General features: G+C 42.1%; 47 protein-coding genes and 3 pseudogenes. 18 read left to right on the forward strand and 32 right to left on the reverse strand.

The features are described from left to right. The first annotated feature begins 1,017 nt into the window (after positions 1–1,017). The gene (locus tag V7K21_RS04045; protein ID WP_335171753.1) at positions 1,018–1,854 is read left to right on the forward strand and encodes a hypothetical protein; all 837 of its coding nucleotides are present in this window, start codon (positions 1,018–1,020) and stop codon (positions 1,852–1,854) included. A gap of 131 nt (positions 1,855–1,985) precedes the next feature. Here V7K21_RS04045 and V7K21_RS04050 read toward each other — a convergent pair whose 3' ends face one another. Beyond that, entirely contained in the window at positions 1,986–4,064 is a 2,079-nt protein-coding gene (locus V7K21_RS04050; RefSeq protein WP_335171755.1) for a potassium channel family protein, read from the reverse strand. Between the two features lie 138 nt (positions 4,065–4,202). Beyond that, positions 4,203–4,976 carry a glucosamine-6-phosphate deaminase gene (locus tag V7K21_RS04055; protein WP_335171757.1) on the reverse strand — a complete coding sequence of 258 codons (774 nt, stop codon included), beginning with the start codon at positions 4,974–4,976 and terminating at the stop codon, positions 4,203–4,205. A gap of 195 nt (positions 4,977–5,171) precedes the next feature. Here V7K21_RS04055 and V7K21_RS04060 point away from each other — a divergent pair, with 195 nt between their 5' ends. Further along, positions 5,172–5,858, forward strand: a complete 687-nt coding sequence (locus V7K21_RS04060; protein WP_335171759.1) for an HAD family hydrolase — start codon at positions 5,172–5,174, stop codon at positions 5,856–5,858. A gap of 66 nt (positions 5,859–5,924) precedes the next feature. Here the strand turns inward: V7K21_RS04060 and V7K21_RS04065 are convergent, their stop codons facing one another. Both V7K21_RS04065 and V7K21_RS04070 read right to left on the reverse strand, forming a co-directional pair. Further along, entirely contained in the window at positions 5,925–6,551 is a 627-nt protein-coding gene (locus V7K21_RS04065) for a PadR family transcriptional regulator (protein ID WP_335171761.1), read from the reverse strand. A 167-nt stretch (positions 6,552–6,718) separates the two neighbouring features. Beyond that, complete coding sequence (locus V7K21_RS04070; RefSeq protein ID WP_335171764.1) at positions 6,719–7,621, reverse strand: alpha/beta hydrolase; 903 nt, start codon at positions 7,619–7,621, stop codon at positions 6,719–6,721. Positions 7,622–7,812: 191 nt separating this feature from the next. On the opposite strand from V7K21_RS04070, the gene V7K21_RS04075 reads away from it, so the two are divergent. Then, positions 7,813–8,268 (forward strand): helix-turn-helix domain-containing protein, encoded by a 456-nt coding sequence (locus V7K21_RS04075; protein WP_335171766.1) that lies wholly within the window; start codon positions 7,813–7,815, stop codon positions 8,266–8,268. A gap of 82 nt (positions 8,269–8,350) precedes the next feature. On the opposite strand, the gene gatA is transcribed toward V7K21_RS04075, so the two are convergent. Beyond that, complete coding sequence (gene gatA / locus V7K21_RS04080; RefSeq protein ID WP_335171768.1) at positions 8,351–9,811, reverse strand: Asp-tRNA(Asn)/Glu-tRNA(Gln) amidotransferase subunit GatA; 1,461 nt, start codon at positions 9,809–9,811, stop codon at positions 8,351–8,353. A 297-nt stretch (positions 9,812–10,108) separates the two neighbouring features. On the opposite strand from gatA, the gene V7K21_RS04085 reads away from it, so the two are divergent. Next, positions 10,109–10,249 carry a hypothetical protein gene (locus V7K21_RS04085; RefSeq protein WP_041565237.1) on the forward strand — a complete coding sequence of 47 codons (141 nt, stop codon included), beginning with the start codon at positions 10,109–10,111 and terminating at the stop codon, positions 10,247–10,249. 176 nt (positions 10,250–10,425) lie between these two features. Next, the gene (locus tag V7K21_RS04090) at positions 10,426–13,380 is read left to right on the forward strand and encodes a glycerol-3-phosphate acyltransferase (RefSeq protein ID WP_335171770.1); all 2,955 of its coding nucleotides are present in this window, start codon (positions 10,426–10,428) and stop codon (positions 13,378–13,380) included. 168 nt (positions 13,381–13,548) lie between these two features. Here the strand turns inward: V7K21_RS04090 and V7K21_RS04095 are convergent, their stop codons facing one another. The 3 genes from V7K21_RS04095 to V7K21_RS04105 all read right to left on the reverse strand — a co-directional run bounded on the left by V7K21_RS04095 (position 13,549) and on the right by V7K21_RS04105 (position 15,500). Beyond that, a complete protein-coding gene (locus V7K21_RS04095; RefSeq protein WP_334721733.1) occupies positions 13,549–13,980 on the reverse strand; it encodes an NUDIX hydrolase in 432 nt (143 codons plus the stop codon). Positions 13,981–13,988: 8 nt separating this feature from the next. After that, a complete protein-coding gene (locus V7K21_RS04100; protein ID WP_335171772.1) occupies positions 13,989–14,441 on the reverse strand; it encodes a DUF3531 family protein in 453 nt (150 codons plus the stop codon). A 99-nt stretch (positions 14,442–14,540) separates the two neighbouring features. Then, positions 14,541–15,500, reverse strand: a complete 960-nt coding sequence (locus tag V7K21_RS04105) for a Sll0314/Alr1548 family TPR repeat-containing protein (RefSeq protein ID WP_335171774.1) — start codon at positions 15,498–15,500, stop codon at positions 14,541–14,543. A 317-nt stretch (positions 15,501–15,817) separates the two neighbouring features. On the opposite strand from V7K21_RS04105, the gene V7K21_RS04110 reads away from it, so the two are divergent. Further along, positions 15,818–16,492 carry an ABC transporter ATP-binding protein gene (locus tag V7K21_RS04110; protein ID WP_335171776.1) on the forward strand — a complete coding sequence of 225 codons (675 nt, stop codon included), beginning with the start codon at positions 15,818–15,820 and terminating at the stop codon, positions 16,490–16,492. Positions 16,493–16,581: 89 nt separating this feature from the next. After that, positions 16,582–17,349, forward strand: coding sequence for a 16S rRNA (guanine(527)-N(7))-methyltransferase RsmG (rsmG, locus tag V7K21_RS04115; RefSeq protein ID WP_335171778.1), 768 nt, complete (start codon positions 16,582–16,584; stop codon positions 17,347–17,349). A 368-nt stretch (positions 17,350–17,717) separates the two neighbouring features. On the opposite strand, the gene V7K21_RS04120 is transcribed toward rsmG, so the two are convergent. The 7 genes and pseudogenes from V7K21_RS04120 to V7K21_RS04150 form a co-directional block, all read right to left on the reverse strand. After that, complete coding sequence (locus V7K21_RS04120) at positions 17,718–18,416, reverse strand: hypothetical protein (protein ID WP_335171781.1); 699 nt, start codon at positions 18,414–18,416, stop codon at positions 17,718–17,720. A 242-nt stretch (positions 18,417–18,658) separates the two neighbouring features. After that, positions 18,659–19,426, reverse strand: coding sequence for a superoxide dismutase (locus V7K21_RS04125; RefSeq protein ID WP_335171783.1), 768 nt, complete (start codon positions 19,424–19,426; stop codon positions 18,659–18,661). 111 nt (positions 19,427–19,537) lie between these two features. Next, a complete protein-coding gene (locus V7K21_RS04130) occupies positions 19,538–20,659 on the reverse strand; it encodes an ABC transporter ATP-binding protein (RefSeq protein ID WP_335171785.1) in 1,122 nt (373 codons plus the stop codon). 75 nt (positions 20,660–20,734) lie between these two features. Continuing rightward, the gene (locus V7K21_RS04135) at positions 20,735–20,956 is read right to left on the reverse strand and encodes a hypothetical protein (RefSeq protein WP_335171787.1); all 222 of its coding nucleotides are present in this window, start codon (positions 20,954–20,956) and stop codon (positions 20,735–20,737) included. Between the two features lie 7 nt (positions 20,957–20,963). Continuing rightward, positions 20,964–21,236 (reverse strand): BrnT family toxin, encoded by a 273-nt coding sequence (locus V7K21_RS04140; protein ID WP_335171789.1) that lies wholly within the window; start codon positions 21,234–21,236, stop codon positions 20,964–20,966. Positions 21,237–21,421: 185 nt separating this feature from the next. Then, positions 21,422–21,592, reverse strand: a pseudogene (locus V7K21_RS04145) (type II toxin-antitoxin system HicB family antitoxin). Between the two features lie 25 nt (positions 21,593–21,617). After that, complete coding sequence (locus tag V7K21_RS04150; protein WP_335171792.1) at positions 21,618–22,346, reverse strand: GUN4 domain-containing protein; 729 nt, start codon at positions 22,344–22,346, stop codon at positions 21,618–21,620. Positions 22,347–22,620: 274 nt separating this feature from the next. Here V7K21_RS04150 and V7K21_RS04155 point away from each other — a divergent pair, with 274 nt between their 5' ends. From V7K21_RS04155 to V7K21_RS04165, 3 genes are all read left to right on the forward strand, one after another. After that, entirely contained in the window at positions 22,621–24,042 is a 1,422-nt protein-coding gene (locus V7K21_RS04155) for an NADP-dependent isocitrate dehydrogenase (protein WP_335171794.1), read from the forward strand. 146 nt (positions 24,043–24,188) lie between these two features. Then, entirely contained in the window at positions 24,189–24,521 is a 333-nt protein-coding gene (locus V7K21_RS04160) for a hypothetical protein (protein WP_335171796.1), read from the forward strand. Then, entirely contained in the window at positions 24,518–24,982 is a 465-nt protein-coding gene (locus V7K21_RS04165) for a hypothetical protein (RefSeq protein ID WP_335171798.1), read from the forward strand. Before V7K21_RS04160 ends, V7K21_RS04165 begins: the two co-directional genes overlap by 4 nt. Before the next feature lie 117 nt (positions 24,983–25,099). On the opposite strand, the gene mtnA is transcribed toward V7K21_RS04165, so the two are convergent. Then, a complete protein-coding gene (gene mtnA, locus V7K21_RS04170) occupies positions 25,100–26,161 on the reverse strand; it encodes an S-methyl-5-thioribose-1-phosphate isomerase (protein ID WP_335171800.1) in 1,062 nt (353 codons plus the stop codon). 434 nt (positions 26,162–26,595) lie between these two features. Between mtnA and V7K21_RS04175 the strand changes: the two genes are divergently transcribed. The 4 genes from V7K21_RS04175 (at position 26,596) to V7K21_RS04190 (ending at position 30,912) form a co-directional block, all read left to right on the forward strand. Further along, positions 26,596–26,757, forward strand: a complete 162-nt coding sequence (locus V7K21_RS04175; RefSeq protein ID WP_335171803.1) for a hypothetical protein — start codon at positions 26,596–26,598, stop codon at positions 26,755–26,757. An 84-nt stretch (positions 26,758–26,841) separates the two neighbouring features. Beyond that, positions 26,842–27,849 (forward strand): DUF2235 domain-containing protein, encoded by a 1,008-nt coding sequence (locus tag V7K21_RS04180; RefSeq protein ID WP_335171805.1) that lies wholly within the window; start codon positions 26,842–26,844, stop codon positions 27,847–27,849. Positions 27,850–27,993: 144 nt separating this feature from the next. Continuing rightward, complete coding sequence (locus tag V7K21_RS04185; protein ID WP_335171807.1) at positions 27,994–29,634, forward strand: peroxidase family protein; 1,641 nt, start codon at positions 27,994–27,996, stop codon at positions 29,632–29,634. A gap of 96 nt (positions 29,635–29,730) precedes the next feature. Beyond that, positions 29,731–30,912, forward strand: coding sequence for a catalase (locus V7K21_RS04190; RefSeq protein WP_335171810.1), 1,182 nt, complete (start codon positions 29,731–29,733; stop codon positions 30,910–30,912). A gap of 209 nt (positions 30,913–31,121) precedes the next feature. Here the strand turns inward: V7K21_RS04190 and V7K21_RS04195 are convergent, their stop codons facing one another. The 4 genes and pseudogenes from V7K21_RS04195 to V7K21_RS04210 all read right to left on the reverse strand — a co-directional run bounded on the left by V7K21_RS04195 (position 31,122) and on the right by V7K21_RS04210 (position 35,368). Then, positions 31,122–31,778 (reverse strand): M10 family metallopeptidase C-terminal domain-containing protein, encoded by a 657-nt coding sequence (locus V7K21_RS04195; protein WP_335171813.1) that lies wholly within the window; start codon positions 31,776–31,778, stop codon positions 31,122–31,124. 36 nt (positions 31,779–31,814) lie between these two features. Next, positions 31,815–31,958 (reverse strand): annotated as a pseudogene (locus V7K21_RS04200) (hypothetical protein); the annotation flags it as partial. A gap of 321 nt (positions 31,959–32,279) precedes the next feature. Further along, positions 32,280–34,187, reverse strand: a complete 1,908-nt coding sequence (dxs, locus tag V7K21_RS04205) for a 1-deoxy-D-xylulose-5-phosphate synthase (protein WP_335171815.1) — start codon at positions 34,185–34,187, stop codon at positions 32,280–32,282. 734 nt (positions 34,188–34,921) lie between these two features. Next, positions 34,922–35,368, reverse strand: a complete 447-nt coding sequence (locus V7K21_RS04210; RefSeq protein WP_335171817.1) for a hypothetical protein — start codon at positions 35,366–35,368, stop codon at positions 34,922–34,924. Positions 35,369–35,637: 269 nt separating this feature from the next. Between V7K21_RS04210 and V7K21_RS04215 the strand changes: the two genes are divergently transcribed. Both V7K21_RS04215 and V7K21_RS04220 read left to right on the forward strand, forming a co-directional pair. Then, on the forward strand, positions 35,638–35,808 hold the full coding sequence (locus V7K21_RS04215) for a hypothetical protein (RefSeq protein WP_335171820.1): 171 nt from the start codon (positions 35,638–35,640) through the stop codon (positions 35,806–35,808). Positions 35,809–35,975: 167 nt separating this feature from the next. Then, entirely contained in the window at positions 35,976–36,752 is a 777-nt protein-coding gene (locus V7K21_RS04220; RefSeq protein ID WP_335171823.1) for an intradiol ring-cleavage dioxygenase, read from the forward strand. Between the two features lie 339 nt (positions 36,753–37,091). Here V7K21_RS04220 and V7K21_RS04225 read toward each other — a convergent pair whose 3' ends face one another. Then, positions 37,092–37,553: a hypothetical protein gene (locus V7K21_RS04225; protein WP_335171825.1), complete on the reverse strand. Its 462-nt coding sequence runs from the start codon at positions 37,551–37,553 to the stop codon at positions 37,092–37,094. A gap of 414 nt (positions 37,554–37,967) precedes the next feature. Next, positions 37,968–38,786: an alpha/beta fold hydrolase gene (locus V7K21_RS04230; RefSeq protein WP_335171827.1), complete on the reverse strand. Its 819-nt coding sequence runs from the start codon at positions 38,784–38,786 to the stop codon at positions 37,968–37,970. Between the two features lie 632 nt (positions 38,787–39,418). On the opposite strand from V7K21_RS04230, the gene V7K21_RS04235 reads away from it, so the two are divergent. Together V7K21_RS04235 and V7K21_RS04240 are read left to right on the forward strand one after the other, a co-directional pair. Next, positions 39,419–39,595, forward strand: a complete 177-nt coding sequence (locus tag V7K21_RS04235; RefSeq protein WP_335171829.1) for a hypothetical protein — start codon at positions 39,419–39,421, stop codon at positions 39,593–39,595. Then, positions 39,570–39,725, forward strand: coding sequence for a hypothetical protein (locus V7K21_RS04240; RefSeq protein WP_335171851.1), 156 nt, complete (start codon positions 39,570–39,572; stop codon positions 39,723–39,725). Before V7K21_RS04235 ends, V7K21_RS04240 begins: the two co-directional genes overlap by 26 nt. On the opposite strand, the pseudogene V7K21_RS04245 reads toward V7K21_RS04240, so the two are convergent. The 10 genes and pseudogenes from V7K21_RS04245 to V7K21_RS04285 all read right to left on the reverse strand — a co-directional run. Continuing rightward, a pseudogene (locus V7K21_RS04245) lies at positions 39,705–39,863 on the reverse strand (Uma2 family endonuclease); the annotation flags it as partial. The gene V7K21_RS04240 and the pseudogene V7K21_RS04245 sit on opposite strands and share 21 nt — an antisense overlap. A gap of 129 nt (positions 39,864–39,992) precedes the next feature. After that, the gene (modA, locus tag V7K21_RS04250; protein WP_335171831.1) at positions 39,993–40,886 is read right to left on the reverse strand and encodes a molybdate ABC transporter substrate-binding protein; all 894 of its coding nucleotides are present in this window, start codon (positions 40,884–40,886) and stop codon (positions 39,993–39,995) included. 707 nt (positions 40,887–41,593) lie between these two features. Further along, a complete protein-coding gene (locus tag V7K21_RS04255; RefSeq protein ID WP_335171834.1) occupies positions 41,594–43,207 on the reverse strand; it encodes an iron uptake porin in 1,614 nt (537 codons plus the stop codon). 128 nt (positions 43,208–43,335) lie between these two features. Continuing rightward, a complete protein-coding gene (locus tag V7K21_RS30565; protein ID WP_442948845.1) occupies positions 43,336–43,512 on the reverse strand; it encodes a Gfo/Idh/MocA family oxidoreductase in 177 nt (58 codons plus the stop codon). Between the two features lie 482 nt (positions 43,513–43,994). Then, positions 43,995–45,395, reverse strand: a complete 1,401-nt coding sequence (locus V7K21_RS04260; RefSeq protein ID WP_335171837.1) for a sugar porter family MFS transporter — start codon at positions 45,393–45,395, stop codon at positions 43,995–43,997. A gap of 156 nt (positions 45,396–45,551) precedes the next feature. Then, entirely contained in the window at positions 45,552–46,550 is a 999-nt protein-coding gene (locus V7K21_RS04265; protein WP_335171840.1) for an ABC transporter permease subunit, read from the reverse strand. Then, complete coding sequence (locus tag V7K21_RS04270; RefSeq protein ID WP_335171843.1) at positions 46,547–48,103, reverse strand: sugar ABC transporter ATP-binding protein; 1,557 nt, start codon at positions 48,101–48,103, stop codon at positions 46,547–46,549. Before V7K21_RS04270 ends, V7K21_RS04265 begins: the two co-directional genes overlap by 4 nt. 271 nt (positions 48,104–48,374) lie before the next feature. Further along, positions 48,375–49,427 carry an ABC transporter substrate-binding protein gene (locus tag V7K21_RS04275; protein WP_335171845.1) on the reverse strand — a complete coding sequence of 351 codons (1,053 nt, stop codon included), beginning with the start codon at positions 49,425–49,427 and terminating at the stop codon, positions 48,375–48,377. 120 nt (positions 49,428–49,547) lie between these two features. Next, positions 49,548–50,561 (reverse strand): ABC transporter substrate-binding protein, encoded by a 1,014-nt coding sequence (locus V7K21_RS04280; protein ID WP_335171847.1) that lies wholly within the window; start codon positions 50,559–50,561, stop codon positions 49,548–49,550. 904 nt (positions 50,562–51,465) lie between these two features. Then, the gene (locus V7K21_RS04285) at positions 51,466–51,714 is read right to left on the reverse strand and encodes an inositol oxygenase family protein (RefSeq protein ID WP_335171849.1); all 249 of its coding nucleotides are present in this window, start codon (positions 51,712–51,714) and stop codon (positions 51,466–51,468) included. Positions 51,715–51,809 lie beyond the last annotated feature (95 nt).

Here is a 51,809-nt window from a genome sequence, read left to right on the forward strand (position 1 = left end):
TCGTCTTTTATTTGAGCGTTTGAGAGATATTGCTGTTTACGCTGCTTGATTAAATCAAAAATGGATAAAGTCGAGCTTAGAGGATGTCTGAAAAGGGTCGGCTTGAGCCTCAAGTGCGACTCAGGGGTGCGCTCTCAAATCCCAAAACTCCGATTCTCTTGTAGTAGCTTCTCAGTAGCCAGGGTAGTGAAACACACGCTCTTATACTTTTCAAACATCCTCTAAGATTCGTTTCAAGCTAATGCCATCTGAGAACAGCGACAGGAGATTTGAAGGGAGATTTATCTGTAGAGTTTGCTGATGTTCTTGAAGACGGATTTTAAACGGCTCAATAACCCAAGGTAACTAGTGTTGTAAGAGCAACGCATCAGGTGTAATAATTGGATAAGATAAGCTTTCCAGCCGTTGTAAGTCTAGTAGAGCGTTAATTAATCCTAGCTCGCGATCGCACTCGGCTTCCATCACCTGTAGATAGGGTTAAAAATATTCCTGAAGTCTAAGGTAAGACACACCTGAAGTATGAAGTTATAAGTTCTCAGGTGAAATATTATTGTAGAGTCTTCTTAAACACAGTCTCAACCACTGGCAGTATCTGGCTGCTTAAAATTTCTAGTTTATTTCTATCCAACTAACTAAAAGCTAATGTCAATAAAGTCATAATATTTCTTGAGGTGAAAATCCTATTTAACTTAGCGCTCACTTGTACTTATTAAATAGGTGAGTGTGAATAATTAAAGGTTTGTATAGCAATCCTACCTGATTTCGTTGTGAACAGCAAGTTTAGTCATGGGTTCACAATCGTAAATTAGTAATTACCGATTACGAATTAGTTTTATTATGAGGAATTCTAAGTTATTGTGTGAGCTTTAAATACTTTAAATTGTTCCAAAATAAACTAGGTGAAATACTTTTGGATGTGTCCTGTCAAAATTTACCTAATTTAGTAGTCGATTGAGTAGACTAATATCGGTTTTGAAAATCAATCACAGAAATCTAGAAAAAAAAGGAACCATAACCATGAAGCCTATTAATTTCTCTAAAGCTGTTTTGGCTACTGTCTTTGCCATCAGTTTCGCTTCTTTGTCTTTACCTCCTTCTGTTTATGCCCAAAGCGGAGGCTCCGGTAGTGGAGGCTCCGGCAGCGGAGGCTCCGGTAGTGGAGGCTCCGGCAGCGGAGGCTCCAGCAGCGGAAGCTCCAGTGGAGGCACTAGCTCAGGCACTGGCACAACAGGCACTGGCACAACAGGTACTGGCACAACAGGTACTGGTACAACAGGTACTGGTACAGGCACTGGTACAACAGGTACTGGTACAGGCACTGGCACAACAGGTACTGGTACAGGCACTGGCACAACAGGTACTGGTACAGGCACTGGCACAACAGGTACTGGTACAGGCACTGGCACAACAGGTACTGGTACAGGCACAACAGGCACTGACACTACAGGTACTGGTGGAACTACAGGTGGTGGCACAACGGGCACTGACACTACAGGTACTGGTGGAACTACAGGTGGTGGCACAACAGGCACTGACACTACAGGTACTGGTGGAACTACAGGTGGTGGCACAACAGGCACTGACACTACAGGCAGTGGTGGAACTACAGGTGGTGGCACAACAGGCACTGACACTACAGGCAGTGGCACTAGCTCAGGTACTGACACTACAGGTACTAACAGGAATACAGCCATCACAACTTCTCAACCAACTAGCGATGATCGCGGTTTCGATTGGGGTTGGCTAGGTTTACTTGGTCTAGGCGGTTTATTTGGTTTTCTGCCTCGTAATCGTGATAAAATCCGGGCTTATAGCGATCCTAATGAAGTAACAGGTTCTCCTCGTTCTAAATAGTATTCACCACACTGTAAAAGACGTACAATCATCGGTGTTTGTGTAAACTTCAGGCTATTACAGCGGTTAAACCACATGCATAGGGGCACAATACATTGATATTGCGCCCCTACAATCACACACCAGTTCGCTCAAGTTGAGTTACTACCTTGCCCAATGAAGATTACATTTGCCAAAACTTGTACTTTTGTTAGCTCACGCACAAGACGTTGAGCTTGATGTTTATAAAGTTGTATTGGTAACACTCCAGGCAAATTATTTATCCATTGCCTAGCAGTAGCAGAACTACATCCCGTAATCAAGACTATTTCTTCAGCACCATACATCATAGCATTTGTAGTCAGAGCTTTTTCAATCTGCACCTGCCAAAGGCGAGGCAGCATTTCACCCCATTCAATTCGCTGCAAACTACTGCTTGTGGCTAAAACAATCAAGCGATCGCCAGCATAAAGCTTAACATCATACCAGGGCATCAAGGAATAATTGTCTCGCCGATATTTCTGGTAGAGAATCGGTACAACACTGTAGCCATAGGCTATTTCAGATAGAAGCAACCCATTGAGGGTATCGCCATCTTCAATCTTGTATTCCGTCACCATGACTATTTGCTCGCTCAAGTGAAACAAGCTCAGAACATTTTCTCCAAAGGCAGCACAAGCAAAGACTTCCGCCGACAAAGCCGCGCCACACAGAACTTGAGCATAGGGAAACAGAGGGGCTATATTATTACTAAAATGACGATCTTGAGAGCGGATAATCAAGCTAGTAACGGGGTTCATTGCATGAGCCATCAAACCAATTTCCAGATTTTCCATGTTATCGTCCCCAACTAAAACAATGCTTTTAGCACGGGAAAGATTTACCTTAGTTAATGCTTCGCTAGCATTGCCAATGATAAGGGGCATATCGGGTAAAGTGTCTTGGTCGACAGTGGTAGTATGAATTCCTACTAACGGCTGGTTAAGTTCTTGCAAAAGAGCAGCCACTCTCTGTCCCAAGCGATTTAAGCCAATAATCACCACATGGTTGCGTTGTGGCATCGGAGGACGGGAATTGAAAAACTGGAATCTTGAAGTGACAAGAGCATCAGTCACCAGTGCATATAATACTCCCACAAAAGCTTGGCCTATCAATGTGAGTCCCAGACTAAAGAACCGCAACCACCACGGAATATAGTCTGAGGGTTGTGATTGTGATGTAAACTCAACACCGCCAAATAAATCTCCGTATCCTCCCAAGAGCAAGACTGCTGTCGCATAGAAAGCTTCTTGCAGGCTGATGTGAGGATAATACAAGCGGTAAAGAATTATTCCAACAAGCCACAGGATGAGTACGGTAACTGCATAGATTGTTGCAATTCGCCGGATTTGATTTTGGCTTTGGTAGTAAGATTGCCAAAATTGCGCTATTTTATCCTTGAGATTCTTTGCTGTGATGCCTTGAACAAACTGTTGCCACTGCCACTTTTGGCTATAAGATTTCCCGTGTTGCTCAGATAAAGCCAGTTCGTATGCAACATCAATGTAAACCAGTGTGTCTCCTACCTGAACTTCTGCTTCTGGGTCCCACTCAAACAATTCTCTGAGTGGATAAGATAAAATAGGTGTGTGACTCAAGATGCGGCGAGTTGTGAGATTGAGTCTATGTACTGGCTTGCCATTGCACCAATTATCCTTCGCTTGTACTTGATGCTTTATTACTTGCAATAGTTGCCCTTCTAAGGTGAAATATCCAATAGCTTCAGATCCAAGAGCTGCTAGAGCAAAGGCATAAGCTGAGAGATGGGTAGGCTCAAAGGCAACAAAATTGCCTAAATTTTCATCCAAAAGTTTGTTGAAATTTTGTTTGTCAGAACGTACAATCAGGCGAACATGCGGATTAAGACGCCGTGCTGCAAACGCAGCTTCTATATTCACCCGCTCATTTCTTGTCACTAAAAGTATTGACCGACACTGCCCTATACCTGCCTGCTCTAAAACGCTTGGCTGGCGGCAGTCTCCGATGATTAACTTTTCTAGTAAGCTAGGTACTTCTGAGACTTCCCAATGTTCGGGCTGCACATCGTCAATGGCACTGACTTTAACATCGTATTCCTTTAGGACTGCAACACAATGTTGCCCTAAACTTTGGAGTCCGCATACTAAGAAAAGGTCTTGGGGTTTTTTTGGATTGCTAGTAGGAGGGGATACACTTTCTGTTGATGGCAGCATTCGATACCTTGGCTCATAGTAAGCGGCTCCAGCCCTTACTACAAACTTTTAATTATTCACGCCCACTTACTTACTTAAAAAGTATAACAACATTGGGGTAAATTTGCTGACTTCTCACCCGCCTCACTTCCTACTCCCTCACAAGAGCAAACTAGCAGAATTTACGTCTAAAAATAACGTTGCTTGGGGTTGTTGACGCAGAATAGAAGCCGGACAATCTGTACTTATAGCTCCTTGCAACATCTGTTTTACCACATTCGCTTTACGTGTTTCTGGAGCAAGACAGAGAATTTTTTTAGCTGAACAAATCGTCGGGATGGTGACAGTAAAAGCATACTGTGGGACAGTTTCTAGATTCGGAAAGTGACCTGTGCTTACTTGTTGCTGACGGTTTACTATATCCAGTTTCACTAGTTTCACACTGTAAGGATCTTGAAAATTTGCTACTGCTGGATCGTTAAAAGCCAAATGTCCATTTTCGCCAACACCAAGACAGCATAAGTCAATTGGTTGTGCTTGCAGTAATTTAGTGTAGCGATCGCACTCTGCCACTGGTTGCAATGTATCACCTTCTATATAGTGAAATTCCTTTGGAACAACCAGCTTCTCTACACGTTCTCGCATATAGCACCGGAAACTGGCAGAATGGTCAGCAGTAATTCCCAAATATTCATCTAGATGGAACAGAATAATCCGTGACCAATCTACACCACCCAATGCAATCAAAGTATTAAGAAATTTGAGTTGGGAGTTACCTGTTGCTAACAATACAGCAGCTGTATCCTGTTGTATAAGAACTTGCTGTAAATGCTTTTGCGCGATTCCTGCAACATCTTGGGCCATTTTGACTTCAGAGTTGTAAATCTGTACTAGTAAATCATCAACGCGAAAAGAGTTTGTAGCGGCTAGCATTTGCTTACATTGAAGGTTATCAATTATACGACAGTTACTTGAGAGGCTCTACCTGTCTGCCCTTACATGCCTAATCGAGTATAAATTTTAGGATTTAGCAGATTAATTTGTGACTTTTTGCGCTGTATAAAGATAAAAAAACAATGTAAACTATTTAAATTAAGTTAACAATTATTTACATTTTACCCAAAAATCATGTTGGCTGCAATTCTCTTTGACCTAGACGGCACTATTGTCAACACTGACCCTATACATTACCGAGCTTGGCAGGAAATGCTGTTAAATTTCAGCATTGAAATTGACGAAACATTTTATAAATCCCAAATTAGTGGGCGGCTAAATCCAGAAATTGTCAAAGACATTCTGCCACAATTATCAGTAGCAGAAGGGCAAAAATTTGCAGACGAAAAAGAGGCGCTTTTCCGCAAACTCGCCCCGCATCTTAAACCGCTGAGTGGATTTTCTGAACTACTGGCATGGACAGATACACATCAGTTAAAACGGGCATTGGTAACTAATGCCCCTAGATTAAATGCAGAATTTATGCTAGAAGTTTTGGGAATCAAAGAAGTTTTTCATACAATTGTTTTAGCGGATGATTGTATTGCAGGTAAACCCGACCCTGCGCCCTACTTAGTTGCCCTGAATAAGTTGGGGATTACAGCAGAAGAAGCGATCGCCTTAGAAGATTCTCCCTCTGGGATTTGGGCGGCGGTGAGCGCAGGTATCCGCACTATTGGCATCGCCTCCACCCACGATCCCCAACTTTTGCAGGAAGTCGGCGCATTTATGGCAATACCAGATTTTACTGATTTGCAGTTGTGGACATTCCTGAACTCACTGATTGAGCCAAATTTAAGTGCGATCGCTTCTAATATTTGAGCGCAAAATTTAGAACTTTTAGAGTAGAGACACCTTAAAAGCGAAAGTGTAATTTTCTGTCTCTACTCATTTCTCAGCAAGAATCGCGTAAATTTCCCGTTTAACTTGCTCTAAAAGCTCACGCACCCGATTTATTCGCTCCATATTGCCACTGCGAGCAACCTGCACCACAACAGCAGCTAATTCTGTTGCGGCATTCCGCAACTCAATAAACTCTTGAGGCTTACCTGTCACGAAACTTTTGAAGGTATCCCAAGGAGAGTCTGAAGTTTCCTGTTGGGCACGTTCTGCCAATAATTGTCTACCCTCATCGGTGATCGTGTAAATCCGCTTGCCACCTTCCTGTGCGCTCTTGAGATAACCACCTTCCTCTAGTAATTGGAGTGTTGGATACACTGAGCCAGGACTGAGGCGACGAAAACCACCATAACGGGTTTCCATCTCTTTAATCAGGTCGTAACCATGACTAGGATGCTCAGATAACAATTCCAGCAAGATGAACTTGATGTCACCCCGACGAGTCCGATGTTCATCTCCCCAACTACGACCAAACATTTCATTGGCGAAGTGTTTGCCATGATCTCTACCATGATGCTTGCCATGCCCAAACCAAGACCTAACAAACAATGAATCATTTTCGCTAACTCCTGCCCATGCAGGTGCGTCGAAACGTGACCGAAAGCGTCTAAACATAAATGAATCTCACATCAACTTTCTCTACTATACGATATATCGGAATATATCGCGATATATCGGAATATAATTTTGATGAAGATTTTTGAAGTAAAACTGTGCCAACACCATAAGCGATGCCTGCGGTAGGCTGCACCAACGCAAAGCTAGTTGAAGCTGATGAATGCTCAGGAATTCAAATAGCTACTAGCTTGCACTTGTTGCACAAAAGACTCTACCCATTGCAAATATTGCAAACCGGCAACTACTGCTGTGTCGTTATGATCTCCTCCTGGAACCAACAATAGTTGCTTTGGTTCGGGAGCAACGGCATACAGTTTTTGGCTCATGAAAGAGGGTACAGTCGAATCACCAGCGCCATGAATGAATAAAACTGGCATTTTTAAGTTTGGCAATTTTTTAATGGAATTAAACCGCTGTGTCAAGATTAAATCCACAGGAAACATCCAAAACATGTTTCGATAAGTTATTAAATCGCGGATGGATGTAAAAGAGCTTTCCACAATCAAACCAGCGGCTTGGGGGTGTTTCACTGCCAAATCGATGGCGATCGCACCCCCCAGAGAATGTCCATAAAGAAAAATTTGGCTAGGTGGAATCTTTTGTTGCTGCACCAAGTAATTCCAAGCTATGACTGCATCTTCATAAACCCGCTTTTCGTTGGGAAACATACCCTCACTGCGACCATAACCCCGATAATCAATCAGCAATAGCGAAAACCCTAGTTGATGAAACCGATTGGCATGAGCTATGTTTGCGCCAATATTGATACCGTTACCGTGTAAGTATAGTAATACCTTAGCATTGGGTTGCTTGGCTTCTATCCACCAACCGTGAATGTGTTCTACCTTGCTTGTTTTAACTACTACAGGTAACCAAACCTCTTCATAAGGGAGATTAAAAAACTCTGGTGTCTTTTCAATGATAGTAGAGGGAAAGAAAATGAACCGAGGTTGCCCAATAAAAAGAAATACACAGATGGCACAGTAGGCGAGCGCTGCAATTATCCCAGCCCAGAGTAGCAATTGGGAAAATACTTGTATTAAAAATTGCAATTTATTAACTTTCATCCCCTAATTTTTTACTTAAAAAGTATGTATTTCAACAGAGAAAATACTTAGCATGAGCAGCTTCAGCATTTTCAAATCTAGGCTCTAACCATTATAAAAAATTTTCTCTAATATAAATTATTCAGTAAAAATACGTATGCAAATTTAAGTCTTTATATGAATAGTAGAATTAGCCCATACAGGAGAAGACTGTGACGCTCTTAAACCAAGCTCAAGTAGAGCAGTTAAAGGAAATAATCACATACTTGCGACAAGTAAGACAAGAGAAATCCATCCGCATAGAAGAAATAGCGGCTCAAACACTGATTCGAGCAGGTATTTTGCAAGCTTTAGAAGAAGAACGATTTGAAGAATTGCCTGAGCCTATTTTTGTTCAAGGATTCATCCGTCGCTACGGAGATGCTTTAGGACTGGATGGAAATGCTTTATCACATACTCTTATAAGCAATGTAGTCTGCCAAGACTCCAATAATGATAAGGATTTAGACAACAAACCAAATACATACATCCCTCTTATTGTTACCTACATTCTATTATTAGTAGCTGCATCTGCTGGTCTTTTATATACACTTAATCCACCACAAATTACATCTGAATCCCTGACTCAAAAAGTCAATGGTCAACAGTCAATCGTCACTAATCAGTGAACATTAATCAGGCTGATAAATGGGCAGGGGCAGGGGGAACAGGGGGAACAGGGGGGAAATAATCAATGCCTAATGATAATTTTCAAGATATTTGCGGTTGACGTAGATGCCAAGTAGTGGCTTGCTCATAAACATAAGCTACTTGAAACAGTTGGTCTTCTCGCAGCACATTGGCAATTAGCTGTAATCCAATTGGTAATCCCTTGTCATCAAAACCGCATGGTATACTTAATCCTGGTAAGCCGGCGAGATTTGCGGGAATTGTCATCAAGTCCAGTAAGTACATACTCAAGGGATCAGTATTTTTTTCTCCTACTTTAAAAGCTGTCGTGGGAACAGTAGGACAAGCTAACAGATCAACTTGTTCAAAAGCCTTTTCAAAGTCTTGCTTAATTAGGGTACGGACTTTTTGTGCTTTCAGATAGTAGGCGTCGTAATAGCCAGCCGAAAGGGCATAGGTACCGATCATAATTCGGCGTTTGACTTCTGCACCAAAACCAGTAGCACGGGTACGAGTATACATTGACAGTAGATTGTCTGCACCAGGAGCGCGGTAACCATACTTAACACCATCGTAACGAGCCAGGTTTGCTGACGCTTCGGATGGGGCGATGATGTAGTAGCTAGGTACGCCATAACGAAAACTAGGACAAGAAATGATCTGAATTTCCGCTCCCAAACTTTGTAATTCATCTACTGCTTTGGTAACAGCTTGTTCCACCACAGCGTCCAGACCTTCACCAAAAGTTTCTTTGATAACACCAATTTTTAGCCGTCTTCTAGGTTTGAGGTCTGGTTTTAAGCTAGCAGAGTAGTCGGAAATAGCAACTTTCAGGCTGGTAGAATCTTTAGGGTCGTGACCTGCAATCGCACTCAACAATATTGCTGTATCTTCTACTGAGCGGCCAAATGGACCAATTTGATCCAAAGACGAAGCAAAAGCCACTAATCCATAACGGGAAACCAATCCATAAGTCGGTTTTATTCCCACAACACCACAGAAGGATGCAGGTTGTCGAATTGAACCGCCAGTGTCTGAACCAAGGGAAACCACACATTCTTGCGCCGCCACTGCTGCTGCAGAACCCCCAGAAGAACCACCCGGAACCCGTGACAAATCCCAAGGATTCGCGGTGACTTGGTAGGCAGAGTTTTCTGTGGAACCACCCATTGCAAACTCATCCAAATTGGTTTTACCGACCGTCACCGCCCCCGCATCTGCCAATTTTTGCGTCACTGTAGATTCATAGGGTGGTACAAAATTTTCCAACATTTTGGAGGCGCAGGTGGTAAGAATCCCTTTGGTACACAAATTGTCTTTAATCCCAATCGGAATGCCTGCTAGCAGCCCAATTTCTTCTCCAGCAGCAATTTTGGCATCCACAGCACCCGCCTGCTCCAATGCCCGTTCTGCGGTGACACATAAAAAGCTGTGCAATTTCGGCTCTAAGGCTTGAATGCGCTCTAAAGCTTCTTGGGTAATTTCAACGGCAGAACGTTCTTTTTTAACTAGTTGTTGGTGCAACTCGCGGATGGATCCCATGATTGCTCTCTTTGTGACTCAAGTCCTTGATTTTAGTACATATTGACCAAGATTGGGTATGGGGCATTAGGCAATAATCAAGAGTTCTTCTTCCCCTGCTCCTCACTTTCTAGTCTCGACTCCCCATCATTGTAAAAATAAGACTAATACCTCTAAAGAAATAAGTAATTATGGTGATGGAAAAATTGTCAAGCTTAAACAAAATAATATTAGGAATTTAACATTATCCGCAAATAGAAGGACTACAATCAAAACGGACAAATATCTCATGCCCCAACAAAAGAGGATTACAAAGCTGTGTCCGACTTAAATCGAGGAATTATGAAATTTGAGGGTGCAGATTCCCCAAAAGTAGTCACTATCTCTACCGTGTTGCTTCTGGGATCGATCGCAGCTCTAATCATCTGGGCGCTGCAAGCTGCCTATGCGCTAAACTAAAACTATTAGTAGCTTAGAAGGACACTTGTCTTAAACGGTTTCCGTCGTAGCCAAGTGTCCATTAAGCAACTAGTAAATAAAAACGCCCTATTAACCATCAAAAATTTCATAAAAACTTTAGATTTGAGATTTGAGGTTTTAGATGGAAAATTTAAATCTAAAATCCAAAATCCAGAATGTTTGAACCTTGGGGTGTCTTAGTTATTTTAATTGCCTGCCCCCTTTTGGGCGGATTACCCCTGATTGCATGGATTACTTACGCGCTAACGCGCAAGCAATTATCACAAGTTGGTACAGGAAACATTAGTGTATCAGCTGCCTTTTATCACGGTGGTAGGTTTGTAGGAATTCTGGCAGTCTTGTCAGAAGCTTTTAAAGGAGTTGCAGCAGTCTTACTCACCCGCGTTTTCTTCCCAGAGGGATCGTCTTGGGAATTGATTGCGCTGATCGCTCTGGTAATAGGTAGATACTGGATAGGCAGAGGGGCGGGTACGACAAATGTAGTCTGGGGATTTGTCGTACATGATCCACTGGTGGCAATATTCGTATCTTTTTTTGCAGTTATTAGTTTTACAATTCTGCAATCAAGACGGGTAGTCAAATTTGGGGTTTTGCTTCTTTTTCCTCTGTTTGTGGCACTTCTGCACATTAGCGATATCCCTAGAATCTTTGCTGCTGTTGCCTTAGCTGGTTTAATGGGCTGGATTTACAAAAAAATTCCTGATGATCTGAACTTGCCAGCCCAAGAGGCACAAACAGAATCGCAAGCGATGTTGGAATTTTTACGCGGCGATCGCGTGATGGTTTCTCTAGATGAAGAGTTGGATGCTGCAATAGTCGGAGAAAAGGCGGCTACATTATCTCAAATTAAACGCTGGGGCTATCCAGTCCCGAAGGGGTGGGTACTTGCCCCAATCGATAATCCTCAACTGTTGACAGAATTTCTCCAGCCATCAGAATTATCTCCCTTAGTGGTGCGTTCTTCTGCCATTGGAGAAGATTCAGAACAGGCTTCCGCTGCTGGGCAGTATGAAACAGTTTTAAATGTTACCAGCCCCCAGGCATTGCAATTAGCGATCGCCCAAGTTCAAGCTTCTTACAATCAGCCATCTGCCGTGCAATATCGGCGCGATCGCGGCTTGAATGACACAGCAATGGCAGTGCTGATTCAACAACAAGTCCAGAGTATATATTCTGGTGTAGCTTTTAGCCGCGATCCCATTACTCAGCAAGGTGATGCGATTATCATTGAAGCCCTTCCAGGAAGCGCGACGCAAGTCGTTTCGGGAAAAGTCACACCTGAACAATATCGCGCTTTTGTCCTTGAGACAGAAAATTCCTCTTCTGTGCAATTAGAGGGACAAGGACGAGTCCCACAAGCATTAATCAAGCAAGTTGCATACTTAGCTTACCGACTCGAAAAACGTTATCATGGCACTCCTCAAGATATAGAGTGGAGTTACGACGGTCAAACACTCTGGGTGTTGCAATCTCGACCGATCACCACTCTACTACCCATTTGGACACGTAAAATCGCCGCTGAAGTGATTCCCGGAGTAATTCACCCTTTAACATGGTCGATTAATCGTCCATTAACTTGTGGAGTTTGGGGAGAACTTTTTACTTTAGTTTTAAGCAATAGCTTCTCTTCCAGAGGCTTCTTTACCAGAGGCTTTGCCAACGGCAACCGCAAAGCCGAACGCGCCTTGGGGTTAGATTTCACCCAAACAGCAACTCTGCACTATTCCAGAGCCTACTTTAATGCATCCCTCTTAGGAGATATTTTTCTCCGCATGGGACTGCCGTCAGAAAGTTTGGAATTTTTAACCAGAGGAGCTAAATTCAGTAAACCGTCTTGGAAGTCAACTTGGGAAAATTTGCCCGGACTAGCGAAGTTGCTAAAGCGGGAATTAAATTTAGAAAAGGACTTCAAGCGGGATTATCAAAAACGGTTTATTCCTGGGTTGTCGCAGTTGGCGCAGGAAAATATATATAACTTGGAACCATCCAAGCTGCTAATAAGAATTGACTTAATTCTGGAGTTGCTGCGCCAAGGGACGTATTACAGCATTTTAGCTCCCTTAAGTGCTGCCCTGCGGCAGGCGATTTTTCGGGTGAAGGATGGGCAAATTGATAACAGCGTTACCCCAGAGGTGGCAGCATTGCGATCGCTGAGTGCAATCGCTACAGATGCCAAGCAGATATTGCTTGAGTTTGAACCACAGCGAGTATTTGAACAGTTAAAACAAACTCTAGAGGGAGAGAAGATCCTGCAAGAATTCGACGAATTGCTTCAGGATTATGGCTATTTAAGTGAAGTGGGAACTGATATTTCCGTTCCCACTTGGCGGGAGAGTCCCCAGATGATTAAGCAGATGTTTGTGCAGTTAATGCAGGGTAACGAACCACAATCAGGCGCTAAAGACGCGATTAATAGCATTTTTGCTGGTAAACGCAAACGCTCTTTTATACAACGGCGTGTAGATATCAAAGGACGAGTTACCGAAGTTTATTCACGGATTTTGGCTGAATTGCGTTGGAGTTTTCTAGCTTTAGAGAAAATTTGGTTAAAGTCAGGCTTACTTAAGAAAACAGGAGATATCTTTTTTCTAGACTTTGATGAAGTGCGGCGTCTAGTTGTGGATGAAGATTTTAGGTTAATTGAGCAGTTGGATGAGTTAGTGGAATTGAGGCGATCGCAATTCGTCCAAGATAGCGAGATCATTCAAGTACCCCTTTTAGTCTATGGCAATACACCCCCTCACCCCTTAGCTCCCTCTGCACTCTACTCTGACCAAATCTTACAAGGTATTGGAGCCAGTCAGGGCCAAGCTGAAGGCAGGGTGAAGGTGTTGCGAAATTTACAAGACGTGCCGGAGATTGACCAAGATACGATTCTGGTAGTGCCTTACACAGATTCCGGCTGGGCACCTTTGTTATTAAGGGCTGGAGGATTAATTGCCGAAGTTGGGGGACGACTTTCTCACGGTGCGATCGTTGCTCGTGAATATGGGATTCCCGCTGTGATGGATGTTCGAGGTGCTACATGGCTCCTGCAAGATGGTCAACGGGTAAGGATTGACGGGTCTAGGGGTATTGTAGAATTATCTAATGATTTGAGACCCAATTGACACTCTCATAGGACTTACGCTTGTGATTGCTTGACTGCGTTCGGCAATGACAAATTATTTGGAATGCTCCCAAATCTAAAGCAGAATTAACGCGGATTGGCCTTCATTGTAACGATGCCTGCGGCGGGCTATTTGGCATTACATCTACCATTGAAATTTCCAGATGATTTATAAATATTCAAAAAATACCTCAGGTACTAATTTGAATTCTCCAGATTTCAAGCGAGAGATATCTATCCATAACGCCCTATGTTTATGATTTTTTGATTCTGAAAAAACTAAACTTTCCAGTTGATAAAATTTTGAATCAGCAAAGTCACATTGATAAAGCTGAATAATTTCATGACCTTGCCTACCATTAAATGTAAACAGGTTCTCTATACAACCTAAATAATTAATATTCGTTAAGTCTGCTTGAATTTCCTCTTGAAACTCCCGTTGTAGCGCGTCACGGCTGGTTTCGGCAAATTCAACCCCACCGCCCAAAGCCCGATAAAATGTTTCTTGCTTTACGGGATCGTAGCCTTCAGAAAGAAATATGCGTTCGCCATCCCGAATTAGCCCCAAAGCTATTACCCGAATTTCGCCTGCTTTATTCATTTTTGTCACTAATTATCGTAAATAGATTGAGGACGACTTTCGCTATCCTCAACCGGCCAATCTGAATTTTCGCCACCAATGTATAATTGTTCAATAGTGACATATTCCTCACTTAGCTGTGTGAGGGCGTTGATTAAAATATCCAGAGCGATCGCATCACTGGTTCCTAAGTCAAACCAACAACGTCCCCATTGACCCTCGTATTCAAATTCACCAATGTTGTGCATCAGTGCGAGCAGGCTTTTGTCATACCCTTGTGCATCATAATTCATGTAGCTAATATCAAGTCCAGTGTCCTGCACCTGGAGATTCTCGGCATTAAATGCACCCAATTTACCCAGATAAAACCAGGAATTGAAAACTTCTTCTACATATTGCTTTTCACGCCCAGAAGGATTTGTGCTGAATTTCAGCCAAATCCATATATCAAAAGGATTAATTTCGCGGAACTGAATCTCCATTTTCGTCTAATATCTCAACTACTCTTCTGAAAATAAGCATATCAAAGTAGACAATAGGCAATAGGGGAAAAATTTTTCTTTTTTGCACCCAATGCCCAATTACCCAGGATTATTCAGGCTAACAGTCCTGCTGCGTTCACGCTCAATTTGTTTGACTAAATCGCTTGGGAGTTGGGATTTTTTAGTCAATGCTTTGTCAAAATTAGCGATCGCTTCCTGGATCATCTGCTGGCTGTTTTCTTTTTGCCCCAGTTGTTTCAGGATTTGGGCTTTGAGATAATAAATTTCTGGATTATCGGATGTGGTTTTGAGCGCCCGGTTGACATACTCTAAGGCCTGGGGATACCGTTTTAAATCTCGGTAAGCAAGAGCAATACCCCGATCCACGAGATACTGAGGAGCAGCATTTTGTTCTAAGCGTCCAATTGCCTGATCTGGGCTAGCAAAAGGCAAATTAACCGCCAACAGTAAATCCATATAACCCTTGATTAAACTCAGTTCTGGATCATTAGCAGAAATTGCTTCAGCTTTGTCTAAATATTCATAAACTTGCCGTAACCGACTAAAGGCTTGCGGCACACCGTTGACTGTACCCTCACGGGTAATAACTACTGCACCCTCTAAAAAATAACCAACAGCAGTGTATAAATTACCACGCAATGGATCGCTAGCAATCAGTTTTTGTCCAGTTTCTAGAGTTTTCTGACTGTAAGTGTCTAGTTTAACCCAATCCTTATTTCCGTATGCTAAAGATGCATTCATGGCATAAGCTAGAGGTTCATTTGGCTCTTTGGATAGTGCTTGTTGCAGATAACGCTCTGCCGCTGGATAGTTGCCCTGTTGGAAAATCGCTTTAAAAGCTGCTTCTGTTTGGTCGCCAATTTGATGAGGTTCGCGATTGCGAAATGGATCGCCAGCCACGGAGGGATTTACCCAGAGATTAAGAGCGATTGCCCAAGGGGCAACGCCAAAGGCGATGGCAGCGCCAAAAGCAGTCTGAGCAAAGGTAGTGAGTCTAGCAAACACTACTAATCGAGGCGAAGAAAACCTTTTAGTCATTTTAACCCTCAGAATAATTGCGGTTGAAATAGTTGTATGTGTTACTTAGAATGCAAAAAATGGTTAATCTGAACTTGCCTGTGCTTCAACTAAAATTTTTTTATATAAAGGTTGACTTTAGTAATTTTTCCATGTTCCCAGGCTTGTTGTAGCCATTGTTTAAGGGTGAGTCTGCCACAATGGAGAAAAAGTGGATTATTCTTGCTGCTAAATTAAGGTGTTTATCCGGGTAATGCGCTAGAAATTTTTCCAGAATTTTCCAGATGCTCTCAGTGTAGCTAATCAGTAATTTGCTGACTTTTTGGTAATTTTAACAAATGCTCTATCTCCGAAATGTAATTTATCACCCGACAGCGTGCCCAACAGCGATTCTCAAATCGATCAACTTGGAATTAGCACCCCAGCAGCTAGGTCTGATTATTGGCCCGAGTGGTTCGGGAAAAAGTACCTTACTAGAAATTTTGTCGGGACTAGCCGAACCCACTACTGGCGCACTCTTCTGGCGGGAACAAGAACTGATAGCCGAACAGCTACAACAATTGGCTGGGTTGGTATTTCAGTTTCCAGAGCGGCACTTTTGCGGTGGTTCGATTTTAGAAGAATTGCGTTTAGGACATCCTGAGTTAGGGTCAGAACGAGTTAGACAGGCGCTGAGTGAGGTGGGATTAGAGCATTTATCGCTTTCCGCTGCCCCTCATGCCTTAAGTGGTGGTCAGCAACGGCGTTTAGCTTTGGCAGTACAATTGATTCGCCAGCCAAATTTACTGTTATTGGATGAACCCACAGCTGGGTTAGATTGGTCAATGCGTCGGCAACTTGTAAGTTTATTGGCGAAACTGAAACAAGATTGGACACTGTTAGTAGTGACACACGATGCTGGGGATCTGTTAGCGATCGCAGACCGTTGCTGGACACTCAACCACGGTGAACTACAATCAGTAGACCCAAAGACACTGGAAGGCAAAGTAAAAGAACCCCTACCAGCAGGATAAAAGGAAAGCAGGGAAAATGATACAAATAAGGGAGATCATGGAGATGGGTAGATAAGTAGATAAAGAAAATAACTCCTAACTCCTAACTAATGACTTACTTATTGCCTGAGATGGCAGAAATCTGGCAGCAAACTCTCAATTGGCAACCAACAGCCCAACAGCAAGCCCAATTCCAAAGGCTTTATGAGTTAATCCTAGAAGGGAACCGCCAACTAAATTTAACTCGAATCACTGATCCCCAAGAGTTTTGGGAAAAACATCTCTGGGATTCTCTGCGAGGAATTGCACCTCTATTATCAGCAAATTTCTCCCCTACTCCTCTACTTCCCTGCTCCCCTGTTCCCTCTGCTCCCTCCACTCTCATCGATATCGGTACAGGCGCAGGTTTTCCGGGTGTTCCAGTGACAATTACTGTACCTAATTGCACAATTACTCTTCTCGATTCCACTCGGAAAAAAATTACTTTTATTGACAATATACTAACTGAACTTGCCCTTACCAATGCCAAAACTTTTGTTGGTAGGGCTGAAGAAATCGGTCAGCACCCCCAGCATCGACAAGCTTACGATATTGCATTGATCCGTGCTGTAGGGGCAGCCTCTGTCTGTGTAGAATATACCTTACCACTGATCAAACAGGGAGGTTTAGCCATAATTTATCGCGGTAATTGGACAAAGGAAGAAACGACGGATTTACAAAATGCTGTTAACCAGTTAGGTGGTGTGATTGAGTTAATTGAAAAATTTACCACTCCTCTAAGTAATAGCATCCGTCATTGCCTTTATGTGCGTAAGGTAGCAAACACAGCACTTAATTTTCCTCGTGCTGTAGGTGTACCTTCTCAAAAACCGCTTTGAGTAGGAGTTTGTGCAAGAAAGAGGGTGTTGCTGAGTAAAAGGATGAATTAGCCACATAAAATGACTCCTCCCCGCAAGGGGAAGAGGTGAGCAAAAATCAAACTTTTTCAGAGCAGGTTTGGTAAAGATATTAGACTTCTTGCAAAAGTCCTTAACATTCCCACTTCTAAGAGGAAATTCTTAGGAGTGGAGTCTTATTTTTGATTTATGCAAGAAGTAAACAGAAGTTGAGCGATGGATAAGGACTCTGAGGGTTTTGTCGTAAGCTTTCTAGAATCTCTTACTAGCATTCATTAATCGATTCCTGCAACTGTAGAAATGGGTTTCTCTAAAACGAATCGCACCCCATATTTCAGCTCAACTACTACTTACCAAGGATTCGCATTTTGATCGTTAATTTTCACCCAATAGCGAATACCTGGGCTACTCAGATTAGGATCGTCGGATTGTGCCCAAAAACCCCAACCTGCATTTGGAGCGCTACCATCATGAAACTCTGCCATCCTGAACCCAGATAGATGATAACGTTCTTGACCAGCTTGGTCACATTTACCATCTGCTACTTCTGGAGACACCAAGGAGCTACCTAGAACGTTAGGAATAGCGAAGATTTCTCCACCAGACCAAGAGTTTTTAGATGCACCACCAGGCGTAATAGCGGATTGAGTCTGATTTGGAATCGGATCAACGGCGAGTTCCAGTGATTTACGAATGCAAAGTAGTGACAGGGATTGATTTACAGAAGTATCACCAGAATAGGGATCGGTTTGACTATCATATCTAACTTGGGCGTAGGTTTTGCCACTGTTGTATACATTGGTATAGATAACAGTGTTGATAATCCAAGTCATGGCTTTCTTAGTAGATAGTGGATTCCATATTGGTCCAGGGTCTTGGTCTATTGGTAATTGTTTTGCGCTAACTGAAGATGCTGAAACCATTGAGGAACCTATTAAGACTACAAAAGTTAAAAGTTTTCCGAACTGTTGGATCAATTGCATACCTGTGTCATTTCCTCTAATGCTATTTTTTGTGCTAGGGTCTGTAGTGCCGTGGGTAACTGCCATTTTTTTCAGCCAAAAACTGCTTGTTTAGTAGCTATCAACTTGCTAGCTAGAAATATTGCCGAAAGTTACATAACTTTATAAATTGGTAAAAGTAGCAGTTTATAGTGCCGGAGATCAGCGTATGGTTTTTGGTGAAACAATCTATCCTTTACACATTTGGCATCACATAAAAAAACTGACAGCAGGATGTTGTTTCTGTTGCCAGCTTTTAAGCGCATATAACTCTAAATTATTGTCTGGTTTCAGGCAAATTTACTTGCTGCTGCAAACCGGTTGTTAATCTCATCCCAATTAACCACGTTCCACCAAGCATCTAAATAATCGGCGCGGCGATTTTGGTAATTGAGATAATATGCATGTTCCCATACGTCATTACCCAGGATGGGATATTTACCTTCACTTAAGGGACTATCTTGATTAGCTGTAGTTGTCACTTCCAACTTGCCAGCTTTGTTACGCACCAGCCAAACCCAACCACTACCAAAACGACCAGCACCAGCTTCGTTAAATTGTTTTTTAAAAGCTGCAAAAGAGCCAAAATTTTGATTAATCGCAGAGGCTATATTTCCTGTTGGTTCTCCCCCACCTTTCGGCTTCATAATTTTCCAGAACATTGAGTGGTTCACATGACCACCGCCATTATTGCGTACTGTTTTGCGAATATCTTGTGGTACTTTGTCAAGTTTCTGCAACAGTTCTTCAACAGTTTTACCTTTGAGTTCTGGGTGTTTGGCTAAGGCTGCATTCAGGTTTTTTACATAAGTTGCGTGGTGTTTATCATGGTGAAATTGCATCGTTTTGGCATCAATGTGTGGTTCCAGTGCTTCGTAGGCGTAAGGTAAAGGCGGTACTTGGATAGCCCCTGTTGTATTTAGTGTTATATTTGGTGTTGTCTTTGATATTGCAGTGTTTCCTTCAGAAGATTTCTCTGCCAATGCACAAGCATCTAATGCAAAAGCACCCGCACCTGCTGTGAGTAAAAACAAGAAATGGCGTCGATTAATAGTCATATAAGTTTTTGCAGCTAATCCATGAAGTCTGTATTGCAGTTTTTATTTTCTTAGATTATGGCTACAAAAAATTGGGAATTGGTGATTATTTTTGGCAGCTTAAAAAACTATTTATAATATTCTGTCCCCAGTTTTGGGATCAAACACAAACAATTGATTTAAATCGAGTTGTAGAGAAAGGCGATCGCCTGGACGCGGACGCACATCCCCACCCACCAGAATATTCAATATCACCGCCGAACCAGGTAAACCAGTACGAATCAAAGTTTCCCTTCCTAAAGGTTCCACCACTTTAACTTCTACTGATAACTGTCCTGAGTTTTGAGTCCTGTTAGCGGATAGCTGTTGTTCAGCCCGTTCTGAGTCAGTGTTAATTTTTATATGCTCTGGACGAATCCCCAAATCAAAACTGTGTCCTTGACGCGACTGTAATTTTTCTTTCACAACTGCTGGAATCGCTAATAATTGCCCACTCACATCAAAACCGTTATTTTCATAGATTGCAGGCAAGATATTCATTGGCGGACTGCCTAAAAAACTTGCCACCATCTGATTAGCAGGACTTGTATAAATAGTTTGGGGATCGCCGATTTGTTGAATCTGCCCTCGATTTAGCACAACAATTTTATCAGCCAAAGTCATCGCTTCAACTTGATCGTGGGTGACGTAAATAGTTGTAATGCTTAACTCTTGATGTAGCTGTTTCAATTCTGCCCTTGTATCATCACGCAATTGGGCATCTAAATTAGATAAAGGTTCGTCAAGTAAAAACACTTGTGGTTCACGAGCGATCGCTCTCCCTAATGCTACCCGTTGTTGCTGTCCCCCAGAAAGTTGTTTGGGTTTACGATCCAGCAGGTGATCCAGAGAAAGCGATCGCGCCACATTCATCACCCGTTCTTGAATGATTTTCCGGTCTACCTTCCGCATCTGCAAGCCAAAGCCGATGTTTTCTGCCACACTCATGTGAGGATAGAGAGCGTAGTTTTGGAACACCATCGCCACATCCCGTTGTCTGGCTGGGATATTATTCACCAAGCGATCGCCAATAAAGAGTTTGCCAGATGTAGCGGTTTCTAAACCAGCGATCGTTCGCAAAATTGTAGATTTACCACAACCCGATGGTCCGACTAGAACCCAAAACTCGCCATCAGGAATTTCAAAGGTAATATCCTCAATCGCGGTGACGTTATTAAATCTACGCTTAATATCTTCTAGACGAACGTTTGCCATTATCCATTTTGATATTTACAGTTTGGGATCTACGGCACTTTTAACTCAGCACTAGGGGCTTTTATTCGCCCCTTCTCAGGAACTGTGAGGCTGCTTTGTAAGTGCAGAAACTTGGTTTTCCTGCACAACTCTAATCAGAAATCTTAGAGCCTCATTGACAGCATCAGCATTGGGAAAAACTTCTGCAACATCAGGTTCTAAACGAATTGTTGTCTTACCAAAGTTCTTCCGTTCAGGGCCGAACTTTCTGACCCTTAGGCTCTTTAAGTCATACTCTGAACGCAGATCGTCTTCCATTTATGGCTTACCCTTCTTTGTATGCTTCTCGCTCGGATCGCGTTACTTCTCTTGCGCTAATCAGACGAATCGAATTTCCTCTCTCCGTATACGACATGATTAGTAAGCGTCCCCGACTTGATTCTTCAATAATAAGGTAACGCTCCTCATCATCAGAATGGTCTGGATCATAGAAGTCAACATAGAGCGGATCATCAAAAACAGTTTTGGCTTTTTCAAAGGAAACCTGATGTTTTAAAATATTTATTGCCGCTTTGTTTTCGTTCCACTCAAACTTCATGAAATTATTAAATCACGCTTTTAAATACCTGAATTTGCAGGTACTATTTCATCATTTTTTGATTATAAGATAATGTCTGAAAAGTTTGCGAATTTACTATTAAGTTATGAGATGCTGGGCAAATACTAAACTGTCGCTACTACCCTACGGTATCTTGCTACAGCATGACATTTTGGACTGACTTCTCAGACATCCTCTAAACAAAGTTCAATTACTTCTTCCATATTAGCCATTAACTCATCAATTGTTTCTCCCTGACTGTAACAGGCTTTTAACTAAGGGACTTCTCCGACATAGTAGCCATCTTCATCTCGTTCAATGATGACGGAGAATTCTCGGTTAGTGGGATTTATCATAATCTATTTGTACGTAGGCTCAAAATCATTTTTCTAGATTCTTCGACCAAGCAGGGTGAGAGAGTAAAGAAGCAAAGACTCGTACTCCCCGAAGTTGATTAGAGAGGGGTAAGTGACCTCTAGGCGCACTCAAATCCCAGGTAAACTCGTTAGGGTATCGCGTCCAGGTATTACCTGCTTTCCAGCCAATTTTCGGCCAGAAATTCTCCCAGTTTTTACCCAAACTTAACCAGATTTCTCGCTGCACTGAAAAGCCAAATTTACCTTCGGAGTGGACTAACCAGAGGTTGTTAATGGTTTGCAAGTCAACAGCCGGGGAATTTTCTACTTCACTAAAATACAACCATTTTCGTTGTACAGCCGTTGGCCCTGAGAGTTCACACATTTTTTCGATGGTGACGCGATCAGCTGCTTGGAAGTCTTGAACAGCCAGTAGCTGTTGCAAAGAATTGTAGTTAATCCCGCACTCTGATTTTAGAGGTACAATTCCCTCAGGAAAACAGGAGCGCAGAAATTCTTTGGCTTGAGGTGCATCAGAGTTGTAGAGGACTTGGTAAGCTTTGCCATCAACCCAAGTCGCTTGGTTCTCACGTCGTTTCAGTAAAAATTCCATCAACACGTCTAATCCCTGATTACCCAACTCAGCTAACTGTGGGATTATCTGTTGTTGGACTTTTTCAGACCCAGCGATTAACGGTAGTCGGAGGGAGTCGATGTCATTAGCAGGGCCTGATAAAATCATTGGGTCTGTCATGCCATTCTTGTGTTAGCGGTCAGTGAAAGAGTGTAAGCTATCGGGCATTCTCTAAGGCGAAGCATTGATAGCGAAAAGTAGTTTACTATTTTTGATCGTACAAAATTGCGATCGCTTCACTGAATCCCACACTTAATCCCCAAATAATGTACAAGGGGAATAGGGGGAAAATCTACGCCTTATGGCTTGGTAAACAAAAGACACAGCAAAATATACAAGCCTGCCACATAAGGTTTTTTTAACTAGCAGCGTATCGATTAGGAGTGTGTGAACTATGTACGACAAGATTACCCCCCCCACAACTGGAGAAAAAATCACCTTCAAAAATGGTGAACCAATCGTACCTGACAATCCAATTATCCCCTTTATTCGGGGCGATGGTACAGGTATAGATATCTGGCCTGCTACTCAAAAAGTGCTAGATGCTGCGGTAGCCAAAGCATACAAGGGTCAGCGTCAAATTAGTTGGTTCAAGGTTTACGCTGGGGACGAAGCCTGCGATTTATACGGCACTTATCAATATTTACCTCAAGACACTCTCACGGCTATTGAAGAATATGGTGTAGCTATTAAGGGGCCTTTGACTACTCCCATTGGGGGGGGAATTCGTTCTTTAAATGTGGCGCTGCGGCAAATTTTTGACTTGTATGCCTGTGTGCGTCCTTGCCGTTACTATGCAGGTACGCCCTCACCGCACAAAAATCCTGAAAAGCTGGATGTAATTGTTTATCGAGAGAATACGGAAGATATTTATTTAGGCATTGAGTGGCGACAAGGTAGCGAAATCGGCGATCGCTTAATTAAAATTCTCAATGAAGAACTGATCCCCGCCACTCCAGAACATGGGAAAAAACGAATTCCTCTTGATTCTGGTATTGGCATCAAACCCATCAGCAAAACTGGTTCCCAACGTCTAGTCAGACGTGCCATTAAACACGCCTTGCTATTGCCCAAACACAAGCAACAGGTGACTTTGGTGCATAAAGGCAACATTATGAAGTACACCGAAGGGGCTTTCCGCGATTGGGGTTATGAATTAGCAACCAGTGAATTTCGTCAAGAAACAGTCACTGAACAGGAATCTTGGATTTTGAGTAACAAGGAAAATAACCTCAATATTTCCTTGGAAGAAAACGCCCGCCAGATTGAGCCTGGGTTTGATGCTCTAACTCCAGATAAGAAAGCGCAAGTTGTCAAGGAAGTTGAAACTGTTCTTAACACAATTTGGGCAACCCACGGCGAGGGCAAATGGAAAGATAAAGTTTTGGTGAATGACCGGATTGCTGACAGCATTTTTCAACAAATCCAAACTAGACCGGATGAGTATTCGATTTTGGCGACGATGAACTTGAACGGCGATTACTTGTCTGATGCCGCCGCCGCCATTGTTGGTGGTTTGGGAATGGGGCCAGGGGCAAATATTGGTGATGCTAGTGCCATATTTGAAGCTACCCACGGCACCGCACCCAAACACGCCGGCTTAGATCGGATTAATCCTGGTTCAGTGATTTTGTCTGGTGTAATGATGCTGGAATTTATGGGTTGGCAAGAAGCCGCAGACCTAGTTAAGAAAGGTTTAAGCGATGCGATCGCGAGTAGCCAAGTCACCTACGATTTAGCCCGGTTACTAGAACCGCCAGTTGAACCCTTAAAATGTTCTGAATTTGCCGAGGCAATTATTCAGCATTTTGGTTAAGTTTACTAGGGTTAGTTAGTCGAATAAAAAGACCTCTAAGAGGTTTTACTACGCAAAACCCGTCCCTCTCCGAGTCGGAGAGGGAAAGAGTTGAACTTTAGGGATAAAAGTATATTTGAGCTTGTAACGTGAAAATTTTTTAAGAAGTGGTTAGACACGAGTTGGTTTTGGGCTTGCTAGATATAGCAGTTAGTCGTGATGTAATCGTGAGCGATCAAGAAAAACCTTTAGAAGAAGACAAGCCCTCTGAAAAGAAAATGATTGTCCAGGGTCTTCTATTCATATTCGTGCTAGTTCCGGCTATATTCATCGTTTTTGGTTTTTTACTCAATGAGTTTGTGGCTAAAACACCCTTAGTAAGGTCGTTTGACGATGCCGCTAGACGAGCTAAAATCGATGCTTGCGAATCTCATCGCGCCTTTGCTGAAAACAAATCACCAGATGATGACTGTTATAAAGAGCAAGGGAATGACCAATGAAAAATAATGCGCCTTTCTTGACACCCAACCCTCAAGATTTCAAGCTCCGTATTGTTTGGAGTGTTGATGCAGTCAGCAAAATGGTGGCTGAACTTTCAAACTGTAAGTGGCTTCCTCGAATTGGTGAAACTTTGGTTTTACCAATAGACGAGTGTAAGCCTAGCTCTTGGTGCAAGTTTAAGGTGTTTGATGTTGTCTATGATTTTCAAAATCAGTCCACAAAGGTTTTGTGTAGCCCGATAAAAACCTCGACTCCACTCAATGCAAAAACACTAATCCAGAACCTCGAAGACAAGAAAGATAAATGGGATGTCTGGGAAAATGCGATCGCAGTAAGTGAGACAACAGCGAAATCTGAGGCTTTAGAGCGTCAGGCTCGTCTAGCACACGAACTTTCTCACATGGATGAGGAAGATGTAAATGAGGAACTAGAAAGGCTGAGAAGAAAAGTTGTGGATTAGTTTAAGACAGGGAGAAGTTCACTTCTAGTAGTTCGTCAAGCTAGTTTTGATTGAAAGTTTGTAGTAAGGACTAAAGTCCTTACTACGAACTTATTTGCCCATCAATTTAAACGTCAATTACACTAATTGCTTTAACTGTGATTTTGCTAATTTATGAGGTGCGATCGCTCCATTCTCTGTAATGATTGCTGTAATCAACTCAGCCGGAGTCACATCAAAAGCTGGGTTGTAAAAATCTACACCTGCAGGTGTGAGAATGGTATCACCAACTTGATAGATTTCTGTTGGATCGCGTTCTTCAATGGGAATTTTGCTGCCATCTGTTAATTCAAAATCAACGGTGGAAAGGGGTGCAGCGACAAAGAAGGGGATATTATGTGCTTTAGCGGCGATCGCAACACTATATGTACCAATTTTATTAGCAGTGTCACCGTTAGCAGCAATTCGATCAGCACCCACAACTACAGCATGAATCAAACCCTGTTTCATGCAATGGGCTGCCATATTATCAGTAATTAATGTGACTGGAATTCCTTCTTGCACACATTCCCAACAGGTGAGTTTTGCGCCTTGTAAGCGGGGACGGGTTTCGTCGGCAAATAAACGCTCTAAACGTCCTTCCCTCCAAGCAGAACGCACAACACCTAAGGCTGTGCCATAACCAGCAGTAGCTAACGCCCCAGCGTTGCAGTGGGTAAGTAGCGTCAGCTTTTTTGGGGTAGTGGGCAAGACTGCCAAACCATTGTCACCGATCGCTTGACAGGTTTGCAAATCTTCAGCGTTGATTGCTTGGGCTGTTTGGAAAAGGGTTTGCTTGATGTCTTCTACTGTTCCCAACGTTTCGTAGGCAGCTTTGATCATCCGGCTAATTGCCCAAAATAAATTCACCGCCGTCGGACGAGTAGAACGCAACAACTGGGCTACTTTATCTAAGTGTTGCAAAAATTCGTGGCGATCGCTTGTTTCAATTTCTCTAGCACCAAGATACATTCCATACCCCGCAGCCACACCAATTGCAGGCGCACCTCGGACAATCATAGTTTTAATCGCCCGCGCCATATCTTCGCTGCGGTGAATTTCCACAAATGTATACTCGTTGGGTAAGCGGGTTTGATCAATTAGTGACACTGAGTCATTATGCCAAATAACGGGATAAACCTGGTTTGTGGAAGGTGTCATAGCAATAGTAATTAGTAGATAAGCAATATTTTTTACTTTAATGCACACTGATAATTTTATTTTAAAAACCAAATTTCATTAACTACAGTATTTCTACTTAATCATTCTTATTAAGTAATTTATTTAACTAATAATCTACGTATGATAGATAGTAAAAAGATTAAAGAGAAATTCCTTAACTAAAAATTTTACTTACCTTGAAAGGGCTATTTATGACATTTATTTATTGACAAAAGCAAAAATATATGTAATTATTTTTAAAAATTTTAATTACAGGTAAAATATATGACATTTATGTTCTTGTTTTTAAAACACTAAAATAAGTAAACTTTTATCTTAAACTAGGTTTTAATTTTTTGATGAGATTGAAAATTATTATCCTTTTCAAGTGTGAAATTCTTTAGTTTCAACCAAAAGAAAAAAAGGAAAAAAGCATGACTAAGCAGGCAAGCTTTATACCTACTGTTGATTTAGTTATCGTTATTGATACTAGTCCTTCGATGAAGGATGAAGCCCAGGCTTTGAGCGATGCTGCTGCTAGTGCTAGTGCGATCGCCTTAATTTATCTTAACTTAACGCTGCGATCGCTGTCATAAAAGTTGATTTTCCTTAGTTAGTAAAAAGTGTTATAAAACCAACAACATTATTGATAAATTACTCAAATGCTTTGAAATAAAACTATGAAACGTCTTGTTATATGCTGTGATGGAACCTGGCAACAATTAATAAGTCCTTACCCAAGCAATGTGGTTAAGTTAGCTCAATCCGTGAAACCTATTGCCAGTGACGGGGTTACACAAATCATATTTTATGACGAGGGCATTGGAACCGAGAGTCAAAAGATTTTAGGAGGAGCTACCGGACTAGGAATCGATAAAAATATAGAAGATTGCTACCGATTTATTAGTCTCAATTATGTTACTGGTGATGAAATCTATCTGTTCGGCTTCAGTCGCGGTGCTTACACAGTTAGAAGTCTAGCAGGGATGATCTATTGTTCTGGTCTTCTAGACCGCCCCCATGTCACCAAAGCACATGAAGCTTACGAGCTTTACCGTGACCGAGGTATTAAACCCAAGGATAAGACAGCAGTAGAACACCGTAAAGACTACGGCAATCGCGTCCCTATCAACTTGATGGGTTGTTTTGATACCGTTGGTGCCCTTGGTATTCCTGGGATACCCGCCTTCAGCAAGTTGAACGAGCAGCTAAATAAGCGGTACAGATTCCATGATACTACTTTAAACAAATGTGTTGAGAATGCATTGCACGCTGTGGCGATCGACGAAATCCGCGAAATCTTTGATGTCACTCCCATGAAAAAGCATGCTGAAGCTGAAAAGCAGCGGGTGATTCAAAAGTGGTTTCCAGGTGGGCATGGTTGCGTTGGCGGTGGAACCGAAGAATACAGCGGGTTATCAGATGCTGCCTTACAGTGGATGATTGATTCGGTTGGTGTCCTGGGATTGGGGCTTGACTTAGATCCAAGTGTGATTCCGACAGGCATTAATCCCAATTATGAATGTGACTTTAAGAACGATGTTGGATTCTTTAAATTGGCTGGAATCAAGTTTCGTGAGGTCGGGGATGTCATTGAAGATATTCATGAAAGCACGATCAACCGTTTGAAAAGTCGCAAGGACTATCGACCGAAAAATCTACAAAAGATTATCGATCAATTGAATTAATTTCTTAATAATGTTGTTTAAAGGAGCGCCTGCTTTAGCGCTCCTGCTAATGTTTCAGTATTGCCAAAACCATCAGCATAAATAAGTGTTATTTTCAAACAAAAGCAAGCTATTAAGTCAACAAGCGATTCTAAAGGAGAAATTATGACCGCAAAAAGAGACACATCAAGAGATGGATTTAGAAACAAACTTGAGACGGCGATTTTAACAGGCTTTAAACCAGTTTGGAACTTTATTCAAAGCAACCCAGGTCTTGCTAGAAAAGTAAACAAAACTCTTACTAACAATGCCATTTTAAAAATTCCGACTCGTCCATATCCGTTTAGTACAATGTCTCCCTATACATCCTGGGATTCGTTGATTGATCGAACATATTCGGGACTCCAACTACCACCTCTAGATTGGAAACCCTTGACTAATGAAAACTATATCGGTATTAATTTAACACCTGCGGAAAAGTTTGAGAAAAATCTGCCGCCGATTCAAGATTTGGAGATTTTGTATCGCAAAACTGGGGAAACGAAATACTCGCCTAAATCCTCTCTAATTTTCCCCTATTTTGTTCAATGGTTTACAGATAGCTTTCTTAGAACCGATCGCCACGAGCCACGTAGGAATAATTCTAACCACCACATCGATATGTGCAATGTCTATGGGTTAAATCCAAAGATTACACATTTGCTGCGATCGGATGAAGGCGGTAAGTTAAAAAGCCAAATTATTAATGGGGAAGAATATCCTCCCTTTTATTATGACGAAGATGGAAAACCCAAAGAAGAATTTAGAGGTTTGCCCCATCTTTACACCGATGAGTCCACCCCAAAAGCAGAAACATTTCCTCTAGAAAAGAAACAGAAGTTGTTTGCGATGGGGTTGGAAGTAGAACGAGCAAACGTGCAAATCGGCTATGTCATGCTGAATGTTCTTTCCTTAAGGGAACATAATCGCGTGTGCGATCTATTGGCAAAAAATTATCCAACTTGGGACGATGAACGCCTTTTTCAAACGGCAAGAAATATTGTCATGGCTGAATTTCTCAAAATTGTTTTAGAAGATTACATCAACCACATAACTCCTTATCACTTTCAATTTTTCACTGATCCGCTAGCGTTCACTGATGAAAAGTGGTATCGCCATAATTGGATGTCGGTGGAATTTAGTTTGGTCTATCGTTGGCATAGTATGTTACCCGATACTTTAATGTATAACGGGCAAAAGCTTCCCATGCCTGCCTCAATGTGGAACAACGACATGATTATTAACAAGGGATTAGGAGCCATCTTTGAAGAAAGTTGTTCTCAACCCGCAGCACAACTGAGTTTATTCAACACGCCTGAATTTCTCATTCCCACTGAAATAGCTAGTATTCGCATGGGTCGTGAGGCAAAATTAAGAAGCTATAACGATTATCGGGAATTATGCAAGTATCCCCGTATAACCAACTTCAATCAGATTAGTAGCGATGAAAAAGTCCAAAAACAACTGCAACGATTGTATGGTCATGTAGACAATATTGAGTTGTATGTAGGACTCTACGCAGAAGATTTACGACAAAATTCAGCTTTACCACCCTTAGTCGGACGACTAATAGGAATTGATGCCTTTTCTCAAGCGTTTACTAATCCTCTACTAGCAGAAAATGTCTTTAACCCAGAAACATTTTCACCAGTAGGTTGGGAGGAGATTCAGAATACAAAAACCCTCTCCCAAGTAGTGCATCGCAATATTCCTCAAGGGAAAAAGTATAGAGTTTCTTTTTATCGCCAAAATTGGCAGCCAGTTTGATTACCTAATGAATTGTGGTATGTTACAAGTGATGAAACACACCCTACTTGTTAAAGACACATAAAGTATTTTCTAATTAATCCTACTTTTAAAAAAATGAAACTTTTTACCGAGTATCCAGAAAAAGACGAAGCCAAATATTGCGATCGCATGAGTGAGCTAGTCAAAAAGAACATGGAGAATCTTTACGGAGGTGAGAAGAAAAAAACTGCAAAGAGAGATACCCACTCTAAAACTAACGCTGCTGTACAAGGAACTCTAGAAATCTTTGACTTTGATGAAGCAGCAATTAAGCAAGAATTGAGCAAACGCACCTCATTAACTGAAGCTCAACTTCAAGCCATTTCCCTAAAACAAGGTTTATTTGCCAAACCGAAACAATATCCAGTTTGGCTACGATTTGCAAATGGTGCGTTTTCTGTAAAGAATGATTATGAAGGAGATACGCGCTCCATGTCCGTAAAAGTGGTTGGGGTAGAAGGAGAAAGACTACCACAAAGTCACGAGTTAAAAACCCAAGATATTATTACCCACAATACCGAATTCTTTTTTGTTAGAACCATCAAAGACTTCCACAGCTTTTTCTTGACGGTTTATCGAGCAGGGCTGTTTCCGCTTTTTAAGCTATTGGTGCTTTTATGGCTAAAGTCGCATCCCTACGAATCCACACTTCTAAAAAACAGTTTCAAACGCTTTCCCAAAAGTTTGCTCACAGAACGCTATTGGAGTGCTTCAGCGTATTCTTTGGGACTCAAATCTGATTTTGATCCATCACAACCAGGTCGAATTCCTGTGGAATATCCGGTTGTGATTAAATATGGATTTACTCCAGTTTCCAGTCAACCACCTCATCAACAACTTCCTCTTGAGTCCAGACCAGAAAGTGAGCTTCAGCGTGCCAAAGCTTCAGGTTCAGAGGACAATTACTACCGAGAAGATATTATTAAAGCTTTAGCAAAGCCTGATGCTGAATATTGTTGGGACTTTCAAATCCAATTTCAAACTAGCCCAGAGATGTCAATTGATGATACCACCATTGTTTGGAATGAAAAAGAATCACCCTTCTTTACAGTTGGTCGCCTAACAGTTAAGCATCAGCAGGTTAATTCTTCCAAAGAAAATGACTTTGGGGAAAATCTCAGTTTTTCTCCTGGGAATGGTTTAGCAGTGCATCGTCCTGTCGGTGCGATTAATCGGTTACGCAGCATTGTTTATCCTATCGTTGCTGATGACCGTCACAAAAAACGAGGAGTTAAATACCAGGAACCAACTGTCTGACTTTTCACACGAATTATTAACTATAAATAAGCTTCTTTTTCTTTGTACCTTTGCGCCTTTGCGTGAGGCTAATTCATATTTTCAATCAGCAACGCTGATTGAACTGGGTACTGGGAAAATTTGTATGAGCGAAACCTAACTCCCTAGCCCCTATCTGAAGCAAAGAGGGGTTGAGGGAGAGGTTCTTCTAAGATTACTGAATTGGTATTCTAGGCAATCAGGCTGAAATTGCTACTATTCAAAGTAATATTAGGATTGCCTAAACGGGCAAACTCAAATACTGTTCCCGTACCTAGAAGATTGCCATCCAGATTATAGAATAGGCTGCCACTACTTTGGCTGAAGACAATATGTGCATTATTAGCATTGACAAATTGATTGTTAGTGACAACTGCAAAGTCAGTTAAAGCTTGACCCACGCTATTAGTAACAGCATTAAAGGTGGTCTTACTCAGCACAATCTGGTCTTGTCCCGCTTCAAACTGAGTGATGCTATCAACACCTAAGCTTGTGCTAAAAACCCCGTTACTTTGGAACTGATATTTATCCTTCCCAGTTCCACCAGTGAGAATATCATTGCCCAGTCCTCCCAAGAGTTGGTCATCACCATTACCTCCCTGAAGCGTGTCATTTCCGTCACCGCCAATCAGATTGTTATTCAGTGTATTACCAGTGAGAGTGTCATTGCCTGTGCCACCCGTTGCATTTTCGATCACGTTGTTGGCAGAGAGAATGAGTTTGAGATTGCTATTAACCGTTTGCGAGGTGATTACACCTAGATTTAGGTTTACGGCAACTGTAGTACCGCTAAAGTTAATAGTATCAGTACCGCCTGTTGTGGTTTCTATAATTGTGTCGGTTCCCAAAGCACTATTAGCTACAAAAGAATAGGTATCGTTCCCTGCTAACCCTTGCAGTTGGTCATTTCCGCCACCACCAATCAGAGTGTTACTCAGTGCATTACCAGTCAGACGGTCATTGCCTGTGCCACCCGTTGCATTTTCGATCGCGTTGTTGGCAGAGAGAATGAGTTGGAGATAATCAATCTATTTGAACAAAGTACGACGAAATACGGGGTTAAACTTTACTTGTTTAACCCATGAAAACTATAAAGCGATCGCTTGCTACTGAATTGATACTGCTATTGAATTGATAGTATAATTAGTCTAATAATTAACTAAATTAAGTATACAGATAATGGAAAAATAAAAATAAATTTCAGTAATTATTTAATACTTGATCATTTTCGGTAATTAACTAAGGTTTAACCGAACATGATATTTTTAATATTAAACTTGCCGTTTTCACAAGCAAATCGCCCACACCTGAATAACAAGTATGGGCGATTCATTACTACAAAAAATTAACTAAACAACAGCAGATACTTGCTGCTTAAAGTAAGCTTGCAAAACTCTCTCTGCTATTTGATGGCTAGTTAAACCTAATTCTGTCTTAGATTCATTGGGTTCAGCATGATCTACCAATACATCTGGTACACCGAATCGCTTGACAGGAACTAGAATATCTGCATCTAACAAGGCTTCAGCGATCGCACTACCAAAGCCACCCATGACACAGCCTTCCTCCAAGGTGATGACGCGGCCAATTTTCTTAGCTAAAGGCAAAATCAACTCAGTATCCAAAGGTTTAACAAAACGGGCATTAATTACAGTTGCTTCAATGCCGTGTTCGCTGAGAATTTCCGCAGCTTGCATTCCTGGATAAACCATTGTGCCATAGGCGACGATTAACACGTCATCGCCTGTACGCAGAATCTCGCCTTTGCCGATTTCCAAAGGTTCCCAACCTTCCTCCATCAAGGGAACGCCGTAGCCATTGCCACGAGGGTAGCGCATTGCGATCGGGCCACTAGTATGGTTAACACCAGTTACTACCATACGTTGGAGTTCTGCTTCGTCTTTAGGTGCCATCATTACCATGTTGGGAATGCAACGCAGATAAGCGATGTCATACATACCCTGGTGGGTGGGGCCATCAGATCCGACAATTCCTGCCCTATCCAAGCAGAAAAAGACTGGAAGGTTTTGGATGCAGACATCATGAATTATCTGGTCATAGGCGCGTTGCAGGAAGGTAGAATAAATGGCGGCGATGGGGCGCATCCCTTCGGTTGCAAGTCCCGCTGCTAGAGTAATAGCGTGTTGTTCAGCAATCCCGACATCAATATATTGATTGGGTAGTTTTGCTTGAAGTTTATCTAAACCTGTCCCCGTTGCCATAGCCGCAGTAATCCCAATGATTTTGGGGTTTTGTTCGGCAAGTTTCACCAGAGTGTGAGAAAAGACTTTGGCATAAGCCGGGGGTTTGGGTTTACTGGAAGGAATGGCTTTGCCAGTTGCTACGCTGAAGGGGCTTTGGGCGTGGTAGCCAACTTGATCTAGTTCGGCAATTTCATAGCCTTTGCCCTTGACTGTCGCTACATGTACCAAAACTGGGCCTGGTATTTGATGTGCCTGTTGAAAAGTGGCAATCAATTCTTCTAGATTATGCCCATCCACTGGTCCAATATAGGTAAAGCCGAGTTCTTCAAAAACTGCACCTACCTTGGGAACAGCCAAGCGTTTCATACCTTCTTTGATGCGTCCGAGTTCCGGAGACAGGGATTCGCCAACGAAGGGAATTTGCTTAAACTGTTCCTCAAGATTATCTTTAATAAATTGCACCGGTTGGCTGAGGCGCATTTTGTTCAGATAGCGGGGAATCGCGCCGACGTTGGGAGATATAGACATGTCGTTGTCGTTGAGAACAACCAACAGGTTAGTTTTCGGCAAGTGTCCGGCATGGTTGATGGCTTCTAAAGCCATACCCCCAGTCAGCGCCCCATCGCCAATAACAGCAACGGCTTTAAATTTTTCCCCTTTCAAGTCTCGCGCTAAAGCCATGCCCAATGCCGCTGAAATACTTGTAGAAGCATGTCCAGCTCCAAAGTGGTCAAACTTATTTTCACAGCGTTTGAGATAACCCGCAACTCCGTCTTTTTGTCTAAGGGTATGGAAGCGATCGTAGCGTCCTGTAAGCAGTTTGTGGGGATAAGCCTGGTGTCCTACATCCCAAATCACTTTATCCCGATCTAAGTCCAGTGTCTGGTAAAGTCCTAGTGTTAATTCTACAACACCCAACCCTGGCCCCAAGTGTCCACCATTAACTGCTACGGTTTGGAGATGCTTATCTCGAATCTGACGGGCAATCTGTTGCAGTTGGCGAACAGATAAACCGTGCAACTGGTTAGGATGGGTGATTTCGCTCAGATGCATATTATAGGGTTTTCCTCTCTAAATTCAGGTTTTCGGTATTTTGATTTTCCCACGGCCGGGTTATCCACATAATCAGACTCTTATATTGTTACTAAGTTGTAGTGGAAAGTATAACTTCGTAATTGATGATGGTGAAAAATTTGTGACCCATTAACAATTCGTCAAAATAAGGTTGCAATTAGCTAAATCTATAGCACATTTGTCAATAAGTAATGCTACTTAAAAAGAATTTTAGGTTGTATAAAAAACCAAGCGTTTTAGGAGCATTCTGCGGAAATTTCTCAACTAGATCATTCATTTTTGTCTTTTCAAGTTAGTACAAAAGAAAGCTAAATATCTCATTTATAACTTTATAATCAGCATAATTGCTGCTAAATATTTAGCAATTATTTCTTCTCTTCTTCGGTAACAGCAGCTAATTTTATCAGCGATCGCCAGTTCATCTGAGTAACAAAATATGTATATAAATTTACTCAAAATCTTCTAATTAAGTCAGTATTTGTTTAGTAAAATAATCTTTCTAAATTAATTAGAAATTTTGTCTTACTTCTTGCATAATTAGCGAATAAAATGACGATAGCTATCACAGCACAGAGTGTATAAATTAATTTATAAAATAAATTTAGACTTTCCTAAATTATTTGTGAACAACAAGATTTCCGACTTCTCTAAGAAGTCGGAAATCTAAGCCTTTTGATTTGAACGAAATCAAATAAGATTGCTATATCTATTCTCTATTTCCCGAAAGCATCCTTGATATTCTCAACAGCACGTTCAACTACATTCTTTGTGTTATCTACTGCTTCTTTAGTGCGAGCCGAATCTTCATCTGCTCTTTTCTGAATTGTAGCTGCATCTTTCTTGGCTTTGCGCTCAGCAAAACTACCATTGTCTGTTGCTTCATCAACTTTACTGGCGTTGCTCTTGGCAGCTTCCTTAACTTTATCTGCCGTATCATCAATGAAATTTTTGGCTCGTCCAGCATCTTTACTGGTTTTGTCTTTAACTTGATCGCCTGCATCGGCCGATGCAATCAAGGTTCCAGCAGGATCAGCCATTGCTGAGGTGTTTGAGAAAAACGCACCTTGCCAAACAAAAGCGATCGCTAACATACAAAACAGTGTTGTAGCCATCCAGCGTTTTACTGTAGAAACCTGTTTTGTGAAATAATTCAGTTTCATAGAATGCAATTTTCATCTGATTTAGTATCCTATTTCTACTTCATTTAGTTTATTAGCCATATCCTTCCTTAGATAGAGGTTTTTGCGTCATAAGTGGTTAAACGAATTCACTATTTTGATAGATTGAATTTTGAGTAAAGATTTTTTCGCTGAGAATCAAGGATCGAATTAAACAGTTCACAGATTTTGGACATAGACCATCGCATTTAGCTCGACTTTATCCAAAATTAAGAACTCAGTTTTCTTTATCCGGCCAAAACCCTGGCTTTTTGGCAAATACTTTTTCCCCGCCACAGATTATCGATGAAATTAAAAAAGTAAAACTACTGTCCTACAAAGGTTTTAGCGATACTGAGCCTGTTGCGAAAAAAATGGATAAAGTCGAGCTTAGAGAAAAATCAGCGATCGCTTCCAGCGGGCGGTTACGCCATCGCAACTGACTTTTTCCGGTTGGGACGCTTGCGGTTTGATTTTTTCTTCTTAAGCTTGCCGTAACGCACCCTTGTATCTTAGAAGAGTGGCGGGTTATTTAATCCACATTTATTAGTGATTAGAACTCCTGGGAAAGTATTTAATATCACCTTTAAAAAAGCATGGTGAACACAGTATGAAAAAAGATGATTGTCAAATAAGTGGTCTTCTGAGTCGAAGAAAGGCACTTGCTCTATTTAAAACAGTTGGAGCCGCAATACTTGTAGTTGGATGCATACCGATAAAGTCTAGATCCATACAAGTAAAATCGAGTGTAGCCGTCCCAGCATCATTTTCAGCCAATGGTACATTGCCTGCATGTGTCGTTACTCCAGAGCAGACCGAAGGGCCCTATTTCGTGGACGAAAAACTCAACCGCTCCGACATCCGTTCCGATCCGGGGGACGGTTCAGTCAAAGACGGCGTACCACTCCAACTGACGCTGCGGGTTTTGCATATTGGCAATACTGGCTGTACACCACGCGCAGATGCGATCGTGGATATTTGGCACTGTGATGCGCTAGGCGTTTATTCGGACGTGACAGATCCAGGTTTTAGTACCGTCGGCAAAAAGTTCCTGCGCGGCTATCAAGTGACGGACGCGAATGGAACTGTCCAGTTCACAACCAATTATCCTGGTTGGTATCAAGGTAGAACCGTCCATATCCACTTTAAGGTTCGCACAGATGCGCCATCAGCCCAGAGTTATGAGTTTACGTCGCAGCTATACTTTGATGACTCGATCACAGATCAAGTACACACCCAAACACCATACGTCAGCAAGGGACAACGCAATTTGAAGAATGCTGGAGACGGAATTTTTCAAGATGGTGGCCAACAAATGTTGCTCAAGCTTACTAAAACAAACCTTGGCTACGCAGCAACCTTTGATATTGGGCTTCAAATGGCTTAGTAACACCTGACTCTAAAAGCAAAGCTAATTTAAAATTAGCAGGTAGGTAGAGTTTTCCATGAGCAGGATGTAATTGTACACAAATACTAAGCCAATTTTAGTATCTCACAGCCAATGTATCGACCTGCAATGTTAATGCATCGACTGACAATGCTAATGTATTGATCTGCAATGTTAATGCATCGACTGACAATGACAATGTATTGGCTTACAATAGCATTGCATCAACTTACAATGCTATTGCATCGGCTTGTAATGCCAATGCATTGACTGACAACGCCAATGCATCGGCTTGTAAAAATTAACCATTTCCCGAATGCTCTCTGAGTTGCCAGCACACTATGCGATCGCATGAAATGTAGGGTTAGTGGTGATTTTTGTCAGTGCATCTGCAATAATTTTGGGATCAATAAACAGCGTTTCATGACCTCCGGGACATTCAATTAGCTCATACGTGCCAAGGCTTTGTGCCATCTTGAGATAGGTTACCGGTGGAAGCGAGCGGTCATCTTTGCAGAACAACACTGTTTGAGGGATGTTTAAGGCAAAGAAGTTATTGGTGTTGACCTTAGTATTGAAAAGAACGAATGGTTGTGGTACCAGACGACTCAGCAGTGCATTTTGTACTTCCGTTGAGTCATCTTTCATTAGAGCATTGCGAATTAAATCTTCCAAAATAGGTACGCTTTTATGAGAAGAAGCGATACTCTCGTAAGGAGTGGCTACCGCCATCGCAGCATCAATCAAAATTTGGGCGACTTCGGGGAGAAACATATCTAATTGCGAAGCACCATTTGGCAAGATAAAGGCATTGTGAAATAATACGGTTTGGTTAAGGTCCCCCCTGCGGCGACCTCTAAAGGGGGTAAAAGAAATTCATCAGCAAGCCTTTTTTAAGGGGGGATCTTCAAAATCTGGAATTTAAACTGCGATCGCCCTTGGGTTTACGCCGCCCGTGGAGACAATCACTGGTTTAAAATTAGATGGGGTTGAGAGCAACAGATAAATTTCAACATAGCTACTTCAAGCCAGACTGCCTCCTGCCTTCTTCACTAATAACTGATTACCCGGACTTGATATTAAAGACTGACAAAAAATAAACTATCCAAAATTATTTGTACATTTGTCGGGGCGCAAAGCCTTGCGCCCCAGAGACGGGATGTTTTTTTAACTGCAAGTCCCTTGGACAATCAAGCTATGCTTATGTATCACTGGTTACTTTGCAACAGCAGTCGCCGCCTGTTCGATTAGTTTGACAACCTCCTTCGGATGAGAGATAAAAGGCACATGGCTCGATTTAATCTCGGTGGTTTGGGCATTGATTCGTTTGGCCATGAATCGCTCAAGCTCAGGGTTGATGGCCCGATCTTCTTGGGCGACGAGATACCACGAGGGGATTGTCTTCCCAACGGCCTTATCCAGCGACTGATCAAATGCCGCGCTGGCTATAGGCTTTTGCGTCGCTGCCATCACTCGCGCCTCGGTTCCCGACACGTCCTTGGCGAAAACATCACGAAACTTCGCCCGATCTATGTAGAGTAAGCCTGCCGCATCAGGCACGAGGGCTGTACTGAGCAAAGGCGGTTCATATTTACTATTCAACTGCCCAATCTTTTCTCCTACATCCGGTACAAAAGCGGCGATATAGACGAGTGCTTTGACTTGAGGATTATCTACTGCGGCACCCGTAATCACCGCGCCTCCATAGGAGTGCCCAACAACGATGACCGAACCCTTTTGGGCATCAATTACCCGCTTAGTTGTGGCAACGTCTTCGGCCAGCGATAAGAGGGGATTTTGTACACCAGTGACTGTATAGCCATCCCGTTCCAAGAGCGGGATAACGTGTTGCCATCCCGTAGCATCAGCAAAAGCACCATGAACGAGAACAATAGAAGGCTTAGAGTTCGACGTCGGGGGTAATTTCTGCGAAACTGCTGATTTTGGATGGCCGATCAATAAACTGACGACAACACTAACTGCTAGTAGCAAAACTAGCAAAAACCCTTGAACTTTTTTCCATGCAAAAGTCATGGCTGCTATAACCTCTGTGATATTCTGTGATATTTTGCTCAACTGGGAAGATATCTCTAAAATTTCAAGTCACCTAAACGTTACTTGGCAAAAATATCTCGAAGCATCGTGGTTGCCTGGGCGATCACAGCCCGTGTCGCAGGTGTATCTGCGATTGCATTCAACATCACGAAATCATGAATCGTGCCAAGGTAGCGCGTTGCTGTGATTGTAACGCCTGCCTCCTTTAACTTCCGAGCGTATGCCTTGCCCTCGTCTGCTCAATGCCTGAAATGGTAGCGGTATCTACACTTGATGAACTTATAATTATCTTCTTGTACTTAATAAATTGTCCCAGAAAATGGAGGCTCGGTGCTTGTACGCTTGAAGATTATTTCAACTGGTTGGTAAGCCATGAAAACGTTAAAGTTTTAGCTTTACCAACACAAAAGGAAGAAGTAAGCTGTTGCGAACCATTAAGAGACTTCCAAGGAATAAATTACTCAACAAAAAGGAAGGGATGAGCAGCCAATGGGTGCTCATCCCTCCCGCTAGTCTATGATAATGATTATTATTGTAAATGGTGATTTTATTATTTGGAAGTCTCTTAGCCGATAACGAACAGAGAGGGATGTTTTGGCAGGGGATTCATCGTGAGCCAGTCTCGATTGCAGAGATTCGTAGAAAATGTTGTTGATCAAGTCTATCAGCAAAGCGTACTTAATCTAATTAACTCGCTGATCCGGCGATCGCTGCTCGAAAAAACAGATGGGTTATTTTTCTTGCAACCAGTTGTAATGGAATATGTCACGGAACGATTCATACTATGATTATTTAATTACGCCAGACTTGCAATTAGCGGCTGACTTGCTCAAACAAACACATTCTCAGACCTCCGGGCGAGATGGCTATGTCCAGGTTGATTTCCCTGCTGACGCATTATTGCAGCCCATCCGCTAGAAGCTCGCTTCCACGAAACAGGCTTAATTGGTACTCACCCTCAACTAGCCAATAAATCGATAGTGTGGGCTGTTTAAGATTGCCGATAAATCGCCTGCTTGCCAATGCACCGTAATCTACAATCCAATATTCCGGGATAATGAATTGCAACTATTGATTCAGGATAATCTGACTTTCTACATCACGTAAAAAGTCAGGATTATACCTGGGTTGATTCCTATTTGCAGTTATGAGTTTAATTTTGATTGAGAATACAGCCAAAAACCTTTAATCTACTGCTGCTTTAGTTCTGGCTTTGGCTTTTGCCGTTACCTTTCGCTTCATCATCAGGCCGACTATACCTACTGCTATTGAGCCACCAGTAGTCATAGGTTCGGGGATAGGCGAGAATCCAGATACCTGAAACACGCCTAACGCTTGAGAACTACCTAGAAAGGAGTTGAAGTCCCTTGCTGCGTCTGGGTTTTGAGTTTGTCTGAGTACAGCAGAGCCATAAACAATCGGAGAGTAAAGGTTGATAGGCGGAGTGTATGCAATTTTGACTTGATTAGGTAATGTTAGAGCGTCTGTGGTGTAAACAATGCCCGCATCTACAGTGTTGCTTGACACTAATGATAGTACATCACGCACATCCGAGCCGAAGACAAGATTGAGTTGCCCCGATATCCCGGAATTGGCAAATAATTGCTGGGCGAATACTCCTGCTGGAACAAACGCAGGATTACCAATAGCCACTTTATTCAGCTGTAATAGGTCTTGAACGCTTGATATAGATATGGTTGAATTTATCGGCGTGATTATAGCCAAGGTGTTGTTTAGTATATCTTGTCTGGTTTCTGGTATTAGTTTGTTGGCAGCTTGCAGACGGTCTAACGGTGCTTGGGATACTGAGAAGAAGATATCTACTGGATTTGGATTTGTTCCCGCTATGATTTGAGTAGCCAGAGTACCAGAAGCCCCAAAGGTATTCACAAAGCTGACGTCGGGGTTGCTTTGCTTGTAAAGTGCCTCAACCTGGGGTAGGGTGTCGGTCAAGCTGGCCGCAGCATAGATGTAAACCGGGCCACTAAGTGTGGCAGCTTGTGCTGGTTTAGCTTGGATTACACCAAAACCCAAAGCAATGCTAGCGGTTACAAGTGCTAATTTGTACCTTGTCTTCATAAAATATTTTTGGTAGGTTAATGTGCGAGTTACTACAACTTTTACAATTCCAAATCTTGCACCCAACATTGAAAATTTGCTTTTAAATCCTGGCAGAAAATAGGCTAGCAAGAAGTCGTAGCTGGGAAACAATTTTTGGTACTTCAGTATTTACAAGGTACTTGCACGTTCAAAAAAATGACCACATTTTGAAAGCTTCTTTATATAAAAAATACAGTAGTCTATGTACTTATACTGCTAAATAAAAGCTTGAATTACCATGAAAGTAAGTAAATGCATATGTACTGTAGGGAAATTTTTGTATAAAGTTAGGACTTACACAGTGTACAAATTAATCTTGGTATGCATTTACCATGCATAGGTCGTTTCAGGCTTTTATTAATCATTCCTTGATAGTAGACCCGCACTTTTGGGGCACAGCAATGCTTATGGGTGTCAACTTAAGCCACAATCTTCGTAAAATCTCGTTTCCATTCTCTGGCTGGAAATGCATACCCTAGCGGCTGTGCCGCCAGGAGAGGGAGGCGGAGCCTCCGAACTAGCATTCTCGTCTGAGACTTTTAACGAGGTAACGAGGCAATCTCTAAAAGCTGTTTCTAGTCAAGTTTTTAGCTTAAGTTGATACTAATGAGCATTGCTGTGCCCCTACGACAGATGTGGTTTTTCAAATCAGCACTCTGTTAATCAAGTAGATCATTCACATTCAGTTAAAAATCGAAGGTTGTGCGAATCACACCCACATACTGGGTATCATTTCTGCTATCGTTTTCCGGGTTGAGAATCACCCAAAAACCAGGAGTCACTGAAATATTATCGTTCAGTCGGTAGCGATAGAATGCTTCGATATGATAAGCGTTGTCTCGGTCTTGACGGACATCACTGTTAGAGACACGCGGTGGTATACCAAAGAGAATTCCTGGCAAGTTACCCCTACCCCCCACATCGGGAAACGACATCCCAATCGCCCCAAACCAGACATTGGCATTGTCACCATTGTTTACAAACAGAGAATCTGTTCCACCCCTACCATTGGAAATATCACTCAAACCAGAGTTCTTGGCATTTGCCCAAATATATCCACCCCAACCGTGGATTTGGAAATTCGGGGAGAAGCGATAGAATCCCTGTGCGCCTACAATGTTGTTGGAAGTAGCAATGTTGTTGCCAAAGGGAGCGTTTGACAGAGCGCTACCCGTCCCAGCGGCGATATCGACTACTCCACCAGGGCTATAGCCATGAGAGTAAGCAACACCGATCGCTCCTTGCTTACCATAATAGGCTAAGTGCGCCAGGGCATTGTAGCCGCCATCAAATAACCCGCTGCTAGCCGATGGGACATTGGGACTGCTTGCTAAATAGCCCAAGGTGAGAACGAAGTCTTTGCTAATGTTCCAGTTAGCGGCTGCACCCCCGCCACCTCGCCGGAATAAGGGACTGTATGACCCAAATAGTGAGGGAACCCCATTGCCGTCGTCAGCGATTGTGGCGGGAGTGACGGTGGTTGAAATGTCAGTGTAACCAATGCCTGTGGGCCCAACAACAAAGTTAAGAGAATCACTGACTTGGAAGTAGTAACGGATGTGGGGAACAAAAAGTGTATCGTTGCTGTCGTTGTCGAAGTTCAGGCGTGTCATTCCAGTGCCTGTGGCTGCGGCAATTTGGCTTGCACCATTGGAATTAGCAAAGTTGCCAAACTCCAACCGGACTCGCAATAAATCTTTGCCGGTGAAGCTACTCTCAAAGTTGAGACGACCCCGGTTTGCAAAGTAGATTTTGCTTTCATCGCGTTCGCCACCTACTTTATTACCAAAAGTATCACTAATGGCGGTAATAATTTGAGCATTCAGCTTAGTAGTAGTAGAAAATTGCTGTTTCTCCAGCATTGCTGTATGTGCCTCCAGCGTATCCACCCGCCCACGGAGAGTTGTCAATTCTGTCGCAAACTCTGTTTGCAATTTTTGCAGCACTACCAAATCTTCTTTCTTGACTAAATCATTAGTGCCCGCAGCAATTAATTCATTCACCCGATTTAAACAGGCATTTAAACCAGCTGCAAACTCGTAACGGCTCAAAGCACGGTTGCCACGATAGGTTGCGTCAGGATAACCTGCAATACAACCATAACGTTCAACCAGTGATTGCAATGCCTGGAATGCCCAATCACTCGGTCTAATATCAGAAAATTGGGAAACAGAATTGACTTGTCCCTCCAAATTACTATTAGCATCTGCTGCATTAGAATTATCTTCTGGAGGTGCTGCCCAAACGGCTGGAACTGCAAAAAATAGGATAAAAAAGCTATTAACAAGAATTTTGATCATTGACTTATTACTTGAAAATGGTTGAATTATGACTTTGTAACGAAAGAGATTACACTCGAACGAAAGCTTCCAGGTTATAAGCTAACCAAGATGAAAGTTACATATTTTGAGTTTAAATTTTAAGTTACTTAAAGCAACGCTATGACTGTTGGCTCATTGCTGCTTTTAATAGCCGCTTCTATAATCTGCATTACATTAATTCCATCTTCGGCAGTAACAGCAATTGGCTGATTATTAACGATTGATTTGTATACTGCATCGTAATAATATAAATAACTGTCCTGTGAACTTATTACTTTTTTAATTTTTTACCTGTTTTTGTACCAATTCTTTCAGTTACATATTTATTCAATTACTTTGCAGTCATCAGTTGTGAAGAAGGCAGAAAGCAGGAGGTTGGAATTTATCATAAACTTATTGGGTTTAAGACCCCAACCATACACATAACACCAGTTTCAGTCGGAGTTTAAATCCTCGTCTGAAAATATCTAAAATGTTTGAATGCGTAAATTTTGAATTTTGAATTGTTAACTGTTGCTTTTAACCCCATCTAATCCCAAATCAATTCTTTGTGAAACTGTACAAAATCAAGCTTGGTGAAACAAGGGGCTTAAGCCCCTTGTTGTATGGAACCTCACAGGTAATCTGTATAAGGCTTAAAACTATTTGCCAAAATCATTTTTTTTAACGTAGACGCAAAGCGGCTTCCCGCAGGGTACCACAGAGGCGCAGAGAACACAGAGATCCGAATTATGAATTACGCCAAGCGGTACTAGATGGATGCCAATTACATATCTTCTAACTCGATTCCTTTGGTTTCCTTGATAAAAAAGAGAATGAAAAAGAATGAAGTAGCCGCCGCAATTGTATAGAGTCCATAGGCAGAACCTAAACCGAAATATTGCAGTATGGGAGGAAATGTTGTGGAAATGAGGAAATTGGCAACCCATTGCATTGCAGCAGCAATCGAAAGTGCGGCGGCTCGAATTTTGTTATTAAACATTTCTCCCAACAGCACCCAAACCACTGGCCCCCAGGAGAAACCGAAGCAAAATACATAGAGGTTGGCGGCGATGAGAGCTATAGTCCCGGCGCTTCCGGTAAGATTGGGGTTCCCAGCAGCATCGAGGGGAGCATTGGCAAAAAGATAAGCCATCGTCCCCAAGGTAATGGTCATGCCGATTGACCCGATTATGAGTAAGGGCTTGCGGCCAAATTTATCCACAAAGGCGATCGCAATCAGTGTTGTAATAATGTTGACGGCTCCTGTAATCACCGTTATTGATAGGGAATCTTTTTCGGAAAACCCGACTGCCCGCCACAAAACACTGCTGTAATAGAAGATTACATTAATCCCAACAAATTGCTGTAATACAGATAAGCCTATTCCTATCCAAACAATTGGCAGGAGTCCGCCACTTCTGCTTAAGAGGTCAGAAAAGCTGGGTTGGCGTTCGCGAAGCACTGTCTGCCGAATTTCTTCGATTTTTGGCAGCACATCACCCCCTAAAATCTTGGTCAAAACGTTAGCAGCTTCTGGTTCCCGTCCTTTGGCAACTAAGTAACGGGGGGATTCAGGAATTGTTAAAGCCACCATTCCATAGAATACTGCTGGCGGGACTGCTGTCCAAAACATCCAGCGCCAAGCTGCAACTCCAAACAAAAACGGCGAGTCTGCTGAACCTGCTGATACAGCGATAAAGTAGTCGCTCAATAAGGCAACGAAAATTCCGACTACGATCGCTAATTGTTGCAGAGATCCTAACCTTCCCCGCAAATGGGTAGGAGAACATTCGGCAATGTAAGCCGGCGCGATGACGCTAGCAACGCCGATACCAATCCCACCCAATAATCGCCAAAAGATAAAATCCCAGATAGTGAAGGCCATCCCAGAGCCAATGGCACTGATAGTAAACAACGCCGAAGCGACTACCATTGCGTTGACTCGACCATAACGGTCTGCAATCTGTCCGGCAAAAAAGGCTCCTACCGCAGACCCCAGCAACGCTAGGGATACTGCCAGCCCAGTCAGCCAACTATTGATGTTAAAAGCTTTTGATATAGATGAAACTGCGCCGTTGATTACAGCAGTATCAAAACCGAACAGAAAGCCGCCGAGGGCAGCAGCACCAGCAATCAAAATCACATAAAACGTGTTGGATTTACGACGAACAGTGGTAGAAGACATAGTTTATATATTGGGGATAAGGGGTAATGGGGATTGGGGGGCAGGAGAGTAGAAACCAAAGGCTCATTAATGGAGTTCAAAGGCTCATTAATGGAGTTCAAAGACTCATCCTCTATTCTCAATGCCCAATGCCCAATTCCCAAAGACTTTGATTTTTTACCGTCTGGAACGTCTGCGTAACCGATCAATCGTTACTGCCAAAATAATTACTAGTCCTTTGACGACTAGTTGCCAGAAGTAAGATAGGTTCAACAGAGTTAAACCGTTGTTGAGAATAGCAATGATTAATGCACCTAGAAGTGTGCCGCCTATGGTACCAATACCGCCTGTGAAGCTGGTTCCACCAAGAATAACAGCTGCGATCGCATCTAATTCGTAACCAGTACCGACGATGCCACTAGCACTATAAAGACGGCTGGCACTCATGATTCCTGCTAAACCTGCCAGTAATCCACTAATACCATAGACGAATAACAAGACACGATTAACTTTAATCCCAGTTAATCGGGCAGCCCGCTCGTTACCACCGACGGCGTATATCTGCACTCCTAAAACAGTTTGCCGCAGCACAAACCAGCTAGCGATTACAGTCAGTAGTGCAATGATTACTAGCCACGGCAGAGGCCCGACATAACTATTACCCACCCAAGCAAAATTTATGTCACGGTTAATCACCGTTGTTCCCTTGGCAACTAAAAAGGCAACACCTCGCAAGGCTGTAAGTGAACCCAAGGTAACAATAAAAGGTGGTACATCCAAAAAGGTAATGAGAGCGCCGTTGAGTAAGCCTAAAAGTAATCCTGCTAGCAAGGCAGCAGGCACAGCCGCCCAACTTAAAGCTGGCAGTAGCGATACTAGCAGGGCAACTACGGCAGAAACAGCTAAGATTGACCCAACTGAAAGGTCAATACCGCCGGTGAGAATTACAAAGGTCATTCCTGTCGCCAGCACAATATTGATTGATGCCTGACGCAAGATATTAACAATGTTACCGCCTGTGAGGAAGTTGGGAGAAAAGAATGCAAATAAGATGCAGATAATTACTAAGATTGGCAGAATACCCGCAACTTCCAACAGAGTGCTGATTGATTTTCGGTTGGGGGATGCGGGATTGTTGGCTAATTTATTGGCTGGCGGTCTGACTGTGTGACTCATAATGCTGATACCTCCGATGCTCCAGTTGCATAATGCATAATCTTTTCTTGGGTGATTTCTTTGCCAAGACTGCCATCCAGTTCGCCTACCAATTGTCCTTCTCGCATCACTAAGACGCGATCGCTCATACCAACAATCTCTGATAGTTCGCTGGAAACCATTAAAATAGCAACACCTTGCGCTGCTAATTCGCTCATAATTCGGTAAATTTCGCTTTTAGCACCGATATCTACGCCGCGTGTCGGCTCATCTAACATCAGTACTCTGGGTTTAATGGCTAACCAACGCGCTAACAGTAGCTTCTGCTGATTACCACCAGAAAGATCGAGCGCTCTAATTTCTAAATTGGCTAGGCGGATATTAAAGTTTTCTACCGCCTCTGTTGACAGCCGATTCACTGAAGCCCAGTTAACAATTCCAGCTTTTGCATCCTGCTTAAGTGTATTGATGGCAATATTCTTGCGGGAACTCATCTCCAGAAATAAACCTTGGTCTTTCCGGTCTTCGGGGACATAGCCAATTCCCGCAGCAATGGCATCACTGGGTGTATTAATTTCCAGTTTTTTGCCATTCAAGAATACTTCACCACTGGCCTTACGGTCAGCACCAAAAATCAGCCGGGATAGTTCTGTGCGTCCTGCACCAACCAGCCCTGCTAAACCGAGAATTTCTCCAGCATGAAGTTCAAAACTAGCCGCCTCAACCTTGTTACGCGTATCACTCATATTTCTGACTGACAGCACGACGGGGCCAGGATTCATTTGCCGTTGATGTTCGTAAAAGTCTTGCATGGAGCGACCGACCATCATCTGCACCAATCGCTGGGGAGAAATTTCACTGCGTGTAAGACTGCCAATATATTGACCATCGCGGAGGACGCTGATGCGGTCAGCTAAGGCATAGATTTCTTCCATGCGATGGCTGATGTAAATAATCGCAATACCATCACTCCGTAGTTTGCGAATTACCTCAAACAAATGGTCACTCTCGCGGTCAGACAGGGCTGCTGTTGGTTCATCCATCACCAAAACGCGGCTTTTGTCTTTTAATGCTCTGGCAATTTCTACTTGCTGCTGTTCTGCGATCGACAAAGTACCAACTACAGTCTGCGCTGTAAAATTGGCTCCAAGGCTTTCCAGCACTTGCTCTGCTTCCAGGTGCATCCCTTTGCGGTCTAAAAACTGACCTCGCCGCAACTCGCTACCCATAAACATATTTTCGGTAACGGTTAAATTAGGTGCAACATTTAGTTCTTGATAAATAAGATTAATACCCGCTTTACGGGCTGTCGCCGGATCAGTAATTTTCAGGGGTTGACCATTGATGCGAATTTCTCCTTCATCGGCAATGTAAGCCCCAGCCAGGATTTTCATCAATGTGCTTTTGCCTGCTCCATTTTCACCCATGAGGGCGTGAACTTCTCCTGGATAAATCGTGAGATTAACATTTTGGAGCGCAGATACACCATGAAATCGTTTCGTAATCCCTTGCATTTCTAATACAGGGGTGGTGATTGGTGCATCAGCAAATGAGGTTTCAATACTTGTTGTCATCAGCAGTTCCTCTAAAAACAATTTAAAATTTGTAATTGTGAGTTAGAAATCAATCAACTCAAAAATAATCTGAAATTGAAATCATCACAAAATCATGTTTTAAAACCGACCATTATCTGGGAAACTTGTAAACGTCGTCTTCCAATATTTAGAAATTTTCTCAGATGCACATATATACATCATCAGTATGTGCAAAAGGTCTGTCAATGCAGCAAAAGACTCAACTCAGATTAGAAATAATTTTTAATTGCAAATTCACAATTTTTATTATTTACCAGCCTTTTTCTGTGCTGACATTCTCTTTTGTGATCAACTTAACTGGAATCAGAATGGTAGGTGACTCAGGTTTTTTACCATTTAAGATGTCGTTGCCAACTTGAACTGCTTTTTGGGCCATTCCTCGTGGATTTTGAGTAGCAGTTGCGGCATAGAAACCATCTTTAGCTGCGATCGCAGTGATTGCTTCTGGCGCACCATCAACCCCGACAATAAAGAAATCTTTACGTCGTGCTTGCTTTGCTGCTAGTTCTGCGCCAACTCCACTCGGATCGTTAATGGCAAAAACAGCATCAATCTTCGGAAAGGTTGTGAGCAAATCAGTCATAACTCTAAGTCCTCCATCCCGACTACCGTCTGCATTCTGGTTTTTAGAGAGGATTTTGATATCGGGATATTTAGACAATACATTCTCGCAGCCACTAACTCGCTGAATCACCGAGTCCACTGGCGGCCCATTAACTATTACTACATTGCCTTTACCTTTGAGGCGGTCAGCAATATATTTGCAACTAACTTCTCCAGCTTGGATATTATTAGTAGTGATAGTGGCATCCACACCTCCCTCTGCACCTGTATCTACAGCAATGACAATTCTACCTGCTTGTTTTGCTTTTTGAACTATTGGTCTAATTCCACTTTTGTCAGCAGCATTTAGAACAATGATATCAGTATTCGCAGCCGTAAAATTTTCAATTTGATTGGCTTGTTGGTTGAGGTCATAGGCACTGGAAGCTACAATAACGGTGACATCTTTTCCGCCAATTCTCTTCGCTTCTGCCTCAACTGCTTGTCCCATAACGACAAAGAAAGGGTTACTTAGATCGCCAACGGTGAAGCCAACCGCTCGTAATTTTCTATTCCCAGTGGCAGTTTTAATTTCTGCACTAATATTGGTAGCAGGTTTAATATCAGTGTTAGTAGCAGTGTTGCCATCGGGAGAACTATTTGTACAGCCGACAAGGTTACCACTGATGATACCTAGTATGCTAGCTGCAATTACGCGAAGCGCAACACCAGAGGTAAACGCAATCTTTTTCACATTCATATATCTCCTAAAAGTTATTCTTACTTACACCAAATTTAGAAACGATGTATTGTTAAAAAAACAGAGTAAAGTATTCTAACCCTCCTGTACCAAGCCTTTTGTGCGTGTTGTAATTACGAATTACCAGCCTTTGTAGCTGCTAAGGTTCTCTCTAGTAACCAACTTGACTGGAATCATAATCTCAGATGACTCAGGTTTTTTACCCTGAATGATATCGTTGCCAATCTGAACCGCTTTTTGAGCCATTTCTGCAGGATTTTGAGCAGCAGTTGCAGCAAATACACCATCTTTGTCTTCCATTGCTTTGGTTGCATCTGGCGATCCGTCAACCCCAACAATAAAAAATTCATTGCGTCTTGCTTGTCTAGCTGCTAAATCTGCACCCACACCGCTTTGATCGTTGGTAGCAAAAACAGCGTCAATTTTGGGAAAGGTTGTGAGCAAATCACTCATAACTCTCAGTCCTCCATCCCTAGTCCCTTCGGCGTTTAGCTCTTTAGAGATGAGTTTGATATCAGGATACTTGGACAATGACTTCTCGCAGCCACTCACTCGCTGATTGATTGAGTCCATCGGAGTCCCGTTGAGGATGACTACACTACCTTGACCTTTGAGGCGATCGGCAATATATTGGCAAGCAACTTCTCCAGCTTGGGTATTGTTGGAACTAATCATCGCATCCACATCTGCATCAACGGCTGAATCTACCGCAATCACAACCTTACCTGCAAACCTTGCTTGGTCTATCACTGGCTTAACTCCTTTTTTGTCAACAGCGCTGAGGATAATTAGGTCAGTATTCGCAGCAGTAAAATTTTCAATTTGGTTAGTTTGTTGGTTCAGGTCAAAGCCACTGGAAACCGCATTAACTCTGATATTCCCCCCAATTTCCTGGGCTTCTGTCTCAGTTCCCTTCTGCACTGCATTATAGAACGGGTTACCCAAGTCACCAAGAGCAACGCCGATTGTTTGCAATTTTCTATTTGGATTACTAACTTGACTCTCTAAACTAGTGTTGGTAGCAGTGTTAGTAACAGTATTACTAACAGTGTTGTTATTTTGAACGCCATTTGTACAACCAATAACAGCAAAACTTAATATGCAAACTATGAGTGAAATTCTCTTGATATTCATCTATTTATAACAACGGATTTAAATTTTAAAAAGGTTAGCAAGATATAAATTTGCAAGTTATCATAATATTAGCTAGGTCTTAAAACTTTATATCTAACCTAGCATTACTACTATTTTTGGTAATTTAAACTCCTCTCAAACGTCTTATAATGTGACGTGATTGGCGTTTGCGCTATTAGTCTCTCTAAATTAGATGTTTTTTTTTAAAGCAAAACTATGAGCGCTATACTACATTAAAAAATCACATTTTTTTTGTGAAAATACATTTGAAATAAGTAGACTAAAAACAGGTTCTCAATAAAAATTTTAGCACCTTATATCATTTAACTGCGAATTTGTATTTTGTTTTACATCCTTTAGTTTAACCTGCATCATTACAAATATGATCCCAGTTTATCGAACTTTACAAAACAAATAAAACTCTTCTATATCTATATAACTCAAGCTTTTTTTAGAGTATTTGCCACAAATAAGTAGCTTTCATCAGAGCTATGCTTTAAAAAAGTTAATATATTTTACTCAAGTTGAATTGATAAAACTTAATACCATAAAAGGAAAATATTTATTTTTAAATCTATCTTTTAGGGGTAGAAAGTTATAGACTATCACCATATATAAAAATCCTGTTGCCTTATTTTCAGAGTTGACTTAAATATGCTTATCAAGTACGCTAAGTTGTTATACTAAGTAGCCATTAGTCTTGTTATATCTCGACCAATTCTTTGGATAGAGTCAGAATGAACACCAAACATGTCATTCTCGACCCATTACTGCTGTTGTCAATATGTGAAAGAACAGGCGTGATCAGTATTATGGAAAAATAATCGCAATCTCCACAACCCCCATCAGTTATAATATCTGTAAAGGATTTTTTAAATTATTTGCCTTTGCTATTAGCAGAAATTTATAATTTTAAGGTTGAGGGGAAATATTTAGCCATTAAATCTTCATAATAAGGCTTTAAATTTTGCCAATCAGGAGGATTAGGGTTCTTTGAATACAAATCGTAGGGATTGAATAACTTAACCCATTTAAACATTTTTTGATCATGTTTATCCATCAAATATTCGTAAGCATTTTCGCGATGTTGAGGATAAAATGAGTGATAGCGGAGGATGTACAATGCAGATTCGGGCAAATAGTTTTTCATCATATAATAGACCTCTTGCAAAATAAGTTTTATGTTATGGTGGGGGTTTGGAATTTTGAGACAGCTAAACTTAACTCGTAGTTGTAAATTGCTGCGAG

Source organism: Nostoc sp. (genome assembly GCF_036919595.1).
Lineage (GTDB): Bacteria > Cyanobacteriota > Cyanobacteriia > Cyanobacteriales > Nostocaceae > Nostoc.

What these genes read in the sequence shown, in the direction of transcription:
- V7K21_RS04045 (WP_335171753.1), top strand. Translation starts at nt 1,018, where the DNA reads ATGAAGCCTATTAATTTCTCTAAAGCTGTTTTGGCTACTGTCTTTGCC.
- V7K21_RS04050 (WP_335171755.1), bottom strand. Translation starts at nt 4,064, where the DNA reads ATGCTGCCATCAACAGAAAGTGTATCCCCTCCTACTAGCAATCCAAAA.
- V7K21_RS04055 (WP_335171757.1), bottom strand. Translation starts at nt 4,976, where the DNA reads ATGCTAGCCGCTACAAACTCTTTTCGCGTTGATGATTTACTAGTACAG.
- V7K21_RS04060 (WP_335171759.1), top strand. Translation starts at nt 5,172, where the DNA reads ATGTTGGCTGCAATTCTCTTTGACCTAGACGGCACTATTGTCAACACT.
- V7K21_RS04065 (WP_335171761.1), bottom strand. Translation starts at nt 6,551, where the DNA reads ATGTTTAGACGCTTTCGGTCACGTTTCGACGCACCTGCATGGGCAGGA.
- V7K21_RS04070 (WP_335171764.1), bottom strand. Translation starts at nt 7,621, where the DNA reads ATGAAAGTTAATAAATTGCAATTTTTAATACAAGTATTTTCCCAATTG.
- gatA (WP_335171768.1), bottom strand. Translation starts at nt 9,811, where the DNA reads ATGGGATCCATCCGCGAGTTGCACCAACAACTAGTTAAAAAAGAACGT.
- V7K21_RS04090 (WP_335171770.1), top strand. Translation starts at nt 10,426, where the DNA reads ATGTTTGAACCTTGGGGTGTCTTAGTTATTTTAATTGCCTGCCCCCTT.
- V7K21_RS04095 (WP_334721733.1), bottom strand. Translation starts at nt 13,980, where the DNA reads ATGAATAAAGCAGGCGAAATTCGGGTAATAGCTTTGGGGCTAATTCGG.
- V7K21_RS04100 (WP_335171772.1), bottom strand. Translation starts at nt 14,441, where the DNA reads ATGGAGATTCAGTTCCGCGAAATTAATCCTTTTGATATATGGATTTGG.
- V7K21_RS04105 (WP_335171774.1), bottom strand. Translation starts at nt 15,500, where the DNA reads ATGACTAAAAGGTTTTCTTCGCCTCGATTAGTAGTGTTTGCTAGACTC.
- V7K21_RS04110 (WP_335171776.1), top strand. Translation starts at nt 15,818, where the DNA reads ATGCTCTATCTCCGAAATGTAATTTATCACCCGACAGCGTGCCCAACA.
- rsmG (WP_335171778.1), top strand. Translation starts at nt 16,582, where the DNA reads ATGACTTACTTATTGCCTGAGATGGCAGAAATCTGGCAGCAAACTCTC.
- V7K21_RS04120 (WP_335171781.1), bottom strand. Translation starts at nt 18,416, where the DNA reads ATGGCAGTTACCCACGGCACTACAGACCCTAGCACAAAAAATAGCATT.
- V7K21_RS04125 (WP_335171783.1), bottom strand. Translation starts at nt 19,426, where the DNA reads ATGACTATTAATCGACGCCATTTCTTGTTTTTACTCACAGCAGGTGCG.
- V7K21_RS04130 (WP_335171785.1), bottom strand. Translation starts at nt 20,659, where the DNA reads ATGGCAAACGTTCGTCTAGAAGATATTAAGCGTAGATTTAATAACGTC.
- V7K21_RS04135 (WP_335171787.1), bottom strand. Translation starts at nt 20,956, where the DNA reads ATGGAAGACGATCTGCGTTCAGAGTATGACTTAAAGAGCCTAAGGGTC.
- V7K21_RS04140 (WP_335171789.1), bottom strand. Translation starts at nt 21,236, where the DNA reads ATGAAGTTTGAGTGGAACGAAAACAAAGCGGCAATAAATATTTTAAAA.
- V7K21_RS04150 (WP_335171792.1), bottom strand. Translation starts at nt 22,346, where the DNA reads ATGACAGACCCAATGATTTTATCAGGCCCTGCTAATGACATCGACTCC.
- V7K21_RS04155 (WP_335171794.1), top strand. Translation starts at nt 22,621, where the DNA reads ATGTACGACAAGATTACCCCCCCCACAACTGGAGAAAAAATCACCTTC.
- V7K21_RS04165 (WP_335171798.1), top strand. Translation starts at nt 24,518, where the DNA reads ATGAAAAATAATGCGCCTTTCTTGACACCCAACCCTCAAGATTTCAAG.
- mtnA (WP_335171800.1), bottom strand. Translation starts at nt 26,161, where the DNA reads ATGACACCTTCCACAAACCAGGTTTATCCCGTTATTTGGCATAATGAC.
- V7K21_RS04175 (WP_335171803.1), top strand. Translation starts at nt 26,596, where the DNA reads ATGACTAAGCAGGCAAGCTTTATACCTACTGTTGATTTAGTTATCGTT.
- V7K21_RS04180 (WP_335171805.1), top strand. Translation starts at nt 26,842, where the DNA reads ATGAAACGTCTTGTTATATGCTGTGATGGAACCTGGCAACAATTAATA.
- V7K21_RS04185 (WP_335171807.1), top strand. Translation starts at nt 27,994, where the DNA reads ATGACCGCAAAAAGAGACACATCAAGAGATGGATTTAGAAACAAACTT.
- V7K21_RS04190 (WP_335171810.1), top strand. Translation starts at nt 29,731, where the DNA reads ATGAAACTTTTTACCGAGTATCCAGAAAAAGACGAAGCCAAATATTGC.
- dxs (WP_335171815.1), bottom strand. Translation starts at nt 34,187, where the DNA reads ATGCATCTGAGCGAAATCACCCATCCTAACCAGTTGCACGGTTTATCT.
- V7K21_RS04210 (WP_335171817.1), bottom strand. Translation starts at nt 35,368, where the DNA reads ATGAAACTGAATTATTTCACAAAACAGGTTTCTACAGTAAAACGCTGG.
- V7K21_RS04220 (WP_335171823.1), top strand. Translation starts at nt 35,976, where the DNA reads ATGAAAAAAGATGATTGTCAAATAAGTGGTCTTCTGAGTCGAAGAAAG.
- V7K21_RS04230 (WP_335171827.1), bottom strand. Translation starts at nt 38,786, where the DNA reads ATGACTTTTGCATGGAAAAAAGTTCAAGGGTTTTTGCTAGTTTTGCTA.
- V7K21_RS04240 (WP_335171851.1), top strand. Translation starts at nt 39,570, where the DNA reads ATGTCACGGAACGATTCATACTATGATTATTTAATTACGCCAGACTTG.
- modA (WP_335171831.1), bottom strand. Translation starts at nt 40,886, where the DNA reads ATGAAGACAAGGTACAAATTAGCACTTGTAACCGCTAGCATTGCTTTG.
- V7K21_RS04255 (WP_335171834.1), bottom strand. Translation starts at nt 43,207, where the DNA reads ATGATCAAAATTCTTGTTAATAGCTTTTTTATCCTATTTTTTGCAGTT.
- V7K21_RS04260 (WP_335171837.1), bottom strand. Translation starts at nt 45,395, where the DNA reads ATGTCTTCTACCACTGTTCGTCGTAAATCCAACACGTTTTATGTGATT.
- V7K21_RS04265 (WP_335171840.1), bottom strand. Translation starts at nt 46,550, where the DNA reads ATGAGTCACACAGTCAGACCGCCAGCCAATAAATTAGCCAACAATCCC.
- V7K21_RS04270 (WP_335171843.1), bottom strand. Translation starts at nt 48,103, where the DNA reads ATGACAACAAGTATTGAAACCTCATTTGCTGATGCACCAATCACCACC.
- V7K21_RS04275 (WP_335171845.1), bottom strand. Translation starts at nt 49,427, where the DNA reads ATGAATGTGAAAAAGATTGCGTTTACCTCTGGTGTTGCGCTTCGCGTA.
- V7K21_RS04280 (WP_335171847.1), bottom strand. Translation starts at nt 50,561, where the DNA reads ATGAATATCAAGAGAATTTCACTCATAGTTTGCATATTAAGTTTTGCT.
- V7K21_RS04285 (WP_335171849.1), bottom strand. Translation starts at nt 51,714, where the DNA reads ATGATGAAAAACTATTTGCCCGAATCTGCATTGTACATCCTCCGCTAT.